Origin of the sequence: Rhizobium sp. BK049, from assembly GCF_014193135.1 — a bacterium.
Taxonomy (GTDB): domain Bacteria; phylum Pseudomonadota; class Alphaproteobacteria; order Rhizobiales; family Rhizobiaceae; genus Rhizobium.
The window spans coordinates 1-54,992 of the sequence record NZ_JACHYV010000027.1 but is presented as its reverse complement, the minus strand read 5'-3'; the positions used below and the strand labels follow the sequence as shown (position 1 = coordinate 54,992).

Below are 54,992 nucleotides of genomic sequence, written 5' to 3'. Positions count from 1 at the left end.
CCACAAACTTGGCCCGGACGCGGTCTATTCGGTGTTGAAACACGCATTGAACTCGAACAGACCAAGGCCACATTATCCTGTAACGACTCCGGCTAAACAGGGCATGCTCCTGAAGCGGCTGCTTCCGGCGGACCTCTTCTACAATCTGATGCGCTGGACCGATTGACCGAGAAAGTTGAATACCATGTCCACGGCCACCTATATCCTTGCGATCGTCGTCATGGGCCTCGTCGCCCTCGTGCTGATCCGCGGCCTCTTCAACATGATGAAGGGCGGCGATGCCAACCGTTCCAACAAACTGATGCAGCTTCGTGTGCTGCTGCAGGCCATCGCCGTCATCCTGATCATGATCACCCTCTGGATCACCGGCGGCGGCCGGCCGACGTGAGGAAACCATAGTGGAGGTTTTGATGACGAATGGGAATGACAGAGCCGAGGTGATGCCGGATGAGGTGTCTCTCCAGGCAGCGTCAGGTTTGGCGAAAAGGCCAACTCCACTCTCCGTCATCCTCGGCCTTGAGTCGAGGATCCAAGCCGCGGCTGCTGGTGGGCGCCGCGTGGATGCTCGGGTCAAGCCCACAGCCGCTCGGTTTGTACCAGTGGCTGCCCCTCACCCTAACCCTCTCCCCGTTCCGACGGGGAGAGGGGACGTGCCCTGCGAGACGTCAGTGAGGAGCGGAGAGGGTGCAGCATGTTCCCTTCTCCCCGTGAAAACGGGGAGAAGGTGGCGGCAGCCGGATGAGGGGCCGGCCTCGCCGATCTCCGGCCTTGCAAAAGCCCTCCCGCCAGGCGGTGCTACATGGTGAAACTCAACAGGATCTACACCAAAACCGGCGATGACGGCACGACCGGGCTGGTTTCCGGCCCGCGCCGGCTTAAGGACGATCTGCGCGTCGAAGCCTATGGCACGATCGACGAAGCCAATTCGGCGATCGGCCTGGCGCGGCTGCACACATCAGGCTTGCCCGAGCTCGACGCCATGCTGATGTCGATCCAAAACGACCTCTTCGATCTCGGCGCCGATCTCGCCACGCCCGATATCGGAGAGACGCCGGCCTACGAACCGCTGCGGATCGTCGAGACCCAAGTCGACCGCGTCGAGCGCGACATCGATCAGTTGAACTCCGGTCTCGAGCCGCTGAAATCCTTCATCCTGCCGGGCGGCAGTCCCGCTGCCGCACATCTGCATCTTGCCCGCACGATTGCGAGGCGCGCCGAACGTCTGATGGTGGCGCTTGCCCGCAGCGACGGTGAAATCGTCAGCGAGCCTGCAAGGAAATACGTCAATCGGCTCTCGGATTTCCTCTTCGTGGCGGCCCGTCACGCGAATGAACGCGGTCGTGCGGATGTGCTTTGGGTTCCGGGAAAAAACAGATAGGTTTGCCGCGATCACGATCGCCGGGGGGCCTTATGTTCATACCACTTCATGATGCCAATACGCTGAAGCATATCAAGGTTCAGTGGGTGACCCTGGCTTTGATCATCCTGAATGTCGCGGTCTGGCTCTTCACCAGCCTGGAGAGCGAACTGGCAGCCCAGGCGACGACGGTCGGCCTCGGCTTCATCCCGGCGATCGCCTTCGGGCACGCCCAATTGGCACAGGGATTGGAAATCGTGCCGGAACCGCTCACCTATCTCACCTATGCCTTCGTCCATACCGGCTTCTGGCATCTGGCCTCCAACATGGTCTTCCTCTGGGTCTTCGGCGACAATGTCGAGGACGCGATGGGGCATATGCGTTTCCTGCTTTTCTACCTCCTCTGCGCCGCTGCCGGCGCCCTTTGCCACGGGCTGCTGACGGCGACGTCGGAAGCGCCGCTGGTCGGCGCTTCCGGGGCGATCTCCGGCGTCGTTGCCGCCTATGTCATGCTGCATCCGCGCGTCAGGGTCTGGGTGCTGGTGTTCCTGCGTGTGCCCTTGCCCCTGCCGGCCTTCGTGCCGCTGCTTTTGTGGATCGGACAACAATTCTTCATGCTGGCGATTGCGCTGGATGGCGATGTTTCCTGGGGCGCCCATGTCGGCGGCATCCTTGCCGGTGCCCTGCTGATTCTCGTCCTGCGCCGTCCAGGCCTGCCGCTCTTCGACCGTGAAATCGTAACGCCCCGCGCCGTAAGGGATGAAGCCGGCGCCGTTGCGGCCGGCACGGGCGGCCGCAACGAGCAGCGTCTTCCCTGGGGTCGAGACCGGCGTTGACCGATATATTGACGTGTACGTAAACGTCCATATATTGCCGAGGCGATTCCCTGCCGGCATCATGCAAGCGTTGTATTTGGAGGAAAAACGCGTATCCATGTCGCCATTCGACAATCGAAGCGGCGCCTGAGCGCGCATTTTCCTAAAAACTCGTGAAATCAGTTTCTCTTGAAGGAAGGCTCCCATGAAGATTCTCGTGCCCGTCAAGCGGGTTGTCGACTACAACGTGAAGATCCGGGTGAAGCCGGATGGCACGGGTGTCGAGCTTGCCAATGTGAAGATGTCGATGAACCCGTTCGACGAGATCTCGGTGGAAGAGGCGCTGAGATTGAAGGAAGCCGGCAAGGCGGAAGAAGTGGTGGTGGTGTCGATCGGCCCGGCCAAGGCCGAGGAAACGCTGCGCACGGCGCTCGCCATGGGCGCCGACCGCGCCGTTCTCGTCGAAACCGATGATGCCGTCGAGCCGCTCGCCGTCGCCAAGATCCTTAAGGGGGTCGCCGATGCCGAGCAGCCTAGCCTTATCATCGTCGGCAAACAGGCGATCGACGACGATTCGAACCAGACCGGCCAGATGCTGGCGGCATTGCTGGGCTCGGCCCAGGCGACCTTTGCCTCGAAGATCGAGATCGGTGACGGTAAGGCTCAGGTCACCCGCGAGGTCGACGGCGGCCTGCAGACGATCGAGATCAAGCTGCCGGCGGTCATCACCACCGACCTCAGACTGAACGAGCCGCGTTACGCCTCGCTGCCGAACATCATGAAGGCGAAGAAGAAGCCGCTCGACAAGAAGACGCCGGCCGATTTCGGCGTCGACACGACGCCGCGGCTGAAGGTGCTGAAGACCGAGGAGCCGTCCGGCCGCAAGGCCGGCGTCAAGGTCAAGTCGGTCGCCGAACTCGTCGACAAGCTGAAGAACGAAGCCGGCGTGCTGTAATCGGCCTGGAACAGGAGCAACTATCATGACCATTCTTCTTCTGGCCGACCATGACGGCAATCACCTTTCCGACCAGACCGCCAAGGCGCTGACGGCGGCAAGCCAGATCGGCGGCGATATTCATGTGCTGGTTGCCGGCAAGGCTGCCAGGGCTGCGGCCGATCAGGCGGCAAAACTCTCCGGCGTCTCCAAGGTGCTGCTCGCCGAAAGTGACGCGCTTGCCAACAATCTCGCCGAACCGCTGGCCGATCTGATCGTCTCGCTTGCCGGCTCCTATGACACGATCGTCTCGGCCGCTACCTCGGTCGGCAAGACGGTGCTGCCGCGAGTGGCAGCCCTGCTCGACGTCGCCCAGGTCTCGGAGATCATCGAGGTCGTCTCCGCCGATACCTTCAAGCGGCCGATCTATGCCGGCAACGCCATCCAGACGGTGCAATCAAGCGACGCCAAAAAGGTGATCACCGTGCGCACCGCTTCCTTTGCCTCGGCAGCGGAAGGCGGCTCGGCAACGGTCGAGGCGATCCCGGCCGTCTCCGATCCGGGCCTGTCGCGTTTCGTCTCCGATGCACTGTCGGCGTCGGAACGTCCGGAACTGACCTCGGCCAAGGTCATCATCTCGGGCGGCCGCGCACTCGGTTCGGCCGAGAAGTTCAGGCAAGTCATCCTGCCGGTGGCCGACAAGCTCGGTGCTGCCGTCGGCGCCAGCCGTGCCGCCGTCGATGCCGGTTATGCCCCGAATGACTGGCAGGTCGGACAGACCGGTAAGGTGGTGGCGCCCGATCTCTATATCGCCTGCGGCATCTCCGGCGCCATCCAGCATCTGGCCGGCATGAAGGATTCGAAGGTGATCGTCGCCATCAACAAGGACGAGGAGGCGCCGATCTTCCAGGTTGCCGACTACGGCCTCGTCGCCGATCTGTTCGACGCCCTGCCGGAATTGCAAAAGGCGCTCTGAGCGAGGCAAATGCCTTTCTTTCGCACTTGCGAATGACTGGAAAATTGTCTTTTATCGGTCTACTACTTACTGCCGGGCGATCTTTCGTCCGGCAGTATTGCTAATATAATACGGCAACGCGGGGGCGACTGCCGGCGGGGGTTTGGAGATGAATGCGGTGTTGAAGAATATTGGTATTATCGGTGCTGGCCAGATGGGCTGCGGCATCGCGCATGTTTCGGCCGCCGCAGGTTACAGGGTTCACATCTACGATCTCTCGCAGGACCGCATCGAATCCGGCCTCGCCACCATCAACGGCAATCTCGCCCGCCTGGTGACGAACGGCAAGATGACCGACGAGGAACGCAAGGCGACCCTGTCGCGCATATCAGGCTCCGCCGATGTCAACGATCTCGCCCCGTCCGATCTCGTCATCGAGGCGGCCACCGAGGACGAAAGCGTCAAGCGCAAGATTTATAGCCAGGTCTGCCCGGTGATGAAGCCGGAAGCGCTGCTGGCCACCAACACCTCTTCGCTTTCCATCACCCGTCTTGCTGCTGCCACCGACCGCGCCGAGCGCTTCATGGGCATACATTTCATGAACCCGGTGCCAGTGATGAAGCTGGTCGAGCTGGTGCGTGGCATTGCGACCGACGAGAAGACCTTCACCGCCGCCAAGGAATTCGTCGGCTCGCTGGAGAAGACCGTCACCGTCGCCGAGGACTTCCCGGCCTTCATCGTCAACCGCATTCTGTTGCCGATGATCAACGAGGCGATCTATACGCTTTACGAAGGTGTCGGCACCGTCGACGCCATCGACACGGCGATGAAGCTCGGCGCCAACCATCCGATGGGGCCGCTGCAGCTTGCCGATTTCATCGGCCTCGACACGTGCCTCTCGATCATGCAGGTGCTGCACGACGGGCTGGCGGACTCGAAGTATCGCCCCTGCCCGCTGCTGGTGAAATATGTCGAAGCCGGCTGGCTCGGACGCAAATCCGGCCGCGGCTTCTACGATTATCGTGGCGAAGTGCCCGTCCCGACCCGATAAGCAGAGATCATCAGAAAGGGCGAGTGGACCGCACGCCCGCTAAATGCTTTCCTTGCCGGAACGGGAGGAATGCCATGTCGACCGAAACACCCATGTTCCTGCTGCAATGCTGCGTCCTTATCGGACTCGCGGGCGTCTTCCTCATAAGAGGAGATGGGGACTCCTGAGCGCACTCACGACCCGATCGCACCCTTGATCAGCGCCTTTGCATCTTCGCTGTCCCAAGCGGCAGGCCCGTTCATGGCCGAAATCAGGCAGCCCTTGTCGTCGAGCAGCAGCGTCACCGGCAGGCCGAAAGCGAGACCTTCCTTCTTCAGGCTGTTGAAGACGCCGATCGTATTGTCGCGGTAAAGCTGCAGCGCATCGACACCGGTCTCGGCGAGGAAAGTCTTCGGCTTCTCATCATTGCCAGTGTCGATATTGACGGGCACGACCTGGAACTTGTCGCTGCCCATTTCCTTTTCCAGCGCGTTCAGCGCCGGCATCTCCTCGCGACAGGGCACGCACCATGTGGCCCAGAGATTGAGCAGCACGGTCTTGCCGGCGAAATGATCGAGCGTCAGCGATTTACCATCCGGTCCGTTGAAGGAAACCGTCGCCAGTTTGCGCGGCTCGTTGGCGGCAACCATGGCGGCGACCTGCCCCTTCATCAGCGGCGCCAGTTTGGCGGCGCTCTCCTTTCCCTGCGGGCATTCGGCCGAAGCGCTACTGCCGATGCCATTGCCAATGCCCGTCTCCTTCACGTATACCGCTGCCGCACCTGCAACGACACCTGCGACGGCGGCGATTGCGATCAGTTTTCCGGACGGCAGGCCGAAGGGTTTTTTCGTCGTCATTTCATTCTCCAGGACGGGCATCTTATGGCCGAGAACAACACGGACACCAAATCCTCCAACCAGATGTGGGGTGGGCGCTTCGCCTCCGGCCCGGACGCGATCATGGAGGAGATAAATGCCTCGATCGGTTTCGACAAGAAGCTATTCGCGCAGGATATCCGTGGTTCCGTCGCCCATGCGACGATGCTCGCCCATCAGGGGATCATTTCGTCAGACGATAAGGACAAGATCGTTCACGGGCTAAACACGATCCTGTCAGAAATCGAAAGCGGCAATTTCGAATTCTCCCGCCAGCTCGAAGACATCCATATGAATATCGAAGCACGCCTGGCGACGCTGATCGGTCCGGCGGCCGGCCGGCTGCACACCGCCCGCTCGCGCAACGATCAGGTGGCGCTCGACTTCCGTCTCTGGGTGAAGGAAGAGCTTGAGAAGACCGAACGGATGTTGACCGGCCTGATCGCCGCCTTCCTCGACCGCGCCGAGGAACATGCCGAAAGCGTCATGCCGGGCTTCACCCATCTGCAGACCGCCCAGCCCGTCACCTTCGGCCATCACTGCATGGCCTATGTCGAAATGTTCGGCCGTGACCGCTCGCGCGTGCGCCATGCTATCGAGCATCTGGACGAGAGCCCGATCGGCGCTGCCGCCCTTGCCGGCACCGGCTATCCAATCGATCGCCATATGACGGCCAAGGCATTGGGTTTCCGCGAGCCGACCCGCAATTCCATCGATACGGTCTCCGACCGCGACTTCGCCATCGAATTCCTGGCGATCGCCGCGATCACGGGCATGCATCTGTCGCGCCTCGCGGAAGAGATCGTCATCTGGTCGACCCCGCAATTCGGTTTCGTGCGCCTGTCTGACGCCTTCTCGACCGGCTCCTCGATCATGCCGCAGAAGAAGAATCCGGACGCAGCCGAACTGGTGCGCGCCAAGACCGGCCGCATCAACGGCTCGCTGATCGCGCTGCTGACGATCATGAAAGGCCTGCCGCTCGCCTATTCAAAGGATATGCAGGAAGACAAGGAGCAGGTGTTCGACGCCGCCGAGAGCCTGGAACTGGCGATTGCCGCCATGACCGGCATGGTGCGCGACATGACCGTCAATACCGCGCGCATGAAGGCGGCGGCCGGCTCCGGTTTTTCGACGGCGACCGATCTTGCCGACTGGCTGGTGCGCGAAGCGGGCCTGCCCTTCCGTGATGCCCATCACGTCACCGGCCGCGCCGTGGCGCTCGCCGAAAGCAAGGGCTGCGATCTTGCCGAACTGCCGCTCTCCGACCTGCAGGCGATCCATTCTGCAATCACCGACAAGGTCTACGACGTGTTGACGGTGGAAGCCTCGGTCGCCAGCCGCAAGAGCTTCGGCGGCACGGCCCCGTCCGAAGTCCGCAAGCAGATCGCCTTCTGGCGCGCCCGCAATTGAGGGTACAGGGCAGGCCGAAAGCCGCCTCGCCCTTCTGCCAGCGCTCAAAACCGCCCAACAATCAGGGTGCACAAGGCTGAGAAACTTCGCTATGAAGATCCCGTCGTTCGATGAACGATATCAGCCATAGGCCGCACAAGAGGATATCCATGCAGAAGAGCTTGCCGCACCTCATCCGCCTGACGGCGGTGCTCGCCGTCATCGGCCTTGCCGTTGCCGGATGCGGACGTAAGGGCGATCTCGATCCGCCGAGTGCTGCGGCGACGAAGGAAGGCGACGTTTCCAAGCCGACGAAACAGCCCGGCACCGTTGACAAGCCCTTCCTCCTTGACCCCCTCCTTTAAGGCGCGCACCCCGTGAACCATTTCGATTACCGCGACGGCATCCTTTACGCCGAGAACGTCCCCGTTCCGGAGATCGCCAAGGCGGTCGGCACGCCGTTCTACGTTTATTCAACCGCAACGCTGGAGCGCCACTATCGCGTCTTCTCGGAAGCCTTCGCCGATGTCGACTCCATGGTCTGCTATGCGATGAAGGCGAACTCGAACCAAGCCGTGCTGAAGACCCTGGGACGCCTCGGCGCCGGCATCGACGTCGTTTCGGAAGGCGAACTGCGCCGTGCACTTGCCGCCGGCATTCCGGCGAGCCGCATCATGTTTTCGGGCGTCGGCAAGACGCCGCAGGAGATGGATTTCGCCCTCGAGGCTGGCATCTACTGCTTCAACGTCGAATCCGAGCCTGAGCTGGAGATTCTTAACCAGCGCGCCGTCAACGCCGGCAAGAAGGCGCCGGTCTCCTTCCGCATCAATCCGGATGTCGATGCCAAGACGCATGCGAAGATCTCGACCGGCAAGAAGGAAAACAAGTTCGGCATCTCTTGGGATCGCGCCCGCGCCATCTATGCCCATGCCGCCAAGCTGCCCGGCATCGAAGTCACGGGCATCGACATGCATATCGGCAGCCAGATCACCGAGCTACAGCCCTTCGACGACGCCTTCAAGCTGCTGCGCGATCTCGTCGCGACATTGCGTGCCGACGGTCACTCCATCCATCACGTCGATATCGGCGGTGGCCTTGGCGTTCCCTATAAGGATGACAACAATCCGCCGCCGCTGCCCGATGCCTATGCGGCGATCGTCAAGAACCAGCTTCGCGGCCTGAACTGCAAGATCGTCACCGAACCCGGTCGCCTGATCGTCGGCAATGCCGGCATTCTCGTGACCGAAGTTCTTTATGTTAAGGACGGCGGCGAGAAGACTTTCGTCATCGTCGACGGTGCGATGAACGACCTCATTCGACCGACGCTCTATGAGGCCTATCACGAGATCCGTCCGGTGACGATATCGGCAGCAAACGCGCCGCGCATCCGCGCCGACGTGGTTGGTCCCGTTTGCGAGACCGGCGATTATCTGGCGCTCGACCGCGAAATGGCGATGCCGAAGCCCGGCGACCTGATGGCCGTCAGCACTGCCGGCGCCTATGGCGCGGTGCAGGCCGGCACCTATAACAGCCGCCTGCTGGTGCCCGAAGTTCTGGTCAGGGGCAGCGATTTTCATGTGATCCGCCCGCGCAGGACCTATGCCGAGCTGATCAGCCTCGATTCCGTTCCGGCCTGGCTCGATTAGAGCATGTCGCTCAAAAGTGTGAAGCGGTTTTGCGTTAACGACATCCGTAAAACATAGAGCTAAAGCGCAAGAAGCGAATCTGAAAGATCGCGGCGCGCTTTAGCAGCACCATCACTTTTCGGCGAATAAACGTGAAAAGGCGGTATTCCTGCCCGTTCGCCCTCGCCTTCGCCACAAAGAGTGTTATCCTTTCGTTCATGAGCGTATTGCCCCGCAATCGCCGGAAGCGCCCTCTGTACCAGAACGCCAGATCGCGGAGACCGGACCGATGACAAGCCCCTCAAGGCAGAGGAAGGGTGCATTTGCGCTCCGTCCCTCGCTTGCCCGGCTGGTAACGACGAAACGCCTGCTGGCGCGCACCGTGCTCTTCTTCGAGCAACTGCTGCCGCTGCTGATGCCGTTCCTCTCCATCGTCGCCATTTATCTCTCGGCCTCCTGGTTCGGTATCTTCCGCAACGTGCCGGATTGGCTGCGCATCCTGCTGCTGATCGCCTTTGCCGGGGCGTTCCTCGTCTCGCTTGTTCCCTTCCGCCATCTGCGCTGGCCGAAAACCGCTGAAGCCAATCGCATGCTGGAAGAGCGCAACGGCCTGCCGCACCAGCCGGTTGCCGTCCAGGAAGACGAGCCGGCCTACGACACACCCTTTTCGCGGGCACTTTGGCGTGAGCACCAGGTGCGCATGGCCGAAAAGATCGCAGCACTCGATGCCGGCATGCCGCGGCCTGATATCGCCGCACATGACCGCTTCGCCCTGCGCGCCATCCCTGCTCTGCTTGTTGTCACCGCTTTTGGCTATTCGCTGTCGCTCAACGGTGGCTCGGTCAGTGACGCATTGCAGTCAGCGCCCGAACAGGTGGCGGTCGATCCGGCGGTGCGCATCGATGCCTGGGTGACGCCGCCCTCCTATACCGGTCGCGCGCCGGTTTACTTGACCGCCGACGGCAGCGAACAGGCGCCGATCGGCGTTCCGCAGTTCTCCGGCCTCACCGTGCGCGTCAGCGGCGGAAAGACGGCCGAAAAGGTCGTGTTCCGCAAGGCGAACGGCGAGGCGCGGGATATCGCCGTGCAGGCTGACGCAAAGCCGCAGCAGGCAAGCGCGCCTGCCGGCGAGCAGCCGACGGCCGGCGCGCCTGCCAATAATGCCCTCATCGCGCAGACGCATGTGATGAAGCTTGAGGAAAACGGCGCGCTCGAAGTCAACGGTCGCCGCTGGAGCTTCGACGTGCTGCCTGACAAGGCGCCTGAAATCGCCTTTGACGGCATGCCGAAGGCAAGCGTCAACGGCGCGCTGGAAATCGGCTTCACCGTCAAGGACGATTACGGCGTCCAGGAGGCCCATGCGGAGATCGTTCCTCTGGAAAATGATCCGACGGCGACGCCGCTATATCCGCTGCCGGAGTACCGGCTGGATATTCCCCGTCGCAACGCCCGCGACGCCAAGGGCGTGACCAGCCGGAATCTGACCGAACATCCGCTCGCCGGCAAGCCGGTGCGCATTACCCTCGTCGCCAAGGATGCCGCCGGGCAGACCGGCCGCAGCCCGCCCTACGAGATGACGCTGCCGTCGCGACCCTTCAACGAGCCGCTTGCCGCAGCTGTCGCCGAGGAACGGCAGGTTTTCGCGCTCGATACCCGTAAGATGCCGCAGGCGATCGCGCTGAACGAGGCGCTGACCATCCGTCCCGAGGAGACCATCCCCAAGCTTACCAACTACTTGCTGCTGGAATCGGCCTTGGCCCGCATGAAGCTGGCAAGAGGCGAGGAGGCGCTGAAGGATACTGCCCAGTATCTCTGGGAAATCGCGCTCGGCATGGAGGACGGCGATCTTTCGCTTGCCGAACGCAAGCTGCGTGAAGCCCAGCAGAAGCTTGCAGACGCATTGGACCGCAACGCGCCCGACGAAGAGATCAAGAAGCTGATGGATGAGCTGCGCAAGGCGATGCAGGACTATCTGACGGAGCTTGCCGAACGCATGCAGAATGCCCCGACGATGCAGCCGAACCAGAACGCGCAGAACATCCTGCGCCAGCAGGATCTGGAACGGATGATGGACCAGATCGAGAATCTCGCCCGCTCCGGCAATCGCGACGCGGCACAGCAGATGCTGTCGGAATTGCAGCGCATGATGAACAACCTGCAGGCCGGCCGGCCGCAGCGGGGCCAGCAGGGTCAGGAAAACAGCGAAGCCCGCAAGCAGATCGACAAGCTCGGCGAGATCCTGCGCGATCAGCAGAAGCTGATGGAAGAAACCTTCCGCCTCGATCAGCAGCTCAAGGACCGTATGCAGCGTGGCGAATCCGATATGGGCGAAAACGATCCGCTGCTCGACGATATGATGCCGGGAGAGAATGGCGAACCGCAGGACCAGCAGCAAGGGCAGCAAGACCAGAGCCAGCAAGGTCAGGGCCAGAAACCTTCCGACCAGATGACCGCCGAGCAGCTCAGAGAAGCGCTGAAGCAGTTGCGCGCCCAGCAGGATGCCCTCGGCAAGCAGCTCGGGGAATTGCAGAAGAAACTCGGCGAAATGGGCATGAAGCCCGGCCCGGGCTTCGGCCAGGCCCAACGCGAGATGGACGGCGCCGGCCGCGAGCTCGGCCAGGGCCGCGGCGACACGGCCGTCGAGAACCAGGGCCGTGCGCTGGAAGCCCTTCGCCAGGGCGCTCGCGACATGATGAACCAGATGATGCAGGCGCAGCGGGGCCAGCAGGGACAAGGCCCGAACGGCCAGGTCGGCCAGGGCGATCAGAACGGCCGGGATCCGTTGGGGCGACCGCGCATGACCAACGGCTATATCGACAACGATGGCGTGAAGGTGCCTGACGAAATCGACGTTCAGCGCGCACGCGAAATTCTCGATGCGATCCGCGAGAAGCTCGGCAACAATCCGCCACAGGAAATGGAACGGCGGTATCTCGAACGGCTTCTGGACATCCAGTAAGCCTTATACCGCCGTCAAAGATAGGCGTGCGCTTTAAGCGACAAGTGCCCGGGCGACAGCCTTGCGGATATCGGGAAGCGCAAATGGCTTTGCGACGACGTCGATGATTTTTTCTGCGAGATCGTCGGCGCGCTCGCGCTGCTCGGCATAGCCGGTCATCAGCAGGATCTTCAAAGCGGGGAAGGCGTCCTTCGCCTGATGGGCGAGTTCGATGCCGTCCATCACGGGCATGCGGATGTCCGACAGCAGCAGGTCGTAGACCCCGTCCTTCAGCTTCTCCAGCCCCTCGGCGCCGTCAGCCGCTTCATCGGTCTCGTGACCGTCAAGCCGCAAGGCCCGGGCTACGAAAGACCGCAGGGAATCCTCGTCTTCCGTAATCAGAATTCTTGCCATATGTGCATTGCTCCGTCTTCAGCCCCGCGACGGAAATCACCAGACTTTCCTTTTCGATCGGTAAAGATGGCGAAGCGATAGGCGAGATGGTTAACAACCCGTCTTCACGCGGCAATGAAGCGACGCCGGCATTCCCTCAGGCGTCGCCGGTCACTACGCCCACGAAAGGCAGTTCGCGAAACGCATAGGCAACGTCCATGCCGTAGCCGACGACGAAGTAATCGGGACATTCGAAGCCGACATAATCGGCCTCCAGCTTTTCCTTGCGCTTGACCCGCTTGTCGAGCAGCACGGCGATCGTCACGTTGCGCGCGCCACGTTCGAAGAGCAGTTCCTTGGCAAAGAGCAGCGTCCGGCCGGACTCGAGAATATCGTCAATCAGGAGGACGTCTCGGCCATGCACGTCGCTGTCGATATCCTTGACGATGCGCACGCCCTGCGAAACGGTGCCGGTGCCGTAACTCGACAGCGTGATGAACTCGACCTCGGGGGCAAGTCCGGTGTCGTGCAGGGCGCGGATCAGGTCGGCGGCGAAGATGAAGGAGCCCTTGAGCACGGCAATGACGAGCAGGTCCTTTGTCGGACCGTTGGCGATCTCCCGCGCCATCGCATGATTGCGCTCCGCGATCTGCTCGGCGGTGAAGAGCGGCTCGATATTTTTTCCGCGCACGACAGGCATAAGGGCTTGCTCCATGAAAAGAAGGGTAAGCCGTTAGCACATATGCGCGCCTGAAACAGCCTCGCCGCTCATGAAATCAACGGGATTGGTGCGTCCTGTGGCGGAAAGCCATCACGAAACCCGTTATTTCTACGGCAGGAAAGAAAGCCGGACCTCCGGCAATTTTCCGCCGGCGTGCTGGACGCGGGCTGAAAAGCCACGGCTTTGGCCGTCGTAGATGACGTCGGCGGGCGGATCGATGACGACGCTTGCCGTCAGTCGTTCGTCGGTCACCAGATCGGCGCGGATCGGATGCACCGTCTGCGTTGTGCCGCTTTCGTTTTCGATGATGCCGTTGACGACGAGCACACGCATGCCGTTCGCATCACGCGGCGTCACGGTGACATGGGTGAAATGCAGCGGCGCTCCGGAGGAGGCGCCCGCGGCGGAAAGGCCGGAAAAGCCGCCTGCGAGCCCGAAAACGAGCACGGCGAGCGCCAGTACCAGCACCGCGAAACTGCGCGGCGACGCTCGCTGCAGCCAGGATTCCGCCCTTCGCAGAGCGGAAGCAGCCATCGCCGACAGGAGCGGCGGCCGTGCGACGCGCGCTGCCGCCATGCGCCCGCCGTTGTCGTTATGGATCTTGGTGCTGAAGTCCTTCGGCCGGGTTTTGCCGACCGTCACGAATTCGGCGTCGGAGACATCAGCAGGACGTGTCGAACGATACTGGCGGCGTACGGGTTCGGGCGGCAGGAAATCATAGGCCTGGCCCGGCGTACGGCGGCTGAAGGAGGATGCTTCCATGGTGGCTGCCTCGCAGATGTCCACATGGTTTCGCTGCCGCAAGAAATCTTGGCATTGAAACGAATCCTCCTCAGTCGTAAATTTTAATGGTTAATGCTTCGCAAAGATTGCCATTAAACGGGCGTCTTTTCGGCAAACTTTACCGGCTGTTAACGGTGTTGGTTAACAAGTCACGCGGTGAAACCAAGAACAGACTGAGCTGCCCGTTGATCCACTTCGAGAATGTCGGTTTGCGCTATGGCATGGGCCCGGAAATCCTCCGGGACATGACCTTCGACATTCCGAAGAAATCCTTTCAGTTCCTGACGGGCCCATCCGGCGCCGGCAAGACCTCGCTGTTGCGGCTGCTCTTCATGTCGCTGCAGCCGACACGTGGTCTGATCCGCATGTTCGGGCGCGACATTTCCGAAATTCCCCGACCCGAACTGCCGCTGCTGCGCCGGCGCGTCGGCATTGTCTTCCAGGATTTTCGCCTGCTCGACCATCTCACGACCTATGAGAATGTCGCTTTGCCCTTACGCGTGCGCGGCAAGGAGGAAAGCTCCTACAAAACCGACGTTTTGGAACTCTTGAAATGGGTCGGGCTCGGCGAACGCATCAACGTGCTGCCGCCGGTCCTCTCCGGTGGGGAAAAGCAGCGCGCCGCCATTGCACGGGCGCTGATGGACCGGCCGGAAGTCCTACTGGCCGACGAGCCCACGGGCAATGTCGACCCGCCGATGGCAAGGCGCCTGCTCAATCTTTTCCTCGAACTCAACCGGCTTGGTACGGCGGTTGTCATCGCCACCCATGATCTGGCGCTGATGGAACAGGTAGAAGCCCGCCGTATGATCCTCTCGGAGGGGCATCTCGATATCTATGACTGAACCCCCGTCCAGGAACCGAGAGAAGGCGCCGGCTCAGCCTGCCGTTCAGCAGAAGCGGCCGGAAATGCGCGTGCGCCCGACCGCGCCGATCCTGCCGCCCTCCAATATCCAGGGCAACGCCCTGATGGTGGTTATATCGATCATGGCCTTTCTTGCCTGCCTGACGCTCGGCGGCGTCAGCATGGTGCGTTCGACGGCGGCAAGCTGGGAGAGCCAGATCTCCCGCGAGATAACCATCCAGATCAAGCCGGACGACAATCTCGATATGGAAAAAGCGCTGACTCAGGCACGCGACCTGGCGCTGACGTTCGTCGGCACCAAAAGCGGCCAGATTGTCGACGAGGCAGCCACCGCCCGGCTGCTCGAACCCTGGCTCGGCCCCGGCCTCGATCTCAAGGATCTGCCTGTTCCCCGTCTCGTCGTCATCACCATCGACGAAAACAATCCGCCGGATTTCGATGCAATGCGAGGGCTCCTCAAGGACAGCATTCCGCAGGCGAGCCTCGACGATCACCGCACCTGGGTTGACCGGCTGGTCTCCATGGCGCACACGACGGTGCTGATCGGCACCGGCGTCCTGCTTCTGGTCTTCTCGGCAATGGTGCTGACCGTCGTCTTCGCCACGCGCGGCGCGCTGTCGGGCAACCGGCACATCGTCGAAGTGCTGCATTTCGTCGGCGCCGAAAGCTCCTTCGTCGCCACCGAATTTCAGAAACATTTCCTGAAGATCAGCCTTAAGGGTTCGGCGATCGGCAGCGCACTTGCCGCTCTTTTTTTCGCTAGCGCCGGCTTCTGGCAAAGCCGTACGCTGGCGACGCCGGAGACGGATCAGGCAACGGCGCTGTTCGGCACCTTTTCCGTTGGTGTACTCGGTTATGCCGGCATCTTCGCGACGATGATCGTCATCGCACTCTTGACGACCGTCACGGCGCGGCTGACCGTCATGCGGACGATCTATGAAATCGATACATTGCGTTCGGACCCGACACGCACCGACGGCATAGCGAGTTGATCGTGACCATACCGTTTTATCGTGAAAGCGTCTGTTCCGCGCCGCAATCAGCGTATAATCACGATTCATGACCATGGGCGATACGACACGCAATCCGATTCGGCAGGACCCGGAGCTTGATCGTCCGGCGGGCCTGCCGCCGCGGCGCGGTCCGATCCGCCGCCTGCTGCGCTGGGGCGGCTTTGGTTGCATCCTGGCAATCGCCCTGGTGTTCGGCGGCTTTCTGCGGTTTGCCGATTCCGTGACAACGCTCAAGCCTCCGGCCGAGCCCAAGGCAGACGCGATCGTCGTGCTGACAGGCGGCTACCAGCGCATCGACCAGGCCGTGGAACTGCTGCAGAAGGGGGCGGGCAAACGACTGCTGATCTCGGGCGTCCATCCGACGACGACGCCGGCGCAGATTCGCAAGATGACGCAAGGCTCGGCCGATCTTTTCTCCTGCTGCGTCGATATCGGCCACGATGCGATAGACACGATCGGCAACGCCGAGGAAACCTCCAATTGGATCCACGCCAGGGGATACAGAAGCGTTCTCGTTGTCACGAACAATTATCACATGCCGCGCAGCCTCGCAGAACTCTCCTATGTCGATCCGGACATCGAGTTTATCCCCTATCCGGTGGTCAATTCGGATTTGAAGACCCGCAACTGGTTTACCGACCCGAACGCGATGCGGGTCATGCTCGCCGAATATGCAAAGGTGCTGTTAACGGGCGCTCGCAATATCACCGGCTTCGGCCGTCACACCGGACTGCGCTCGGCAAGTGTATCCGCCGCAGACTGAGCTTTTGCATCGGGGCGGCATCAAACGCTTTTTATCACGGGCAATATCGTGTAGGCCGGTCGCATGAGCATGCCTCGGGATAATTTCATGATCGCCCTGCGTTCCGTCCTCTTCAACACGATCTTCTACGCCAATCTCATCGTCCGGATGATCGTGCTCTCGCCCTATTATTTCGTGGTGCCGCGGCTGACCGCCTATGAGATCCCAAAGAATTGGGCGCGCTCCAACCACTGGCTGATGCGCATGATCGTCGGCACGACCTTCGAGATCGAGGGGCTGGAGAACCTACCTGAGGGCAGTTTTATCCTGGCGCCGAAGCACCAGTCCTTCTGGGACACCTATGCGCTGCTGCCTAATCTCAAGGATCCGGTCTACATCCTGAAGCGTGAGCTGATGTGGATTCCGCTCTTTGGCTGGTATGCGAAGAAGCAGCGCATGATCCCGGTTGACCGCGGCGCCCGCGGCAAGGTGATGGTGGAAGTGCTGAAACGCACCAGGGAGGAGCTTTCGACCGGTCGCCAGCTGATCATCTATCCTGAGGGCACCCGCCGCCCGCCGGGTGCCGAGCCGGTCTATAAATACGGCATCGCCCGCATGTACCGCGATCTTGGCATTCCCGTCGTGCCGGTTGCGATGCATCCAGGCCTCTTCTGGCCGCGGCGGAGCGTCCGCCGTTATCCCGGTCATTTCAAGGTCAGGATCCTGCCGCCGATCATGCCGGGAATGGATCCCGATGCTTTCTTCGCTCATCTGATCGAGGTCACGGAACGGGCAAGCGACGAGCTCCTCATCGACACCGTCGACCGTAATCCGCATCTGCCGTTGCCGCCGACAGCGGTCGCTCGGCTGACCGAGCTGCGCAAAGTGAGGGCGGCGACGGCCTGATCAGCCGGCTCGCAGCCGCTCCACCTCGTTGCCGACCTGCTCCAGCCACGGGTCGCGAATGCCCATCTGTCTCAGGTGCGCAAGCGTGTTGAAGACGTAGGCGTCGTTCGGGCCTGACTGCCCCCTGGCCTCGTTCACCACCCGCGCGGCCGCATGCGCATCGAGCGTACCGGCATATTGCTCGTGGTCGCGATCAGCGATGTAGGTAACCGCTTCCGTTCGGCGACCGCCGGCAAACTGCAGCCGAACCCGGCGCTCCAGATAGACATTGGTGACGAGTTCGCGGGCGCGGAGATAATCGATCACCTCGTCCCATTTGTGCGGCGAAACACGAAACGCCATGCCACGGCATGCTCCACCCCTGTCGAGGCCGAGAACCAGGCCGGGATTGTCCGGCGTGCCGCGATGGACGAAGGATCGGACGCACAGCGAACGCCGGTAACCATGCACCAGAGCTTCTGCCCGCTCCAGGAACTCGAAGCCCGGATTCCACATCAGCGAGCCGTAGCCAAACACCCAAAATTCGTCCATATCGCACGCCAGACCGGAATCACATTGCGATTCACCATTGGAGAACATCATGGCAGCGTCAAGCCGATCCGGCAGCAGCCAAACCGGCAACAGCAAGAAATTCTTGTTGTTGGGCGGAGGCATCCTCCTTGTGATCGCGCTTTATACCGGCGGCTGGTTCTATGCCGCATCGGCCTTGAAAACGACGGTGCTGAAAGCAATCGCGCCGCGCGATCAGGCCGGCGTCACCGGCGAATGCTCCGATATCGAATTCCGCGGCTATCCTTTCCGCATCGGTCTGTTCTGCTCAAAGGTGGATGTCGACGACAATGTCGACGGCGTCTCCGCCACCTTCGGCGCATTGCGCTCCGCCGCGCAGGTCTATGCGCCGAGCCATATCGTCTGGGAGCTCGATTCACCGGCCGAAATCCGCACCACAAACGGCCTTTCGGTCTCGGCTCAGTGGACGAATCTGCAGGCGAGCCTGACGACCAGGCTGCAAGGCATCGATCGCAGCTCGACCGTCATCGAGGGCCTAAAGGCGACGGCGGTCTCCTCCTATACCGGCCAGACCATCAGCTTCGACGCGGCTCGCACCGAAATTCACCTGCGCCAGAACGGCGCCGATCTCGACGGCGCGATCTCCTTGCAGGATGCGAACACCGCGATCAAGGACTGGCCGCAGCTCTTCCCGAAACTCTCTGCCAGCATCGATCTCACGATTGCCGGCAAGGCCGGCCTGATCGACGGCAGCGACCCGAACGGCCTCAATGGTTCTGCCGGCGAACTGCGTCGCATCGTTGCCGACATCGGCGACGGCAAGGTGATGACGCTCACCGGTCCGTTTTCCTTCGACGAGCAAGGCTTTCTCTCCGGGAAGTTCAAGCTGGAAATTGAACGGCTCGGCCCCTGGGGCGACAGCCTGAAACAGGCTTTCCCGGATCTTGCTCCGACCGTCAACACGGCGACGAAGATGCTGAAGGCGCTGGCCGGCGGTAGAGACAAGGTCTCAGTCGATCTCGTCGTCGATCGCGGCAATGCCACCGTCAGCGGCTTCATTCCGCTCGGTCAGATCCCACCGATCTAAGGCTTTTCGGCTAGAGTGCTGGAAAGGCCGCAATCAATCCGCTTGATGAAAAAAACCTCAGGCACCGATTGCAGGCCAGGCAGTTCGATCGCACCGGTTTCTGTAAATCCGTTACGGCGATGCCAGTCCTGCGGCCGGCTCTCATCGCATTCGCTCGACGTCATCAGCAGCCGAGCGCCCTCGCCGCGCATGGCTCTTTCCCAGGCGAGAAACAGCGCTGTGCCGACGCCCGACCGGCGATGGCCGGGCAGAACGCGGATCATCTCCATATAGGGAACCCTGCCCCAGAAGCGGGAGAAGCGCAGGAAGCCGACGATCTCGCCGGCCTCCCTGGCAACGAGATATTCGCCAAGCGCGACGCATCGCGATACCCACACCTTGCCTGCAGTGGCATCCTCGCGAGCCAGCCAGTCGATATCCGCCTGACTTGCGCTCGCCACCTCCACCATCGCGAGAGTCTACTTCTTATCCAGCGCGTGGGGGCGGCCGAAATCGGGGGCGTCGACATCCTGGCCGGCCTGGATGATCGAGCGGCGAATGGCGCGCGTGCGGGTGAAGAGTTCGAAAATCTTGTCGCCTTCACCCCAGCGGATCGCGCGCTGCAGATAGGCGAGATCTTCTGAGAAGCGCGCCAGCATTTCGAGGATCGCATCGCGATTGTGCAGGCAGACGTCGCGCCACATCGTCGGGTCGGAAGCGGCAAGACGGGTGAAATCGCGAAAGCCGGAGGCCGAATATTTGATGACCTCGGACTCCGTCACCGTCTCCAGATCGTCGGCGGTGCCGACGATGTTGTAGGCGATGATATGCGGCAGGTGCGAAACGATCGCGAGCACCTTGTCGTGATGCTCCGCATCCATCTCGTCGACCTTCGATCCAAGCGCTTCCCAGAAGCCGCGCAGCCGCTTCAGCGCCGTCTCGTCGGTGCCGGCAACCGGCGTGAAGATGCACCAGCGGCCTTCGAAGAGGCCGGGGAAACCGGCATCCGGGCCGGATTTTTCCGTGCCGGCCAGCGGATGGCCGGGGATGAAATGCACATTGTCGGGCATCTGCGGCTGCATCTGCGCGATGACGGACGCTTTGGTGGAACCGACATCGGTGACGATAGCGCCGGGCTTGAGATTGCCGGCGATTTCCTTCGCCACGCTTTCCGAAGCGCCGACCGGAACCGAAACGATGATGAGGTCGGCATCTCGAACAGCATCGGCCGAAGAGGTCGTATAGCGGTCGCCGAGACCGAGCTCTTCGGCGCGCTTCAACGTCTCGGCGCTGCGTGTCGCAACGACGATCTCCTTGGTAAGCCCGAGCCGCCTGATGTCGTGGGCGAGCGAAGAGCCGATCAGGCCGATGCCGATCAGCGCGATGCGATCGAACAGCACGCTCATGCCTGCCGTCCCATGAACTCACGCAGCGTGGCAATGACGCCGCGATTGGCCTCTTCCGGACCGATGCTCATGCGCAGCGCATTGAAAAGGCCGTAGCTGCGCACGGCACGCAGGATGTAGCCCCGGCTCGTCAGGAGCTCGTCGGCATCGGCCGCGCGCTTGCCGTCGATGTCAGGGAAATGGATGAGGACGAAATTGGCGACGGACGGCGTCACTTTCAGCCCGATCGCTTCGAGAGCTTCCGTGAGCGTCTCCACCCACATCTGGTTGAAAGAGACGGCCTGCTGGACGAAGGCCTGGTCGCGGATGGCCGCGGCACCGGCGGCGATCGCGGCCGCATTCAGGTTGAACGGAGCGCGTACGCGGTTCACGGCGTCGACGATCTCCACTGGCGCATACATCCAGCCCACGCGCAGAGCCGCAAGACCGTAGGCTTTCGAAAAGGTGCGGGTCATCACTACGTTGGAACTGGACGATACGACCTCGATGCCGGCTTCATAATCGTTGCGGCGTACATATTCGGCATAGGCCGCATCGAGCACGAGGACGACATGCTTAGGCAGACCGGCCTGCAGGCGGCGAATCTCGCTGACGGGAACGTATGTACCGGTGGGATTGCCGGGATTGGCGATGAAGACGATCTTCGTCCTTTCCGTCACCGCCGCCAGGATCGCGTCGACGTCGACGGTATAGTCCTTCTCCTTGACGATGACGGGCATCGCGCCCGTGCCCATGATCTGGATCTTGTAGACAAGGAAGCCGTGCTCGGTGATGATGCCTTCGTCACCGGCGCCAAGATAGACATGGCACAACAGGCCGAGCAGCTCGTCGGAACCATTGCCGCAGAGGATGTTTGCCGGATTGAGGCCATGTACAGCGGCGATCGCCTCGCGCAGTTCGACCGCCTGCCCGTCGGGATAGCGTCCCAGATTGTCGGCAGCTGCCTTGACGGCCTCTATCGCCTTCGGGCTGGCGCCGAGCGGCGTCTCGTTGGAGGAGAGCTTGTAAACGCGGGCGACACCCGGCGCATGTTCCTTGCCCGGCACATAGGATGCGATATCGAGAATACCGGGACGCGGAACGGGCTTGCTCATCTCAACGCTCATGGGTCGACCTTGGATTTTCCGGAAAATGACCAAGTGGCATTAAAGCGGAATGTGATTGTTGTCGAGAGGCATGGGCGTGACACAAGCAACCGGAGAATGTCCCATGTTCTTCAGCTGTTGCGTGTGGTCGGTACGCCGTGCGGCGCGAGAACGGGCACGAAGACACGGCGGGAGGCGCGGGCGGCGACCGGCAACCCCTGATAGAGCCGCTTCTGCGCCTCGACGATGATGACACCCGAAAAGGCTGGCCATAAAGTGCGGCCGATCCGCTCGAAAGCGCGGCGAAGGCGCAGGATGGTTCTGAGTTTCGAGGGCGGAAAGAACAACGCTTCGGCGGTCGCACCCGGCGTGAAATTCGTCTCGCGCAGCAGATGCGTCAGCTGACCGCGGGAATAGGGCCGGCCCGAGCCGAAGGGCGTGTGTTCCATGCGGGCCCAGACCCCGCGCCGGTTCGGCACCACGATAACAAGCCGCCCACCCGGTGCCAGCACCCGCCAAAGCTCTTTCAGCGTCTCGCGCGGGCTTTCCGCGAACTCGAGCGAATGCACCATCAGCACCCGGTCGATTGAGGAATCCGGCAGCGGTAGTTCCTCATCGAAAATCAGCGTCGTCGACGACAGCGAGCCCATCGGCCAGTTCACCGCCCCCTGTCCGGCCGGCATAAAGGCGAAGGTGCGTTCGGTATCGGCCTGGAAGCGATCGAGGAACGGCACGGCATAACCGAGCCCGACGAGACGCTCCTGTGGCAGGCGCACCCAGAGCGACGAGAGCGCCATGGCGATCGACTGCTCGGCAAGACGCCCGAGGTCGGAGTGGTAGAACTGACGTAGGTCGACGATATCTGCGTGCATCGCGATAAATGTTATCAGCGGGCGGTTGGACTTCAAGGCCGGAGTCTCTACATTCCCGCGAGAGTCGTGGGACAAGGGATTGTTTGAGATGAAACCTTTGGAATTAGACGTTTTTCTCTGCCGCACCGACAATTTCGGCGTGCTCGTGCACGATCCGGAGACAGGATTTACCGCGTCGATCGATGCGCCGGAGGAGGCGCCGATCCTGGAAGCGGCAACACGGCGCGGCTGGAAGATCACCCACATCTTCACCACGCATCACCACACCGATCATGTCGCCGCAAACCTGACGCTGAAGGAGCAGTTCGGCTGCGAGATCATCGGCCCGATCAACGAGGCCATCGCCATTCCCGGTCTCGACCGAACGATGGCCGATGGCGACAGCTTTCTTTTCGGCGATCACACGGTCAAGGTCATTGAGACCCCCGGTCACACCGCCGGTCACATCTGCTATCACTTCGTCGACGACAAGCTGCTCTTTGCCGCCGACACCCTGTTTGCCCTCGGCTGCGGCCGCCTTTTCGAACGCCCCGCCGCCGACATGTGGCATTCCCTGCAGAAGCTCGCGGTGCTGCCGGACGAGACCGCTGTCTATTTCGGCCACGAATATACATTGTCCAACGCCCGCTTCGCACTGACGGTCGATCCCGACAATGAGCGCCTGAAAAGCCGCGCTGCCGAGATCGAAGCTCGGCGCGCCGAAGGCAAATTCACCATCCCCACGACGCTCGGGCTGGAAAAGGAAACCAACCCGTTTCTGCGCGCCGCCGATCCCGCGATCCGCCGCAATCTGATCATGGAAGGCAAGACGAATGAGGAGGTCTTTGCCGAGATCCGCAAGCGCAAGGACAATTTCTGATGTCGCCTGAGAAGATCATTCGCGAGCTCGGCATGCAGCCGCATCCCGAAGGCGGCTGGTACGTGCAGACGTTCCGCGACACGGCGGGTGGAGAGCGCGGCCATTCGACGGCGATCTATTATCTGCTGACAAAAGGACAGCGTTCGCACTGGCATCGCGTCCATGACGCGGTCGAGGTCTGGCATTATCACGCGGGTGCGCCGCTGGCGCTGCACCGCTCGCAGGACGGGATGACAAGCGAAACCCTGACGCTCGGAACAGACCTTGCCGCCGGCGAGCGGCCGCAGGCAATCATCCCCGCCAATTGGTGGCAATCGGCCGAACCGCTCGGCGACTTCACCCTGGTCGGCTGCACTGTCTCGCCCGGCTTCGAATTTTCGAGTTTTGAGATGGCGCCGGCGGATTGGAAGCCGGGCGACTGAGGGCTACTCCGCTGCCGCAGATTGCGCCGGAATTTTGCGGCGGAACATTTCCTGGGCGGCGAGCACCGCTCCACCGGTGACGAGCAGGCAGGCGAGAGCAATGCGCCAGCTCGGCTCGGCAAATCCGAACAACGTCAGGATGAGCGTCGAAAGCAGCGGCGCGGCATAACTTGCCGCGCCGAGAATCTGGATATCGCCATTCTTGACGCCGTAATCCCAGGCATAGAAAGCCGCCCCGACCGGGAAGAGGCCGAGCCCGACGACGGCGGCCCATTCGAGGCTGGTTTCCGGCCAGACGGTCGCCTCCAGGCAGAGATGGCTGAAGAAGGACAGGATGGAGGTTGCAAGGCAGAAACCGGTGACGACATCTGTGGAGACGGCGTCGAAACGCCTGGTCAGCAGCGAATAGCCCGACCATGTGAAGGCGCAGAGGAAGGCAGCCCCATAACCGATCGCGTAGGCGCCGTCGAAATCGATGCCGTTGCGGCCGACGATCAGGAAGGTGCCGCAAAGTCCGGCAAGCGCGCCCGCCACGTGATACCAGCGCAACCGTTCGCCCGGCAGCAGCGCTGAGCCGACCACGATCAAGAGCGGCCAGAGATAGGCGATCAGTCCCGCCTCCACCGCCGGCGCGTTCCTGAGCGCGGTAAAATAGAGGAAATGATAGCCGAACAAGCCTGCAATACCGGTTATCCAGACCTTTGGCGGCTGCTTCAGCAACGCCAGCCGCGCCGGATTGAGGACAAGCATGACGAGGCCGGGAATGCTGCCGATCGCAAAGCAGACGGCCGAAAGCTGGAAGGGCGGCATCTCTCCGGAGCCGGCCGTCAGCAGTGCCAGGAACGACCACATCAGAATAGCCGTAAAACCGACCACCGTCGCACGAAGCTTCACCTGTCCCCCTTCACGGAGGCGAAAGCTCCGTCAGCTGACACTGCCATATTTGACGGCAGTGATCGTCACCATTCCATATTCCGTGGGAATCCGCACATAGACCGGAGCATATACATTGGCCGCCTCCGACTTGGCAAACCAGATCTCCATGCGGTCGCTCTTGCTGAGATAGTCGATGTCCTTGCGGCCTTTTTTGTAGCCGGAGCGCGGCACGAAGCGCACGCTGCAGACGACCGCCTTGCCCTTGAAGCCGTCGGTCGAAAAATCCTCGTCGCCTTTCGGCGAAAGCACGAGGTCCATGCGCGTCTCGCCGTCGAAGATCGGCAGCGTCTGCGCGCAGACCTTGGTATCCCCGGTGAAAACAAGGCCGGAGATCGGATCGAGCACCGAACGCATGTCGCCCGGCGTGACGTCGATCCAGTTCTTCGGCCGTTTCGGCGGCGGCGTCGTCGTTGCCGAGATGATGTTGCCGTTGCGGTAGCTGACCTCGTAGACGCGGGCCTTCTTGCCGCTCTTGTAATAGAGCGAATATTTCAGCGCCTGCAGCCGATCATTACGGACAACGCCGGTGACGCTGGTCTTTGCCGAGATCGTCTTGACGAGATCGGCAAGCCCGGCTGATTTGATATCGCCGGCAATCTTGTAAGAGTGATCGTCCTCGATCTGCGTCAGAAACGCCGCACGCGCGATCGGCAGGCCGGCAAGCGTCACCCGATAGACGGTCTGATGCTGGATTTCGGCCGCCGATGCCGGTATGGCAAGGAGTGCGGCGATGGCCGAAATGAAAATGCGTCTGCCCGAATGAGCCATGAGTGAAGCCTTGTCTTACCGCGCGCCGGCAGCCCTGCCGAACGCTCTATACTCCTGCCGTAAAGAGAAGAAAACAGCAGCTTTTTGACAGAATTGCGGGAAAGGCCAAGGTTTGGCTTGACGCGCGCAGCCTCTCTGACTATAGAACCGCAACTTTCCAATCATGCCTGTTGGATTGCGAGCCCGGTTTTGCCGGGGATAGCAATTCGATGGCCCGAGAAAAACAAGAATAGGTGTTCAATGTCCCGCGTGTGCGAATTGACCGGCAAGGCCGTCCTGACTGGTAACAATGTCAGCCATGCCAACAACAAGACCAAGCGCCGGTTCCTGCCGAACCTGTGCCAGGTAACGCTGATCTCCGACGCTCTCAACCAGCGTTACCGTCTTCGCGTTTCGGCTGCGGCTCTTCGCTCCGTCGAACATCGTGGCGGCCTCGATGCCTTCCTGATCAAGGCAAGCGAAAACGAACTGTCGATGCGCGCGCGCCTGCTGCGCCGTCAGATCGTCAAGAAGACCGCCGAAGCCGCTGCTGCGTAAGCTTCTGCTCTTCTTTCATACGGTTTCAAAAGGCTTGCACGGATAACCCCGGTCAGGCCTTTTGCTTTGCCTGAACACTCCAACTGGTGGCATCACCCAGGATAAAAAATGCTGAAGACGCGCTATACGCTTGCCTATGTCGCCTTGATGACGCTTGTCGTCGTCGCCTCCAACTTCCTCGTACAGTTTCCGCTGAACGCCGAAGTCGCGGGCATCAACTTGGCCGACATCCTGACCTGGGGCGCCTTCTCCTATCCGGTCGCCTTCCTGATTACCGATCTGACCAACCGCCAGTTCGGCCCGCAGACAGCCCGCAAGGTCGTTTTTGCCGGCTTCGTCGTCGGCGTGACGCTGTCGTTCTTCACGTCAGTGCCGCGCATCGCCATCGCCTCCGGTTCGGCCTATCTCGCCGGCCAGCTGCTCGATATCGCCGTCTTCAACCGCCTTCGCCGCCAGGCCTGGTGGCGCGCGCCGCTTTTGGGCTCGCTGATCGGCTCGGCGCTCGACACGGTGATGTTCTTCTCGTTGTCCTTTGCCGCGTTTTTCGTCTTCCTCGGCCCGAACGAGCCCTTTGCGCTCGAAGCAGCTCCTGTCCTCGGCGTCTTTGCCATAGAGGCGCCGCGCTGGATTTCCTGGGCGATCGGCGATTTCGTCGTCAAGATGATCGTCGGCCTCGTGATGCTCCTGCCTTATGGCGCGCTGATGAACGTGCTGCGGCCGATGCAGCCCGCACGCGTCAGCTAAAGGTTTTCAACGGCGCTGCCGGACCGCGCCGTCGGCGATTGCGGGATGCAGCAGAACCTCTGCAGCCAGATCATCGATCTCTCGTGACGAATCAAGCCGCAGGACTGGGGCCGTCTGCGTTTCCAGCCATTGCTCATGCGCTGCAAGACTGCGGCGTTCCGGACCGGCCGTGTTGTAACTTGCCGCCCATTCCATGAATTCCCCGCTTTTGATTTCCATGTCACCGCCAGGCCCCATCCTGTCTCCGTAGCGAGCAATCTCCCGCGCGCGGATCCGCGCCATCCGCAGCTCCGGCTCGATCCTGAGAAACACGATCAGTTCATAGAACGGCTCGATCTGCCTCGCCCATTTCAGCGCCGATCCGGAGAGGACCCAGCCGTCATGCCGTGCCGCTTCTGCAAGCAGCAGCCGAATGCGTTCGTCGGCGTCACGCGGCGTCGTGAATGGCGGGTCGGTCGGCAGCCAGAAGAAATCGTCAGTATCGAGATGGGCGATATCGAGCCGTTCGGCAAGCGTATGACCGAGCGAAGTCGTGCCGGAACCGGATGCACCCATGATATGAATATGCACCATGATTGTCCCTCCGAAAGCTGCTCTCGACGCGACAATGGCATAGCCGGGACATGTGACGTCAATCTGACGCCGCGCTGAGGATGCGGCTATCGGAGAGCCGGAATTCCAGCATCAGATTGCGCTGCAGGATCGAATGGTTGTCGTCCGACACCATGATGATATGGGTCGTGCCGTCGGCGGCCTGAAACACGTCAAGCCCTTCCATATTGTCGATCTGCGAGTTGAAATTGCCTTCGAGCAGCAATTCGCCATCAACGACGGCCTGCGGCCGGATATCGGCGCCTTTGATGCGCCGAAGCCGCATGCCGATGCCTTCGGCCATGTTGAAGCGCCGCTCCAGGAGCAGCAGGTCGCCGTCCGGCAGGAAAGCACCGTCGGTGACGTCGAAGCTGCCATCGCGTTTGATCGAGAACAGCCCTTTCAGCGGGCCGCTGAGAATAGCCGCCATCCGATTGCCCTCGCTGTCGAGACCGCGCTCGGAGACGATGACCACGCCGCTCTTCAACGGACTGGAGGCGGGTGCCACGGCTATGGTTTCGATACCGCGATTGTCGCTCAGCATCTTGCGCGGGATGAGGATCGGCAGGGTAGCGGTCGCGCGCGATGCGGCAAAGCCGGGATCGGGATAAACGTCGACGCGATGATTTTGCTCGAAAGAGACCAATATCCGGTCGCCATCGAGCGCCACGCCCTCGGCATCCATATAGCCCTTGCCCTCGAGGCTGCGGCCGGCGCGGTTCTTCATCGGGGTGATCTCGACCTGAGAAAGGCCTGAAAGCCTGCCCCTCGCATCGCGCTCGATGCTGCCGGTCAGCCACTGGCCGGTATCGAGCACGACGATGAAGTGTTTCTGGTCCTGACGGAAACGGATGGAGGAAAGCGAGCCGAACAACGCTCGGCTGGAAACCATCTCCAGCCCGCCGAGGAATTCCAGCGAGCCGAACGTCGTCTCCGACGATCCGATCCTGTAATCGGTAATTTGCCGGCTAATTATGGGTATTTCGTCGCCGGCCATCGCCGCGGAAGCTCCCCCTACTAGGCAGAGCGAGATCGATGCCGCGCGGCACAGGCGCTTGACCATCATTCGATATGTTTCCTTCCCGCGTCAGCCGGCACGGCGTAACCGGCCGCCGCGAGGCTGGGCGGATTGATCTTCGAAGAGCGAGGCGAGCTGTTCGGTCATCGCGCCTGCAAGCTCGTCCGCATCGACGATCGTCACGGCGCGGCGATAGTAGCGCGTCACATCGTGACCGATGCCGATTGCCAGCAGTTCGACGGGCGAGCGCGTCTCGATCTGCTCGATGACGGCGCGAAGATGCCGCTCGAGATAATTGCCCGGATTGACGGACAGCGTCGAATCGTCGACCGGCGCGCCGTCCGAGATCATCATCAGAATGCGGCGCTGTTCACGGCGGGCGAGCAGGCGGTTATGCGCCCAGATCAGCGCCTCGCCGTCGATGTTTTCCTTGAGCAGGCCTTCGCGCATCATCAGCCCGAGATTGGCGCGTGCCCGCCGCCACGGCGCGTCGGCCGATTTGTAGACAATGTGGCGAAGGTCGTTGAGACGACCCGGCGTCTGCGGCTTGCCGCCGGCAAGCCAGGTTTCACGCGCCTGCCCGCCCTTCCAGGCTTTCGTGGTGAAGCCGAGAATCTCGACCTTAACGCCGCAGCGCTCCAGCGTGCGGGCGAGAATGTCGGCGCAGGTCGCGGCTACCGTGATCGGCCTGCCGCGCATGGATCCGGAATTGTCGATGAGCAGGGTGACGACCGTATCGCGGAACTGCGTGTCCCGCTCCATCTTGAAGGAGAGCGGCTGCATCGGGTCGATGATGATGCGCTGTAGCCGGGCCGTATCAAGATAGCCCTCCTCCAGATCGAAATCCCAGGAGCGGTTCTGCTGTGCCATCAGGCGGCGCTGCAGCCGGTTGGCGAGGCGCCCGACCGCGCCCTGCAGATGCGCCAGTTGCTTGTCGAGAAAGGCGCGCAGGCGCTCCAGCTCGGCGGCGTCGCAGAGTTCCTCAGCGGTGATGATCTCGTCGAACTCTTCGGTATAGACGTGATAATCGACCTTTTCGTTGAAATCGGCAAACGGCGTGTTCGGGCGGCGGGTCTCGCCAGGCGTTTCCGAATCGTCCTCGCCCTCCTCCATCATGTCGTCGTCGGAGATTTCGGCGCCTTCAGTCTCGCCGTCCTCCATCTGCTCGTCGGAAACCTCGCTGTCCTCGACCGGGGCGGCATCGGTGCCGGCATCCTCGTCGACCTCGTCCTGGTCCTGCTCCTCGCCGCTCGGCTGGTCTTCCTGCTCCGACTGATCGTCATTGTCAGCTTCGCTGTCGTCGTCGCCATACTCCTCGGCCATTTCCATCGCCGACAGCATGTTGCGGACGACCTTGGCGAAGGCCTGCTGGTCGTTTATCGCACCCGACAGGTTACCGAGTTCAGCCCCCGCCTTGTCTTCGATGAAACCGCGCCAGAGATCGAGCACCTTGCCGGCGGAGGCAGGCGGACGCTGGCCGGTCAGCTTCTCGCGCACCATCATGGCGACGGCTTCGCCGATCGGCGCGTCTTCCTGGCGCTCGATGCCGGTGAAATTCGCCTTGGCATATTTCTCTTCCGTCATGGAACGCAGGTTCGCCGCCACGCCCTCCATGCGCAGCGTCCCGATCGATTCGACACGCGCCTGCTCGACCGCATCGAAGATCGCCCGGGCGTCGGAGCCCTGCGGCGCCATCGTCGTGTGCATCTTCTCGTCATGGCAGGCGAGGCGCAATGCCATGGAATCGCCTAGTCCGCGGGTGACCGCCAGCTCATGCGCCGTCGGCCGCTTGGAAAGCTCCGGCAGCCGGATGCGCTCGCCGGTCATACCAGGCCGTTCGTTGGCGAAGGTCACCTCGACATCGCCGTCGCCGGCGATCGAGCGGACGCAGCCGGATATCGCCCGGCGCAACGGCTCGACGTCGACGGGCGCACCGGGCTTTGCTTTCGAATTGTCACCGCGAGCTGCCATGATCGGTGGGCCTCAGGCTCCGAGGACGATGTTGGCAGCACTTTCCTTCAGTTCCACGCCGAAGGCGCGCTGATAGTGCTCGGCGACCAGCGGGCGCTCCAGCTCGTCGCACTTGTTGAGGAAGGTGACGCGGAAGGCAAAGGCGAGATCGCCGAAGATTTCGGCATTCTCGGCCCAGGTGATGACCGTGCGCGGGCTCATGACGGTCGAAAGATCGCCGTTCATGAAGGCGGCGCGCGTCAGATCGGCAACGCGGACCATCTTCGAGACGATCTCACGCCCTTCCCTGTCCTTGCCGAAGCTCTTCACCTTGGCGGCGACGATATTCACTTCGTGATCATGCGGCAGGTAGTTCAGCGTCGTGACGATCGACCAGCGGTCCATCTGCGCTTGGTTGATCTGCTGCGTGCCGTGATAAAGGCCGGTGGTGTCGCCGAGGCCGATCGTATTGGCGGTCGCAAACAGGCGGAAGGCCGGATGCGGCCGGATGACGCGGCTCTGGTCGAGCAGTGTCAGGCGGCCTGACGATTCCAGGACGCGCTGAATGACGAACATCACGTCGGGACGGCCGGCATCATATTCGTCGAAGACGAGCGCGACATTGTGCTGATAGGCCCAAGGCAGGATGCCGTCCTTGAACTCGGTGACCTGCAGCCCGTCCTTGACGACGATCGCGTCTTTGCCGACGAGATCGATACGGCTGACATGGCTGTCGAGGTTGATGCGCACGCAGGGCCAGTTGATGCGCGCCGCCACCTGCTCGATATGCGAGGATTTGCCCGTGCCGTGATAGCCGGAGATCATCACGCGGCGGTTATGCGCGAAGCCTGCGAGAATGGCGAGCGTCGTCTCGCGGTCGAACAGGTAGTCGGGATCGAGATCCGGCACATAGGCGTCACCCTTGCTGTAGGCAGGAACGCGGATGTCGGAATCGATGCCGAAGGTCTCGCGGACCGAAACGGTAGTATCGGGCAGTTCTGAAATATCGAGGTCGATCTTGCTCATCATGTCTCCAAGGCGGGTGAAGTCACCCGGCCAAACTGTCTCAGGCCATGTCGCAACCGTGACGCCGCGATTTTATTCCGCGCCCGTCCAGGTCGGAACGTCGGCGATACTTCTCCGGGACTGAAACGAAACCTCGGCGGGATGATGACCGCGTGCGAGCATTCTTGAAAGAGTCCCGGACAAGAAACGCCGCGTCCGGAAGGTCGGCCGAGGCGATGTCGGGAAAACACGCAGATAGGAGCCGCGTTTGCCTGCGGCCTCAGCCGATTTGGACCATACCCGATTGAAGCCCAAGAGCAAGGACGGGAATTAACAAAAACCGTTCTGCTTCAACAATTGATACGCCTGGATGACGGCGCGGAAACGCTCTTCCGAGCCGCGGTCGCCGCCATTGGCATCCGGATGGTGCTTCTTGACCAGCTCCTTGTAGCGGCTCTTAATCTCCGCCGAGGTCGCGTTGGCGTGGAGACCCATCGTGTCGAAGGCTTTGCTTTCTAGCGATTTCAGCTTGCGCGCCTGGGGAAAGCGCGGCCCGCTGCCCTTGCCGCCTTCCTTGACGAAGCCGAAGGGATCGCGAACGCGCGAGTAGGCGCCGGAGCGCACCTCGGAATGCAGCGGGCTGTCCTTGGCCGACTTATTGACGCCGACGGTCCATGTCGGTCGATGGCCGGTGATCGCCTCTTTCTGGTAGCGCGCGATCTCGCCGTCCGAAAGGCCGGAGAAATAATTATAGCCCTTATTGTATTCCTTGACGTGCTCGAAGCAGAACAAAAAGAACTGGCCTTCCGCATTGCGCCCCACCGGAGCGCGATGCGCACCTTTCTTATCGCAGCCGTCCCATTGACAGGTAGGCGGCGCCTGCTCCGTCTCCTGCTCGCGTTTGCGGCGTGTGCGGATGCGATCGAAGTATTTTGAATCAAGTCTCATGGCGGCGCTAATTATGGGGCTGTCGCGAGGCGACAACAAGAATTGACAAATGGGAATGTTGCTGGCTTGGTGGGAACCCTTTTCGCGAAGCAGCAAGACCGGATGATGACCCTGCGGACCCGCATCGAAGAAAAACTTATCGAAGCCTTCGCGCCCGAACGCTTGAGCGTCATCGACGAAAGCCATCTGCATGCCGGCCACCAGCCTGACATCACGGGCACCGGCGAAACCCACATGCGGGTGAGGATCGTTTCGACTAAATTTGCCGGCCTCTCCCGCCTGGCGCGCCACCGGGCGATCACCGATCTGTTGAAACCGGAGCTCGATGCCGGCCTGCACGCGCTGGCCGTCGAACCGGCGGCACCTGGTGAACCCACCCGCTGGTAGCGGCACAGCAGCCTATATGGGTATAAGGCGCAGGCAATCCAACCGGATCACACCGGTTTTGTGTCGTCTTCCTGCGCGGGGCGGATGCGCAGCTTGGTGATGCGGTTTTTCTCCCGCTTCATCACGACGAAACGTTTGCCGTAGAAGGTGAAGGCCTGACGCTCTTCCGGGATGGTCATCGATTCATGGATGACGAGGCCGGCGATGGTCGTCGCCTCCTCGTCGGGCAGGTTCCAGTCGAGCGCGCGGTTGAGATCGCGGATCGGCACGCTGCCATCGACGACGACAGAGCCGTCCGCTTCCTGACGCACGCCCTGCATCTCGACATCGTGCTCGTCGGAAATGTCGCCCACGATTTCCTCGAGAATATCCTCCAGCGTGACGATGCCCTGCACCTCGCCATATTCGTCGACGACGACGGCGAAATGCTGCTTGCGGCGCAGAAAAGCGTTGAGCTGGTCCTCAAGATTGGTGCTGTCGGGCACGAACCACGGCTTCTGCGCGATCTTCACGACATCGAGATTCTGCGGCTCCATGTTCGGCTCGGCCAGTGCCCGCAGAAGATCCTTGGCGTGGACGACGCCGATGATGTTGTCGATCGTGCCGCGCCACAACGGCATGCGCGTATAGGGACTTTCAAGAATGGCGCGCACCACCGCTTCCGGCGGATCGTCGGCATTGATCGCCCGCATCTTGGTGCGGTGGACCATGATGTCTGATAGCTCCAGCTGGCTGAGGTCGAGCACGCCGCCGAGGCGATCGCGGTCGGCCTTCACCACCGATCCCTCGCGGTGCAGCAGATCGACGGCGCCGCGCAGCTCCTCATGCGCCGTCAGCATCGAAACTTCCCGCGAAAGATTGATGCCGAACAGCGCCAGGATCTGTCGCACAACCGCATTGACGAAGGAGGACACCGGGCCGACGATGGCGACGAACAATCTGGTGGGAAATGCGACGGCGAGCGCGAAGCGTTCCGGCGCCGAGATCGCCCAGCTCTTCGGCAGCACCTCCGCGAAGATGACGAGGATGATGGTCATGGCGAGCGTCGCCAGCGCCACACCCGAACTGCCGAACAGCCCGAGAAAAAGGCTGGTGGCGATCGAGGAAGAGAGGATGTTGGCAAGATTGTTGCCGATCAGCAGCGTACCGATCAGCCGGTCGCGCCGTTCGATCAACTGCCGGACGAGGCCGGCGCGTTCATCGCCGTTGACCTCAAGCGTATGAATGCGGCTGCGCGAAACGGCGGTGAGCGCCGTCTCCGTGCCGGAGAAGAAGGCGGACGTCAGCACGAGCGCCGTGATCGAAAGGATCTCCGGCCAGTATGTCGCAAGAAACGCCAAAGCGCCTTCGATCGTCGTCAAGGATGTTTTTCCCGGAGAAAACTGAGCACTTCGGATGCCGGAACATCGTCGGCGACGAAGGACTGACCGATGCCGCGCGTCAGGATGAAGGTGAGCTTGCCGCTCTTGACCTTTTTGTCTTGCGCGATCGCATCCATCAGCGATTCAGCCGGCGGCAGCTCGCCCATGATATCCGCCATGCGGGTCGGCAGACCGACTTCCTTCAGATGCCGCTCGACGCGCTGCGCATCATCTGGGCTCGCAAGGTTCATTCGTGCGGAAAATTCATGCGCCAGCACCATGCCGATCGACACGCCCTCACCGTGCACCAGCCGGCGGCTGTCATAAGCGGTCGCCGCTTCCAGCGCATGCCCGAACGTATGGCCGAGATTGAGCAGCGCCCGCTGACCGGTTTCCCGCTCGTCGGCAACGACGACATCGGCTTTCGCCTGGCAGCTGGCAGCGATGGCCTCGATGCGGGCCGAGCCGCCCGTAAACACCGACTTCCAGTTCGCTTCCAGCCAGGCAAAGAAATCCGGCTTGTCGATCAGCCCATACTTTGCCACCTCGGCATAGCCTGCGCGGAATTCCCGCCCGCTCAGCGTATTCAGCACATCCGTATCGGCCAGGACCAGGTCCGGCTGATGGAAGACGCCGATGAGGTTCTTGCCGTGGCGGGAATTGATGCCGGTCTTGCCGCCGACGGAGGAATCGACCTGCGCCAGCAGCGAAGTCGGCACCTGCACGAAGCGCACGCCGCGGCGGACGATGCCGGCGGCAAAACCCGAGAGGTCACCGATGACGCCGCCGCCGAGCGCGATCACGCAGTCGTTGCGCTCGACCCTGGCTTCGAGCACCTTGTCGCAGACATCAATGAGATGTTCGAAGCTCTTCGTCTTTTCGCCGGGCGGCAGCACGACCTCGGCCGAGACGATACCTGCCGCATTGAGGCTCGCGACGACGGCCTCGAGATAGAGCGGAGCGACGTTTTCGTCGGTGATGATGGCCGCTTTGCGGCCTTTGAGACGCGAGGCGATCTCGGCGCCGGCCCGCGCAATCAGCCCTGGCCCGATCAGGATGTCATAGGCGCGCTCGCCGAGCGGCACATGCACTTTCTGGACTGATGAGGTGGAGCTTATCGCATTCATGACGCTGCACTTTCTTTCTGTTCGACCACGGCCTTCAGCACCTCGTCCGCCATGATTTCCTTGCGCACATCACGCGAGAGTATGGTGAGGTCTGCCTGCGCATAGATCGGGTAACGCGCCTTCATCAGATTTTCGAGGGTCTGCTTGGGATTTTCGGTCTTGAGCAGCGGCCGCGTGTCACGCTTGTTGACCCGCTCCCAAAGCACGTCGAGATCAGCCTTCAGCCAGATCGACAGCCCGCCCTTTTTTATATGCCTGCGGGTGCGGTCATTGATGAAGGCGCCGCCGCCGGTGGAGACGACGCGCGGTCCGCTCTTCAGGAGCCGCTTCATCACTCGCGTTTCCAGCGCCCGGAACTCTTCCTCGCCATAGGCTGCGAAAAGTTCGGCAATGGTCATGCGCGACACCCGCTCGATCTCATGATCGCTGTCGATGAAGGGAATGCCGAGTTGGCTGGCGACGATGCGCCCGACGGAGGATTTCCCGGCGCCCATCAGGCCGACGAGGATCAGATTGCGTGAACCGAGCGCAGCGCGAGCTCTGTCTTTCAGGCTGTCAGCAACGGTCAGCAGTGGTTCACTCATCGGTCCATTCACACTTTGTTTGCAAACCGTATCGACAAATGCAGGTGGAGCGTCAAGTCGCGGACAAGGGAATCATGGCTCGGATGGCGCTTCTTGCACTTGCGAATACGCTTCTTATAACAGAAGCACAGCATGAAGGAGTTGCCGAATGCCGACCCTGTTCCGTTTCCTGTTCTTCTGCGCGATCCTCGCCGGGACGGTTTACGGAGCGATGTGGGCGCTCGTGACCTTCGTCGAGCCCAAGCCGCGCGACGTAACGATCCGTATTCCCTCCGAGCGGGTCAACCCGCCGGCGACGGGCACAATCGACACGACCAGGAAGTGAGTGAGATGATGGATCTAAGCCGCGTCCACATGGAATCCTTCCTGGAAATGATGAGCGCCGAACGTGGGGCTGCCGCCAACACCCTGCAATCCTACCAGCGCGACCTCGACGATGTCAGCGCTTTCCTGAACGGCCGCAGCATAAGGTTGACCGAAGCAGGTTCCGCCGACCTGGCCGCCTATCTCGCCTCGCTCGCCCGCCAGGGCTTCAAGCCCTCCTCGCAAGCACGCCGGCTCGCCGCGATGCGGCAATTCTACAAGTTCCTCTATGCCGAGGGCCTGCGGACCGACGACCCCACAGGCGTTCTCGATGCGCCGAAGAAGGGACGTCCGCTACCTAAGACGATGGGGGTCGAGGAGGTCGGCAGGCTGCTGTCGCAAGCGCAGGCCGAGGCCGACGATCCGGCTCCGGGCCAGTTGCAGCGCCTGCGCATGCTGGCGCTGTTGGAACTGCTCTATGCCACCGGCATGCGCGTCAGCGAACTCGTCTCGCTACCGGCCCGCGTACTTGACCAGGAGGGCCGTTTCCTGATGATCCGCGGCAAGGGCAACAAGGAGCGGCTGGTGCCGCTGTCGCACTCGGCGATCGCGGCCCTGAAATCGTATGGGCGCCTGCTGGCGACCGAGACCGCCGCGGCGAAGGAGCCGCAGGAAAGCCCTTGGCTCTTTCCTGCCGCCTCCAAGGAGGGATACCTGCCGCGCCAGGTTTTCGCCCGCGACCTCAAGAACCTGGCGATCCGCGCCGGCCTGACGCCGTCGCTGATCTCGCCGCACGTCATGCGCCACGCCTTCGCCAGCCACCTGCTTGCCAACGGCGCCGATCTGCGCGTCGTGCAGGAACTCCTCGGCCATTCGGACATTTCGACCACACAGATCTATACGCATGTCCTCGAAGAGCGGCTGCAGCAGCTCGTCCAGATGCATCACCCCCTTGCCAAACAGGCGAAAAAGCACGAATAGGACCGGCGACAAGGGGCGGAGCCAGGAAAACGCCCCGGGCACAAGGAACGGAAACGCACCTCATGCACAATTATCTCGACTTCGAAAAGCCGATCTCCGACCTCGAAGGCAAGATCATCGAGCTGAAGAAGCTCGCAATGGAAGACGAGAGCATCGACACCACCGATGAGATCGGCAGGCTGGAGGTTCGCGTCCGCGAAGCGATCGTCGAAATCTATTCCAAGCTCAATGCCTGGCAGAAGACGCAGGTCGCCCGCCACCCGCAGCGCCCGCATTTCGTCGATTACGCCAAGACGCTGTTTCAGGAATTCACCCCGCTTGCCGGCGACCGCAAGTTTTCCGAGGATGCCGCGATCCAGGCGGGCCTTGCCCGCTTCCGCGGCCAGCCCGTCGCCGTCATCGGCCAGGAAAAGGGCAACGACACCAAGACTCGCCTGAAGCACAATTTCGGCAGCCCCCGGCCGGAAGGCTACCGGAAGGCAATCCGCATCCTTGAAATGGCTGACCGTTTCGGCCTGCCCGTCATTTCGCTGGTGGATACGGCCGGCGCCTATCCCGGCGTCGGCGCCGAGGAGCGCGGCCAGGCCGAGGCGATTGCCCGCTCGACGGAAATGTGTCTCGGCGTCAAGGTTCCCCTCGTTTCCGTCGTCATCGGCGAGGGCGGCTCGGGCGGCGCGATCGCGATTGCCACCGGCAACAGGGTCTACATGCTCGAGCATTCGATCTACAGCGTCATTTCCCCGGAAGGGGCAGCCTCCATCCTCTGGCGCGATTCGACCCGCGCCCGGGAAGCGGCGACCAACATGAAGATCACCGCCGAAGACCTGAAATCGCTCGGCGTCATCGACGGCATCATTTCCGAGCCGCTCGGCGGCGCCCATCGCGATCCCGATAGCGTGATCGCCGCAACCGGCGACGTGATCGCCAATGCGCTCGGCGAAATGGCATCGCGTTCCGGCGAACAGCTGCGCAATGAGCGGCGTCAGAAATTCCTCAATATGGGCCGCAACCTCTAAGATAAGTTGCGCTTTTCAGCGATTGGGGCCAAATCTTGGCCACATTGATATTATCTGTAACATTCGCGCTTGCGGGGATGTTCGAGGCACGTCATAGGCTGGTAAGGTTTTATAAACTATAAGCCGCCTATGATTCCTTCCAATGCCCGAACTCCATAGGCGGACCGGGTCGCACTATCTTTATGGGCTAGTTTGGATGCGCATACGTCATTTTGCCTATGTTTCCGTCATGGCGCTGGCTCTCGCCGGCTGCAACGATACGCTAGAAGTGGCGCAGGTCGATCTTTCCAAGGTCAAGAACAAGGTCGAACAGCCGCTCCCGCCCCATATCCTCAACGCCATGGCCGCTAAGGGCATGGACCGCAATTCGCCCATCATGATCCGCATCTTCAAGGAAGAAGGTGCAATGGAGATCTGGAAAGCGAAGACCGACAACCGTTTTGACAAGATCGCCGATTACAAGATCTGCGCCTGGTCCGGCCGCCTCGGTCCGAAGGTCAAGACCGGCGACCGGCAGGCGCCGGAAGGCTTCTACGAGCTGACCCGCGCCAACCTGAACCCGAATTCCAAATATTATCTGGCGATCAACACCGGCTTCCCGAACCGCTACGACGCAGTGAACGGCCGCACCGGTTCCGATCTGATGATCCACGGCGCCTGCTCGTCATCCGGCTGCTATTCGATGACCGACCAGCAGGTGCTGGAGATCTATGCCTTTGCCCGTGACGCCTTCAAGGGCGGCCAGTCGACCGTGCAACTGCAGGCCTTCCCGTTCCGCATGACGGCGGAAAACATGGTCAAGCATCGCCTCGACCCGAACTATGACTTCTGGAAGATGCTGAAGGTCGGCTACGACAATTTCGAAGTGACGAAGCGCCCGCCGGAGGTGAACGTCTGCGAGAAGAAATATGTCTTCAACCAGCAGGCAACCGATGGCGGCGCCTTCAACGCCGCCGGCAAATGCCCTGCCATGTCGACGCCGCCGGCGCTGACGGCAGCCCTTGCCTCCTACGGCAAGACCTATGACGCCGACTATGCCAAGGCGATGAGCAAATATGACGGCATGGCCTGGTACGACCCGTCCGAAGCCGAGCGCAAGGCCGTGGTCGCCAAGCTGCGCAAGGGCCGCGAACTCGCTTTCGCGCCGACAGGCACCTCGCTGGAAGCCGGCCGCATGGTCAAGGTCGCCGAACTCGAGGACCTGATGGCCAAGCGCACGACGCAGAGCCTCACCGCCAACTCCGCGGCCGGCGCCACACCCGCAACGCCGGCCCAGCCGCAGGCAACGCCCGTCGCCGCCGCAACGCCTGCGGTCGTGCCGGTGCCGATGCAGAATCCGCTCGCTTATGCCGCGCCAGCGCCCGAACCGCAGGAGACGGCAGAAGCCGCGGCAAAGAAGCCGTTCTGGAAATTCTGGGCGCGGAACTGAACGGCTTGAACCCCGTTCGCTACGATCTTCGCGGCCTGAAATGCCCACTCCCCGTGATGAAGACGCGCCGGAAGCTTGCCGCCATGACAAGCGGCACGCTCGTCCTCGTCGATACCAGCGATCCGATGGCAGTGATCGATATGCCGCATTTCTGCAATGAGGACGGTCACGAACTGGTCGCGACGGAAAAGACCGAAGACGGCCACCGCTTCCTGATCCGCAAGCGGTAAAACATGTCACTTGACGTAGCAGCCTGAAAAATCGGACTCGATAAGAACGACGCGGCGCGCCTTTAGATGCGCAAACCCGGAATGGCGAGTGGATTGTCGGACAGCGCCTGACGATCCGGTGTGTCGATCCGCGGCTTGCCGAGGAAGGCGTCGAAAAGATCCTTCACGAAAGCTTCGGGCAGATCCTTGGTGATCAGCACCATGCGCGTGCGCCGGTCTTGCGGATTCGGCCACGCCGGCAGCCGCACCGGCGGGTGAAAGATGCTCTGGACGCCGTGCAGCACCAGCGGCCGTTCCGGTCGGTCGGAGACGGATACGATCGCCTTCATCCGCAACAGCTTTTCGCCATGGGCCGAGCGCAGGAGATCGACGAACATTTCGAGCGCCATCGGATCGATCGGCTTTTCTTCGACGATGGAGAAAGACCGGATCGAAGCATCATGACGATTGACGTCGTGCGGATCCTGCTGCGCATGATCATGATGGTGGTGGCCGTGGCCATCACGATGATCGTGATGGCCATCGTGATCGTGGTCATGATCATGATGATGCGCCTCATGCGCATCCTCGTCCTGCAGCCAGCGCCCGACATCGGCGATCTTCGTTGCCGGGTCGTAGAGACCGTTCACCAGGAGCGCGGCGCTGCCGGCCTCGGCGACGTCGGCATCCATCATCGCCGCGCGCGGATTGAGCGCCCGCAGGCGCTGTTCCAGCTCCGCCGTTGCGCCGGCCATCGACCTCTTCGAGACAATCAGCCGGTCTGCAACCGCAGCCTGCCTGCGCGCTTCTTCGTGATTGTCGAGCGTCTGCAGCCCATTGACCGCATCGACGACCGTCACGACGCCGTCGAGTTCGAAATTTGTGGCGATGACCGGATTGCCCATGATTGCCTGCATGACGGGCGCAGGATCGGCAAGACCGGTCGTTTCGATGACGACGCGCTTCACCGGCCTGACGCGGCCCGTCTGGACGGCGTCCATCAGGTTCGCCAGCGTATCCACAAGCTCGCCGCGCACCGTGCAGCAGAGGCAGCCGTCGGACAATTCGATGATCGAATCGCCGGAACTTTCGACCAGCAGATGGTCGATGCCGACATCGCCGAATTCATTGATGATGACAGCCGCATCCTTCATGTCAGGATCTTTGAGGATGCGGTTCAGCAGCGTCGATTTGCCGGCGCCGAGAAAGCCGGTCAGGATGGTGACCGGAATCCTGTCGTTAAACGCGCTCATCTCTGCCTTACCTTAGAAGCCCATCTTGTCTTAAAACGCGGTCGGGCGCGGCAGCGGCACCGGCACGTTGGCGATGCCGCCAGCCGTATCGCCGGTCGCCACCTTTTCCGGCTGCTGAGACGGCTGCGGGTCCTGCCCCGGAATGAGGCCGGCGAAGACGAATTGCGGGTCGTGGTCCATTTCCAGAATGTAGGGCGAGTGCACCTTCATGCGGCCGACCTCGTCTCGCGTTTCGCTGCGTATCTTGGCGCCCTTGGCGCTGCATATATCGGCTGTAATGTCGGTCACCTGGTCTTGTCCGGGTCCGTAGGGCTTTAGCGAACCCAGCGTCTCATTGCCGGGAAACTGCGTCGTAAAGCCCTTCTGCAACAGATTCGCCGTCGCATCGGCACGCGCCGCGAGACTGTCCGTGCCGAGCACGACGGAAACAAGCGTACGGCCGTTGCGCGTCGCCGAACCGATCTGGTTGAAGCCCGAGGCGCAGATGAAGCCGGTCTTCATGCCGTCGGCGCCGGCGAAGCGGCCGATCAGCATATTGAGGTTCGGCACGTTCTGCTGGCCGGTGGTGAAGCCCTCGAGCGCGAAATAGCTGGCATATTGCGGAAACTCGCGACGCAGCGCCACCGTCAGCACCGCCAGGTCGCGCGCCGTCGTATATTGCCCCTTGCCCGGCAGGCCGTTCGGATTGACGAAATGCGAATCCGTCATGCCGAGCTTCAGCGCCTCGCCGTTCATCCGGGTCACGAAACCTTCCTGCGTACCGCCGACGGCTTCTGCGACCGCGACCGCAATATCGTTGGCCGATTTCACCATCAGGATCTTCAAGGCACTGTCGAGCGTCAGCTTCTGGCCCGGCTTGAAATACATCTTGGCGGCCGGCTGCGCGGCGGCGCGCTTGCTCATGACGATGGGCGTATCGAGGCTGATCTGGCCGGCGCGGATCGCATCGAAGACGGTATAGACGGTCATCAGCTTGGTGAGTGAGGCCGGATACCACTTTCGGAAGGCTTCTTCGTGTTCGAGAACGCGGCCTGTCTGCACGTCGACGAGAATATGCGGATTGGCCTGGACAAGCGAAACGGAAGCGACAAAAGCGGCAGTCGCCGCAACCATGAAACGAAACGGCCGCATGGCGGCAAACAAACGGAAGTGGCTCGTCGACACGGTTCGTCCTTCAGATGTCCGGAAAATCTCGCAACCTTCATCTATCTAGCCTATATGGCTATGACATGGCAAAGGTCATTGACGAAGTAATTGCACGGGCCTCACGCCCATTTGAAGCGACGAACGATTGTCGGAATTTGATAACAGGAACGCCAAGATGCCGATTTTGAACAGAGCCGCCGAATTGCAGGACGAAGTCGCCGAATGGCGCCGCCATATCCATGCCCGGCCCGAGCTTCTTTTCGCGGTGGAAAACACGGCCGCTTTCGTCACTGAGAAACTCAAGGATTTCGGGGTTGACGAGATTGTCACCGGCATCGGCCGCACCGGCGTCGTCGGACTAATCAAGGGCAAGGGCGAAGGCCGCCGCACGATCGGCCTGCGCGCCGACATGGATGCCCTGCCGCTGACTGAGATCACCGGTAAGCCCTGGGCTTCGAAGACGCCGGGCAAGATGCATGCCTGCGGACATGACGGCCACACCGCCATGCTGCTCGGCGCCGCGAAATATCTCGCCGAAACCCGCAATTTCAATGGTAATGTCGCCGTCATCTTCCAGCCCGCCGAAGAAGGCGGCGGCGGCGGCAATCTGATGGTCAAGGATGGCATGATGGAGCGCTTCGGGATCGAAGAAGTCTACGGCATGCACAACCTGCCGGGCCTGCCTGTGGGACAGTTTGCGATCCGCAAGGGCGCCATCATGGCGGCAACCGACGAATTCACCGTCACCATCAAGGGCCGCGGCGGCCACGCCGCCCAGCCGCACCGGACGATCGACCCGATCGCCATCGCCGCCCAGATCGTCAACAACCTGCAGATGATCGCCTCGCGCACCGCCGACCCGATCCGCTCGGTCGTCGTTTCGGTGACCAAGTTCAATGCCGGTTTCGCCCATAACGTCATCCCGAACGATGCGACCTTCGCCGGCACCGTTCGCACCCTCGACCCTGAGATGCGCACACTTGCCGAGACGCGCTTTCGGCAGATCATCGAGGGCCTGGTCGCGGCTCATGGGGCCGAGGCCGAAATCAGCTTCAACCGCAACTATCCCGTCACCGTCAACCATCCCGATGAGACCGAGCACGCGGTCGCCACTGCGAGCGCCATTGCCGGCGAAGCAAACGTCAATGCCGAAATCGATCCGATGATGGGCGGCGAGGACTTCTCCTATATGCTGAACGCCCGTCCCGGCGCCTTCATCTTCATCGGCAACGGCGACAGCGCCGGCCTCCACAACCCGGCCTACGACTTCAACGACGAAGCCATCGCCCACGGCATCTCCTACTGGGTGCGCCTTGCCGAACAACGCCTCGGGCTTTGACAAGAATTAAGGCTTGGCTTCGCGCCAAGCCTTTTGTATGCATGGCATCCAAGTGGTCCCGTAGCTCAGCAGGATAGAGCATCAGATTCCTAATCTGGGGGTCGCGCGTTCGAATCGCGCCGGGATCACCATTCTCAAACGCTGAGCCATATGGCCACTGCGGGAATGGGTGGAATGACTGATCTCGTCTTGTAGATCGCCGCTGAAGGCTTTGCCTCGTTTCAAGCTCGCGGTACCTGACGATAGGCTCCTCGTCTTCTTATGATCCGCCGTGCCCCTAGTCCCAGCAACGCCGCCACAACCGATCCGCCGACAAAACCGATTGCGCCCCAGACGAGGCCGGCAAAGCTCATCGGCACCCCAGGCACGAAGTCGCGCCAGGTATTGGCGAAAACCACATCTTCCGCATTCCCTAGCAGCACGAAGGGCTTGGCGACGGGGGCGGCGGCGCCGAGTTTCAGTTGCTGCGACTGCAGCGTTTCGTAACGCGCGATCGTGCTCTGCATCGAGACGCCGCGGTCGCGCAGGAAATCGTCGGAAGATTGGGCATAGGCGTTCAGCGCCTGCTCGCGGTCGAGCTGATGCTGGGCGGCTTGGCGGTTGAAGTCCTCGACGATGACACGCAGCTCATCGATCGCGCCGCCGATCCGCTGGCGATATTGCTGCGCAAATTCAGGCGCTTGCGAAAAGACCGTGCCGCCGGCAAGTCCGGCGACAAGGGCGATGATCCTTGCAATCTGTCCCACGTCCGTGGTCTCCGGCTGTTTCCTGCGCTAACGATCCGCGGCCGCAAAGGTTTCTGCCTTCGACACAATCGGTAACGCTATGTGATTGAACCGGCGGCGCTTCCGGCGAGTTGAGACTATGACCAACTCAGAAAGAGAGGCTCGTCATGAAACAGTTCATTCTTGCTTGCACGCTCGCTGCAGCGTCCGTCCTTTCCGCCATGCCGTCCCAGGCGGCAAGCGTGACTATCACCACCGATAACCCGCGTCCTTATTACGGCGATTTGGAGCGTCCTGATTATCGCGATTCGGAGCGCCCTTATTATCGCCACCGGCCCTACTACCGCCATCACATGATGCGCCGCGTCTCCGATGATTGCTTCACCAAGACGGAAAGAATCCGCCGTCACGGTCATACGATCATCAAGGAGACCCGGATCTGCCGATAAGGCGGTCCATGCACGAAAAGCCCGGCCGCTCCTCCCCAGCCGGGCTCTTCACCTTTCCGCTGATCAGGAACTTCGCAACATCGGCTGCGTTTATCGCGAAAACGGGAGAACTCATCATGCGTATCAAGATGACTCTTTTGGCAATCGCCTATGTCGCCGTCAGCGCTCTGCTGCTCGCCATCGCGTATCAGCCGCAGGGGTCGGTGGCCACAGCGAAGACCGATCGCCTGGAAGGCGCGTCCTTCCTCGTCGAGCGCTTCGCCGGTTGATCAGCCGAGCGCCGGCGTAGAGGCCGGCGCTCGCAAGCGGGACGCGTTTCGCTAAATCAATGCGGGTTGCCGACGGCAGACCCGCTGAGCAGGATTCGGTTCTGCACCGCGGTCACGCCCTCGACCGCCCGGGCGACGGCGGTTGCCCGTTCGATTTCCCCGACCGTACCGACGGTGCCTGTCAACACGACCTGATCTTCCTCCATCGTCACTTCCACATCCGACGCATCGATGCCGCCGGCAATTGCCAATGCATTGGCGACGGCGGCCTCGAGAGATGCGCGATTGGCGATCTCCGCTTCCACTTCGGGCGCAAGCCCGTGAAATGTCGGCTCTTTGAAAACCATATTCCGTTCCTCCGAAAAATCTCAAGAAGAAACGCCATCGGCCTGGTTTGGTTTCCTGCGTTACCAGCTGACGCGATAGCGGAGATTGACGCTGCTCGCCTCATCAGGCGAGAACGGATTGCTGACCGAGGCATCGAGGTTGAGGTTCGGCAGGATCGCCTGGTCGACCGCCACCGTGCTCGAGAAGTCGCCGCTGGCATTGCTGACCCCGGCGCCTGCCGAAAGCGAGGTTCCCGTCCAGGGATGGATCAACTTCAGCGCCTGTGACGCCGTCACCGAAGTCTCCCTGGCATCGACCGGGTCGTAACGGACGCTCAGGGAGCGGCTCGATTGCATGTCGAGCGAATCCGACAGGATCCAGCTGCGCGAGCGGCTGAGCGTCAGAGCGCCGCTGCCGCGCAGCGTATCGACGCTGACCCTGGCGCCCTGCTGCGATTGGCCTGCCGGCGTAACGCTCGTCTTGCTGATCCTGCCCCAGAGCATGGCCTGTTCGGAATCGGGTAGCGGCGCGCCGCCTTTTGTCGCTGCTAATGCGAGATCGGCGCCGGCGCTCGTCTCCCATTCCGCCGGCAGACGAAAACCCATCGTCGCCTTGTATGATCGATCCGAGACTTTGGCAGGCGACCAGATCAACAGGTCGTCCGCCTTTGCGGTCACGGTCAGCGAAAGCACGATGGCGGAAAGAATGATGGCTATTCTGAATATCGTCATGTGTTCCGATCGTTTTGACCTGACACGTGCTGGCTCATCGAATGGCACGATACCGCACCAAAGTGCCGCAGCGAACACGGACAGGCAGCACGGCCAAGCCGTTCATCCCGATGTCATCCTCGATTTAGTGTTTGGCCGAAAAAGCCGAGGGCAGCCAGGTGCCCGTTTTTCAATGGCCGCCGCAGCGCCCCGCCCATGCGCCGACGAGCGGCGGCAGGGGAATCACATCCTTTCAGGAATGTCATGAGGATCACACCCCGCCGCCGCTCTGTAAACCCCCGAGGAGCTGAAATCTGCTGCACCGCACACTTGCCGCACCCTCCAAACCCTAGTAGAGCCTGAGCCTACGAGAGACATTTTTCGCGAAATTCCAAATGATGACCGGCAAAACCGCGCCGCGGCGCCTCAGCATCTTCGGCTCGACCGGGTCGATCGGCCGCAATACCCTCAATGTCGTCGAACATCTGGGCGGGCGGGAGAACTTCGAAATTTCCGTTCTGACAGGCAACGGCAATGTCCAGCTGCTCGCCCGGCAGGCCAGATCCTTCGGCGCGCGGCTGGCGGTGACGGCAAACGACCGGCATTATGAAGCGCTGAAGGGCGAACTTTTCGGCAGCGGCATCGCGGTCGCGTCGGGGAAATCCGGCCTGATGGAAGCGGCCGACCGCGAAGCCGACTGGGTGATGGCGGCAATCGTTGGCACGGCGGGTCTGGCGCCGACGCTTGCCGCTGCGCGCCGTGGCGCTGATATCGCCCTTGCCAACAAGGAATGTCTGGTCTCGGCCGGCGATCTCTTCATCGGGGCGATCCGCGCCGGCGGCGGCAAGCTGCTTCCCGTCGACAGCGAGCACAATGCGATTTTCCAGGTGCTGGAAGAAAACCAGCGCCATGCCGTCGAGCGTGTCATCCTGACCGCCTCGGGCGGTCCCTTCCGTACCGCCTCGTTGAAGGAGATGGCCGATGTGACGGTGGAAACCGCACGCGCCCATCCGAACTGGTCGATGGGCTTGAAGATCTCGATCGACAGCGCCTCGATGTTCAACAAGGCGCTGGAAATGATCGAAGCCCGCCATCTTTTCGGACTGCGGCCCGAGCAGATCGAGGTGATCTTCCATCCGCAGTCGATCATCCATTCCATGGTGGGTTATACCGACGGTTCGGTGCTGGCGCAGCTCGGCGCGCCTGATATGCGCACCGCCATCGGTTACGCGCTGTCCTTTCCGCGCCGGCCGAACCTGCCGGTCGAGCGGCTCGATTTCGCCAAGCTCGCGAGGCTGGATTTCGAAGCGCCGGATGAGGTGCGGTTTCCCGCCTTGCGGCTGGCGCGCCTTGCGATGACGCGCGGCGGCGTTCAGGGCGCGGTGCTCAACGGCGCCAAGGAAGTGGCGCTCGAGGCCTTCATCGAGGGGCGCCTCTCCTTCCTCGCCATGGCCGAGGTCACCGAGAGGGTCATGGATGACCTGGCCCACCTGCCGCCGGCTGCCGGCATGGACGATGTCTTCAACGCCGACCGGCAAGCCCGGCAGCGCGCGGCAGCCCTGCTGAAACTCGATCTCGTCGGTTGAGAGCTCGGTCGGCTAGCGCAGCCGATTGCCGTGCTCGTCGAACAATCGGCAATTCGAGGGCTCGAACTGCAGGCTGACCTCTTCGCCGGCCGCAATGCTGGTCGGCGACCGGTGCTCGACGGTGAGCGACTGACCATCGCCGAGCTGGCAATAGAGATACTGCGTTCCGCCGAGATACTCCGAAAAATCGACCCTTGCCCTCAGGCTGCCATTGAGCTCGGGCGCCACTTTCAGATGCTCCGGCCGCAGACCGAGCGTCACGGCCGCACCGGCCAGCCTGTCTTTCGGCAGCAGGCCGCTTTCGACGCGCCCGCCGGCGATATCGACCAGGCCGCCTTCGCCCCATCGGGCATTCAGGAGATTCATCCTCGGCGAGCCGATGAAACCCGCCACGAACGTGTTCGACGGATTCTCGTAGATTTCCCGCGGCGTTCCGGCCTGCTCGACGCGGCCGTCGCGCAGCACGACGATCTTGTCGGCGAGCGTCATCGCCTCGGTCTGATCATGCGTGACATAGATCATCGTATTGCCGAGTTCGCGATGAAGGCGGGCGATCTCGATGCGCATGGACACGCGCAGCTCCGCATCGAGATTGGACAGCGGTTCGTCGAACAGGAAAACATCGGGCTCGCGCACGATCGCCCGGCCGATCGCCACGCGCTGGCGTTGGCCGCCGGAAAGCTGGCCGGGGCGCCGGTCGAGCAGATGGTCGATTTTCAGGATCGCCGAGGCTGCCTTGACGCGCGTCTCGATCTCCGCACCATTCGTACGCGCCATCTTCAGGCCGAAGGCCAGGTTGTCGCGCACGCTCATATGCGGATAGAGCGCGTAGGATTGGAAGACCATGGCGATGCCGCGCTCGGACGGATCGAGATCGGTGACAACACGTCCCTTGATCTCGATCTCGCCCTCGGTCACGTCCTCCAGGCCGGCGATCATGCGAAGCAACGTCGATTTTCCGCAGCCGGACGGACCGACGAAGACGACGAATTCGCCCTCCTCGATCGTCAGGTCGATGCCATGGACCACCTGCAGATTGCCATAGCTTTTTCGCACGTCCTGAAGGACGACGCTCTTGTTACCCATACCGTTCGTCATCCCCAAACGACCTACTTGTCCGCCTGGACCCAGACGAGCATCTCTCCGGGCGCGCGGTTGTCCCAGAGATGATAGGGCACGAAGCGTGCTGTGGCGACCCGCCTTTCGGCCGGCGCCTTGCGGTAGAGCGATGTGCCCCAATTCGATGTTTCCTCACGCTCGACCTTGAGATCGAGAGCGACGGCATCATTGAGGTCCTTCAGCACGACGGTTTCGGCGGCCGACAGTTCGCGGGGCAGAACGATGGTGTTGAGGTCCTCGCCATTGTCCGTTGTCTCGACGCAATAGACGAGCGGACCGCGCATCAAGGCGACGCGGCCGGCATCCTGGCGCACTTTCGGATTGGCATATTGCGGACGAAGCGCCAGCGGCAGGTAGAGGGCCACCTTATCACCGTCCGCCCATTCGCGGTCGATCCTCGCATATCCGTCGCGGGCATGGGCACCGAGGTCGAGCATCGCCCCGTTGACGCTGAGGGTTGCGCCCTCTGCCCAATCCGGGATGCGCAGCGACAGCGCGAACCGAGCCGGCTTTGCCAGCTTGACAGTGAAGGCGACCGCGCCGTCCCACGGATAATTGGTGCTCTGCTCCAACGCCAACTCCGCGCCATTGGCAAGCTTCAGCCGGGCGGTGCTTTCGCCATAGAGATGGACGGCGATCTCATCATCGGCAACCGCATACATGTATGACCCGATCGACGTCACCAGACGGGCGATGTTCGGCGGGCAGCAGGGGCAATGGTGCCACTTCCAGCGGTGGTGCTTGCCCGCACTTTCGAGCGGATTGTCATAGAAGAAGGTCTTGCCGTCTGTGGAAAGACCCGGCAGCGCGCCGTTATAAAGCGCCTGCTCCATGATATCGGCATAGCGCCGGTTCGGTCCGCGCCCGAGCATGCGGCTCGCCCAGAAGACCAGGCCGACGGAGGCGCAGGTTTCCGCATAGGCCGTGTCGTTGGGCAGATCGTAATAATCGGTGAAGCCTTCGTTGGAGGCGGCCGGGCCGATGCCGCCGGTGATGTACATCTGCTTGGTCGTCAGATCGTCCCAAAGCGTTTCCAGCGCCGCCGTCAGACTGTCGTCCTTGTATTCGGTGGCAATATCGGCCATGCCGGAATAGAGGTACATGGCGCGCACCGCATGGCCGACCACCTTCGTCTGTTCGCGCACCGGGAGGTGCGCCTGGCCATATTCATAGGTCTTCTGATGGAAGTCGGCAGCGCTCCGGCCGTCGCGAGCGGCCTCGGCCGTAAAGAAGTGCGGCTCGGTGCCGCGTTCGTCGATGAAGTATTTCGACAGGTCGAGATATTTCTTCTCGCCGGTCACCCGGGCGAGCTTGACCAATGCCAGCTCGATTTCCTCGTGGCCGCAATAGCCGGGAATCTGTCCCTCGCCATGGCCGAAAACCTTGATCATGTAATCGGCGTAGCGGCACATGATGTCGAGCAGCTTGCGCTTGCCGGTCGCCTGATAATAGGCGACCGCGGCTTCCATCAGATGGCCCGCGCAATAGAGTTCGTGATGATCGCGCAGATTGGTCCAGCGGCGGGATGGCTCGACGCGCTGGAACCAGGCGTTCAGATAGCCGTCCTTGTCCTGCATCCGCTCATACATGTCGATGATCTCATCGGCGCGCGCCTCGAGCTTCGGGTTCGGCCGGCGATAAAGCGAGTAGGCGATCGTCTCGATCGACTTGCCGAGATCGGAATCCCAGAACATCTGCGTCGTCCCGCCCCAGGGCTGAATGGGAATGACAACGCCCGGGCTCGGCTGGTTGACGTCGATCGCTTTCAACATCCCTGCCTCGACGCAGCGGTCGAGCAGGGTCTCGGCGGTGGAATTGCAGACGGCGTCCTGCCACTTGCCCCAGAAGCCGCCGAGCTCGACATCGGGAACGGCGACGGGACGAAACTGGCGGTCATTGCTTGACTTGGTCATGGGCTCTACCTTGAGCATGATGCCGAAAAGTGTGAGCGGTTTTCGGACGACATCATGCTCTAACTCTTTAATTTAGAACAGGATTCAGATTTTAGGCCGACGGCCTAAAATCATCCTGTTCTTGCGATCATTTCACCGCGCCGGCCATCAGCCCGCGCATGTAGTAGCGTTGCAGGAGCAGGAAGACGATCAGGCAGGGGATCGTCATGACGACGACACCAGCCTGCACCGCTCCCCAGTTGATGGCGCCGAGCCGTCCGGCGCGAACCGCCGTCATCAGTACCGGCAGGGTGTATTTCTCATTGCTGGAAAGCAGCACGAGCGCAGCGAGAAACTCGTTCCAGGCGTTGAGGAAGGCGAAGATCGCCACCGTCGCGACACCGGGCAGCACCAGCGGCAGCAGGACGCGCGCCAGCAGCCTCAGATCGCGCGCACCGTCGATGCGCGCTGCCTCTTCGATCTCCTTGGGCACGGCGTCGAAGGCATTGCGCATCATGAAAACGGAGAAGGGCAGTTGCAGCGTCACATAGACGAGCGTCAGCCCGAGCAGCGAATTGTTGAGGCCGAGTTTTGCCAGGATGATGAAGAGCGGCGTCAGGATCGACTGGAACGGGATCATCAGCGTAGCAATGATCAGCACGAACAGTGCATTCTTCATCGGGAAGCGATAACGCGAGAAGCCATAGCCGGCGAGCAGGCTGACAAGAACGGTCAGCACCACGGTGGCGACCGAAACGAACAGCGAATTGATCATGTGCCGCCAGATGCCGGCGCCGAACGTATCGAGCAGCGCATAGGCATCGAAGCTGATGCTGGATGTCGGCCACGGCGGCAAGGGCGGCAGGGTGGCCTCGGCACCCGGCCGGAAGGAAGCGAGCAGCGTGACCGCGAACGGCGCCAGAAAAAAGATCGAAATGGCGATGCCTGCCAGATGATAGGTCGACTTCGTGCGGATGGCCTTGCGGGCGCGGCGTTGCCTTGAGGTCGTCATGGACGCTCCTCCCCGACGCGCAGCAGCCAGAGCTGCACGATGCTGATGGCGACCAGAATGGCGAGGAGCGCAATCGAGAGGGCCGCGCCATAGCCGAGATTGAAGGAGACGAAGGACTGGTTGAAGATGTAATAGACCACCGAGATCATCTTGTTCTGCGGTCCACCGGCCGTCATGATATAGAACTGGTCGAAGGCGAGGATCGAGCCGGTAACCGAGACGATCAGGGCTAGCGCGATCGTCTTGCGCATCAGCGGCAGCGTCAGGTGCCGGAAGCGCTGCCAGCGGCCGGCGCCGTCGATGCGGGCCGCCTCCGTCAGCTCGGATGGAATGGCCTGCAGCCCGGTCAGCAGAATGATCATGGTGAAGCCGGCGATCTTCCAGACGACCATCACCACGACCGTCAGAAAGGCGGTGTCGAAGGTCGCAAGCAGGTTGGGGCTCTTTTCCAGAAGACCGAGTGCTTTCAAGGCTGGGCCGATGAAGCCGCTATCGACATTGGCAAGCCAGACCCAGAGCAGCGAGGCCGTGGCAAGGCCGACCACGACCGGCAGGAAGATGATCGTGCGGTAGGCGCTGACGAACTGCCGTTCCTTTTCGACGAAGATCGCCAGCGGAAAGGCGACAGCGAAGATCGCGACAGTGACGATCACGGTGTAATAGGCGGTGAAATTCAGTGCCGCCATGAAACGGGTGTCGTTGAACATACGGAAATAATTGTTGAAGCCGATCCAGCGCGACGCTCCCATCAGCGGCCAGTTGTGAAGGCTCATCCACCCCGTGAAGAGAACCGGCATGACGAAGAAGACGATGACCAGCGCCATGGCCGGCGCGATGTAGAGCGGGCCGCGCCAATTCGATCTGCGCCGCCGCTTTCGCCGGGGCAATAGGATATTCGAACCGGAACCGGTCATCGAAACGCTCCGCATCTGTCAATTGAAAATGGCCGGGAAGCTGCCACCGCTCCCCGGCCGCGGCCTTGGGAGAGTTATTGGCCGCTATCTATGATCGACTGCATTTCCGACTGGGCGCTCGAGAACGCGCCGTCGACATCGTCGCCGAAGATCGCCGCGTTGGTGAAGCTTGCCCATGGGCCGTTGGCGCTGTTGATCAGGTCGTTGAATTGCAGCGTATAGGGCGTCTTGGCAACGCTGATCGCCTTGAGGCCGACCTGCATGCGCGGATCGAGACCTTCCAGCACCTTACCGGCGATGTCGCCGCGGGTCGGCAAGCTGCCATATTTCGCCATCACCTTCTGGCCGTCCTCGGAATATATATATTCGAGGAACTCCTTCACGGCGTCGATCTTCTTGGTGCCCTTGGTGATGACGAAGTTGTCGCCGCCGGCAAAGGAGGAAGGCTTGCCGTCGACCCCGGGGATGAGGGTCACACCGAAATTGATCTCGGGATGCTGGGTCACCAGCGTGCCGATGGCAAAGGCGCCGAGGCTCTGCTGGCCGATCTTGCCGTTGGTGAAGGTCAGGAAGTTCGTACCGTTGTCGCTGGCCGCACCCGCCGGCACGAGGTCCTTTTTGACCATGTTGCGGTAGATGTCGACGGCCTTGCGCATCTGAGGCGTATCGAGCGTCGCCGTCTTGCTGTCGGCCGACAGGATGTCGGCGCCCGCACCCCAGACGAGCGGCGTGAAGGTGAAGATCATGCAGCCACCGCAGCCGCCGCCGGAGAAATAGAAGCCGTAGGTGTCGTCACCGAGTGCCCGGATCTTCTCCGCATTGGCGGTAATTTCATCCCAGTTCGCCGGCGCCTTCTCCGGGTCGAGACCGGCCTTCTTGTAGAGATCCTTGTTCCAGGCGAAGACCGATGTCTCGACGGAGAGCGGCAGGCCGTAAATCTTGTCCTGATAGGTGCCGAGGCGGACATGCGACGGCGAAAGCGAGTTGAAATAGGGCAGCGACTTCGCCCAGTCCGTCAGATCCTCCAGCTGGCCGGCCGCGGCAAAGGCAGGATTGTAGATGAGGTCCATCGACAGCGCGTCGGGCGCCTGTCCGCCGGCGATTGCCGTCGCATATTTCTGCACCAGCTCGGAGAACGGCACTTCGGTCATTACGACCTTGTTCTCATGGCTGGAATTATAGGCTTCGACGACTTTCTTGAAGGCGTCGCCGATCCCCGAGCGAACCCACATTTCGACGTTTTCGGCGGCCGATGCAGCCGAAACCAGGCACCAGGTGGCGATACCGGTCGCCGCCAATAGACGCTTGATCATGACACTCCTCCCAATATGGCGCATCTCCTCGCGCCTTTGCTCATTTCCGTGATTCTCATTCCTCGGGGGTTCTACCCCCGCATGACCGCCGAACGACGAGCCGGCAGGCCAACTTCCTCACTCCCGGCTCGACAGGCCGTCCTTCCGCAAGCGCCAGCACCGTCAATCCGGCCTGCCGCCCGAGTTCCTTCAGCTCCATATCTACGGTCGTCAGCGGCGGCCGCGTCTGGGCCGCGACAATCTCCCAATTGTCGAAGCCGATCACCGAAACGTCCTGCGGCACCTTGACGCCGCGCTCGCGCAGCGCATCCACCGCGCCACGGGCGATCTGGTCGTTGCCGCAGAAAAGCGCGTCCGGCTTTTCCCCCGGCCTCTTCCAAAGCTGTTCCACCGCTTCATGACCCCAGCTTTCCGACCAGACGCCGTAGAGCACCGGCTCGCGGTGGCCCGCCACCTGATGATAGGCCCCGGCCCGCTCCCGCACCGAAAAGAAGTCTTCCGGCCCGGTAATATGGGCAATCCGCCGCCGCCCGATCGTCACGAGCCATTCCACCGCCAATCTCGCACCCTGCTCGTCGTCCGAACGGAAAGTAACGCTGTTCGGCGTCCCCTCGGTGAAGGCATAGACGACAGGCACATGCAAATTCGACAAATCGACAGGCAGACGCTTGTCCAGCCGCTTGCCGGTTGCGATGATACCGTCGACCTGCTTGTCCAGCATCGCATCGACATGGATCTGGGCGAGTGCCGGATCATCTTCGATGGCGCACAGGAAAACCGAAACGCCATGATCGACGAGAGCGTCCGAAATACCCGCCATCACAGGCAGCGTGAAACGGCCGTAGGTGTCGTTCGTCAGCAGCCCGACGGTGAAGCTGCGCTTGCTGAGAAGACCTCTTGCCAGCGCATTCGGCCGATATCCGATTTCGCCGGCAATCCGCTTAACCCGCTCGCGGGTTTCTGCACCCATCCGGCCGGTGTCGTTGAGCGCCTTCGACGCCGTCGAGATGCTCACGCCGGCGGCCGACGCGACCTCATGGATGGTGATCCTGCCTCTTTTTCCTCCCGATATGTTCAGGCCTTCCTCCTTCTGAAGTGGCTTGAGAAAAGCTTTTACCAATCTTTCTGTCAAGTGAGAAAAGGTTTTCTCATGTAGATCCAGAGACGGAACATCGAGGCAGGCAGCAGGAAGGAAAGCGGGGAAACGGCCAATGCGAATCCATGAGACGGGATTGCAATGCGTCATTCACGGGTAGTGCGCCAGCCCACCGCTGGACAATCTTGCCCGGCTAATGAATGTGGAACAAACAACCGCCGTCAGAACCCGATGGAGGTTCTGATTCGCGGAGCTAGAACCCAAGCGATCGTTAGATCAGGCGACGTGCCTTGCCAGCGCGCAACGCGACCAGAGCGAATGCAGGGCCTCGACGAGATGGGCGATATCGGCGTCGGAATGCAGCGGCGTCGGGGTGATGCGCAGTCG

The 54,992-nt window shown here is 61.7% G+C and carries 60 protein-coding genes and 1 tRNA gene (1 of these 61 running past the window's edge); 31 read left to right on the top strand and 30 right to left on the bottom strand.

Annotated features, from left to right (window positions below; all coding sequences use genetic code 11):
* The 7 genes from FHT70_RS24360 to FHT70_RS24330 form a co-directional block, all read left to right on the top strand.
* Nucleotides 1–166, top strand: partial view of an SDR family oxidoreductase gene (locus tag FHT70_RS24360; protein ID WP_183705380.1) — the 3' portion only. Its footprint begins 668 nt before the window's first position; the window shows 166 of its 834 coding nt (coding positions 669–834); its start codon lies off the left edge, out of view; it ends in the stop codon at nucleotides 164–166.
* An 18-nt stretch (nucleotides 167–184) separates the two neighbouring features.
* Nucleotides 185–388 (top strand): twin transmembrane helix small protein, encoded by a 204-nt coding sequence (locus FHT70_RS24355; RefSeq protein WP_097601621.1) that lies wholly within the window; start codon nucleotides 185–187, stop codon nucleotides 386–388.
* A gap of 411 nt (nucleotides 389–799) precedes the next feature.
* A complete protein-coding gene (locus tag FHT70_RS24350) occupies nucleotides 800–1,378 on the top strand; it encodes a cob(I)yrinic acid a,c-diamide adenosyltransferase (protein ID WP_183705379.1) in 579 nt (192 codons plus the stop codon).
* Nucleotides 1,379–1,410: 32 nt separating this feature from the next.
* On the top strand, nucleotides 1,411–2,193 hold the full coding sequence (locus tag FHT70_RS24345) for a rhomboid family intramembrane serine protease (RefSeq protein WP_183705377.1): 783 nt from the start codon (nucleotides 1,411–1,413) through the stop codon (nucleotides 2,191–2,193).
* Between the two features lie 184 nt (nucleotides 2,194–2,377).
* The gene (locus tag FHT70_RS24340) at nucleotides 2,378–3,127 is read left to right on the top strand and encodes an electron transfer flavoprotein subunit beta/FixA family protein (protein ID WP_183705375.1); all 750 of its coding nucleotides are present in this window, start codon (nucleotides 2,378–2,380) and stop codon (nucleotides 3,125–3,127) included.
* A gap of 25 nt (nucleotides 3,128–3,152) precedes the next feature.
* Complete coding sequence (locus FHT70_RS24335; RefSeq protein ID WP_183705373.1) at nucleotides 3,153–4,082, top strand: electron transfer flavoprotein subunit alpha/FixB family protein; 930 nt, start codon at nucleotides 3,153–3,155, stop codon at nucleotides 4,080–4,082.
* A gap of 148 nt (nucleotides 4,083–4,230) precedes the next feature.
* The gene (locus FHT70_RS24330; protein ID WP_064805274.1) at nucleotides 4,231–5,112 is read left to right on the top strand and encodes a 3-hydroxybutyryl-CoA dehydrogenase; all 882 of its coding nucleotides are present in this window, start codon (nucleotides 4,231–4,233) and stop codon (nucleotides 5,110–5,112) included.
* Between the two features lie 173 nt (nucleotides 5,113–5,285).
* Here the strand turns inward: FHT70_RS24330 and FHT70_RS24325 are convergent, their stop codons facing one another.
* Complete coding sequence (locus tag FHT70_RS24325; protein WP_183705372.1) at nucleotides 5,286–5,948, bottom strand: TlpA disulfide reductase family protein; 663 nt, start codon at nucleotides 5,946–5,948, stop codon at nucleotides 5,286–5,288.
* Nucleotides 5,949–5,972: 24 nt separating this feature from the next.
* Between FHT70_RS24325 and argH the strand changes: the two genes are divergently transcribed.
* The 4 genes from argH to FHT70_RS24305 all read left to right on the top strand — a co-directional run bounded on the left by argH (nucleotide 5,973) and on the right by FHT70_RS24305 (nucleotide 11,939).
* Complete coding sequence (argH, locus tag FHT70_RS24320; protein WP_097601577.1) at nucleotides 5,973–7,376, top strand: argininosuccinate lyase; 1,404 nt, start codon at nucleotides 5,973–5,975, stop codon at nucleotides 7,374–7,376.
* 149 nt (nucleotides 7,377–7,525) lie between these two features.
* On the top strand, nucleotides 7,526–7,720 hold the full coding sequence (locus FHT70_RS24315; RefSeq protein WP_003582619.1) for a lipoprotein: 195 nt from the start codon (nucleotides 7,526–7,528) through the stop codon (nucleotides 7,718–7,720).
* A gap of 12 nt (nucleotides 7,721–7,732) precedes the next feature.
* Nucleotides 7,733–9,001: a diaminopimelate decarboxylase gene (gene lysA / locus FHT70_RS24310; protein WP_097601576.1), complete on the top strand. Its 1,269-nt coding sequence runs from the start codon at nucleotides 7,733–7,735 to the stop codon at nucleotides 8,999–9,001.
* A 268-nt stretch (nucleotides 9,002–9,269) separates the two neighbouring features.
* Nucleotides 9,270–11,939 (top strand): TIGR02302 family protein, encoded by a 2,670-nt coding sequence (locus tag FHT70_RS24305; protein ID WP_183705369.1) that lies wholly within the window; start codon nucleotides 9,270–9,272, stop codon nucleotides 11,937–11,939.
* 33 nt (nucleotides 11,940–11,972) lie between these two features.
* Here the strand turns inward: FHT70_RS24305 and FHT70_RS24300 are convergent, their stop codons facing one another.
* The 3 genes from FHT70_RS24300 to FHT70_RS24290 form a co-directional block, all read right to left on the bottom strand.
* Complete coding sequence (locus tag FHT70_RS24300) at nucleotides 11,973–12,332, bottom strand: response regulator (protein ID WP_010028815.1); 360 nt, start codon at nucleotides 12,330–12,332, stop codon at nucleotides 11,973–11,975.
* A 136-nt stretch (nucleotides 12,333–12,468) separates the two neighbouring features.
* Nucleotides 12,469–13,011 (bottom strand): hypoxanthine phosphoribosyltransferase, encoded by a 543-nt coding sequence (gene hpt / locus FHT70_RS24295; RefSeq protein ID WP_064805282.1) that lies wholly within the window; start codon nucleotides 13,009–13,011, stop codon nucleotides 12,469–12,471.
* 129 nt (nucleotides 13,012–13,140) lie between these two features.
* Complete coding sequence (locus tag FHT70_RS24290) at nucleotides 13,141–13,794, bottom strand: hypothetical protein (RefSeq protein WP_097601582.1); 654 nt, start codon at nucleotides 13,792–13,794, stop codon at nucleotides 13,141–13,143.
* 206 nt (nucleotides 13,795–14,000) lie between these two features.
* Here FHT70_RS24290 and ftsE point away from each other — a divergent pair, with 206 nt between their 5' ends.
* From ftsE to FHT70_RS24270, 4 genes are all read left to right on the top strand, one after another.
* Nucleotides 14,001–14,660: a cell division ATP-binding protein FtsE gene (gene ftsE / locus FHT70_RS24285; protein WP_097601574.1), complete on the top strand. Its 660-nt coding sequence runs from the start codon at nucleotides 14,001–14,003 to the stop codon at nucleotides 14,658–14,660.
* Nucleotides 14,653–15,672 carry an ABC transporter permease gene (locus FHT70_RS24280; RefSeq protein ID WP_183705367.1) on the top strand — a complete coding sequence of 340 codons (1,020 nt, stop codon included), beginning with the start codon at nucleotides 14,653–14,655 and terminating at the stop codon, nucleotides 15,670–15,672. The genes ftsE and FHT70_RS24280 overlap by 8 nt, the downstream gene beginning before the upstream one ends.
* Before the next feature lie 67 nt (nucleotides 15,673–15,739).
* Nucleotides 15,740–16,456, top strand: coding sequence for a YdcF family protein (locus FHT70_RS24275; RefSeq protein WP_183705365.1), 717 nt, complete (start codon nucleotides 15,740–15,742; stop codon nucleotides 16,454–16,456).
* An 87-nt stretch (nucleotides 16,457–16,543) separates the two neighbouring features.
* Entirely contained in the window at nucleotides 16,544–17,341 is a 798-nt protein-coding gene (locus FHT70_RS24270; RefSeq protein ID WP_183705363.1) for a 1-acyl-sn-glycerol-3-phosphate acyltransferase, read from the top strand.
* On the opposite strand, the gene FHT70_RS24265 is transcribed toward FHT70_RS24270, so the two are convergent.
* Nucleotides 17,342–17,872: a gamma-glutamylcyclotransferase gene (locus FHT70_RS24265; RefSeq protein WP_183705361.1), complete on the bottom strand. Its 531-nt coding sequence runs from the start codon at nucleotides 17,870–17,872 to the stop codon at nucleotides 17,342–17,344.
* Nucleotides 17,873–17,921: 49 nt separating this feature from the next.
* Between FHT70_RS24265 and FHT70_RS24260 the strand changes: the two genes are divergently transcribed.
* The gene (locus FHT70_RS24260) at nucleotides 17,922–18,938 is read left to right on the top strand and encodes a DUF2125 domain-containing protein (RefSeq protein WP_183705359.1); all 1,017 of its coding nucleotides are present in this window, start codon (nucleotides 17,922–17,924) and stop codon (nucleotides 18,936–18,938) included.
* Here FHT70_RS24260 and FHT70_RS24255 read toward each other — a convergent pair.
* From FHT70_RS24255 to FHT70_RS24240, 4 genes are all read right to left on the bottom strand, one after another.
* Nucleotides 18,935–19,387, bottom strand: coding sequence for a GNAT family N-acetyltransferase (locus FHT70_RS24255; RefSeq protein ID WP_183705357.1), 453 nt, complete (start codon nucleotides 19,385–19,387; stop codon nucleotides 18,935–18,937). The two genes, FHT70_RS24260 and FHT70_RS24255, sit on opposite strands and share 4 nt — an antisense overlap.
* Nucleotides 19,388–19,396: 9 nt before the next feature.
* The gene (locus FHT70_RS24250) at nucleotides 19,397–20,323 is read right to left on the bottom strand and encodes a prephenate/arogenate dehydrogenase family protein (protein WP_183705355.1); all 927 of its coding nucleotides are present in this window, start codon (nucleotides 20,321–20,323) and stop codon (nucleotides 19,397–19,399) included.
* Nucleotides 20,320–21,417, bottom strand: coding sequence for a histidinol-phosphate transaminase (gene hisC / locus FHT70_RS24245; RefSeq protein WP_183705354.1), 1,098 nt, complete (start codon nucleotides 21,415–21,417; stop codon nucleotides 20,320–20,322). The genes FHT70_RS24250 and hisC overlap by 4 nt, the downstream gene beginning before the upstream one ends.
* 122 nt (nucleotides 21,418–21,539) lie before the next feature.
* On the bottom strand, nucleotides 21,540–22,316 hold the full coding sequence (locus FHT70_RS24240; protein WP_088390792.1) for a class I SAM-dependent methyltransferase: 777 nt from the start codon (nucleotides 22,314–22,316) through the stop codon (nucleotides 21,540–21,542).
* Nucleotides 22,317–22,368: 52 nt separating this feature from the next.
* Between FHT70_RS24240 and gloB the strand changes: the two genes are divergently transcribed.
* A complete protein-coding gene (gene gloB, locus FHT70_RS24235) occupies nucleotides 22,369–23,139 on the top strand; it encodes a hydroxyacylglutathione hydrolase (RefSeq protein ID WP_183705352.1) in 771 nt (256 codons plus the stop codon).
* Complete coding sequence (locus FHT70_RS24230; protein WP_183705350.1) at nucleotides 23,139–23,561, top strand: cupin domain-containing protein; 423 nt, start codon at nucleotides 23,139–23,141, stop codon at nucleotides 23,559–23,561. Before gloB ends, FHT70_RS24230 begins: the two co-directional genes overlap by 1 nt.
* 3 nt (nucleotides 23,562–23,564) lie before the next feature.
* Here the strand turns inward: FHT70_RS24230 and FHT70_RS24225 are convergent, their stop codons facing one another.
* Nucleotides 23,565–24,455 carry an EamA family transporter gene (locus FHT70_RS24225; RefSeq protein WP_183705348.1) on the bottom strand — a complete coding sequence of 297 codons (891 nt, stop codon included), beginning with the start codon at nucleotides 24,453–24,455 and terminating at the stop codon, nucleotides 23,565–23,567.
* A 30-nt stretch (nucleotides 24,456–24,485) separates the two neighbouring features.
* On the bottom strand, nucleotides 24,486–25,265 hold the full coding sequence (locus FHT70_RS24220) for a DUF3108 domain-containing protein (protein ID WP_183705347.1): 780 nt from the start codon (nucleotides 25,263–25,265) through the stop codon (nucleotides 24,486–24,488).
* Between the two features lie 240 nt (nucleotides 25,266–25,505).
* On the opposite strand from FHT70_RS24220, the gene rpmB reads away from it, so the two are divergent.
* Both rpmB and FHT70_RS24210 read left to right on the top strand, forming a co-directional pair.
* Nucleotides 25,506–25,802, top strand: coding sequence for a 50S ribosomal protein L28 (gene rpmB / locus FHT70_RS24215; RefSeq protein WP_008527777.1), 297 nt, complete (start codon nucleotides 25,506–25,508; stop codon nucleotides 25,800–25,802).
* A gap of 108 nt (nucleotides 25,803–25,910) precedes the next feature.
* Complete coding sequence (locus tag FHT70_RS24210) at nucleotides 25,911–26,546, top strand: queuosine precursor transporter (protein WP_183705346.1); 636 nt, start codon at nucleotides 25,911–25,913, stop codon at nucleotides 26,544–26,546.
* A gap of 6 nt (nucleotides 26,547–26,552) precedes the next feature.
* On the opposite strand, the gene FHT70_RS24205 is transcribed toward FHT70_RS24210, so the two are convergent.
* The 5 genes from FHT70_RS24205 to FHT70_RS24185 form a co-directional block, all read right to left on the bottom strand.
* The gene (locus FHT70_RS24205) at nucleotides 26,553–27,119 is read right to left on the bottom strand and encodes an AAA family ATPase (RefSeq protein ID WP_183705345.1); all 567 of its coding nucleotides are present in this window, start codon (nucleotides 27,117–27,119) and stop codon (nucleotides 26,553–26,555) included.
* A gap of 58 nt (nucleotides 27,120–27,177) precedes the next feature.
* Complete coding sequence (locus FHT70_RS24200) at nucleotides 27,178–28,203, bottom strand: esterase-like activity of phytase family protein (protein WP_183705344.1); 1,026 nt, start codon at nucleotides 28,201–28,203, stop codon at nucleotides 27,178–27,180.
* 21 nt (nucleotides 28,204–28,224) lie between these two features.
* Nucleotides 28,225–30,126: a cobaltochelatase subunit CobT gene (cobT, locus tag FHT70_RS24195; protein WP_097601562.1), complete on the bottom strand. Its 1,902-nt coding sequence runs from the start codon at nucleotides 30,124–30,126 to the stop codon at nucleotides 28,225–28,227.
* A 12-nt stretch (nucleotides 30,127–30,138) separates the two neighbouring features.
* The gene (gene cobS / locus FHT70_RS24190; protein ID WP_064805316.1) at nucleotides 30,139–31,131 is read right to left on the bottom strand and encodes a cobaltochelatase subunit CobS; all 993 of its coding nucleotides are present in this window, start codon (nucleotides 31,129–31,131) and stop codon (nucleotides 30,139–30,141) included.
* 309 nt (nucleotides 31,132–31,440) lie between these two features.
* Nucleotides 31,441–32,058, bottom strand: coding sequence for a J domain-containing protein (locus FHT70_RS24185; RefSeq protein WP_085779650.1), 618 nt, complete (start codon nucleotides 32,056–32,058; stop codon nucleotides 31,441–31,443).
* A gap of 102 nt (nucleotides 32,059–32,160) precedes the next feature.
* Here FHT70_RS24185 and FHT70_RS24180 point away from each other — a divergent pair, with 102 nt between their 5' ends.
* The gene (locus FHT70_RS24180) at nucleotides 32,161–32,445 is read left to right on the top strand and encodes a BolA family transcriptional regulator (RefSeq protein WP_176536407.1); all 285 of its coding nucleotides are present in this window, start codon (nucleotides 32,161–32,163) and stop codon (nucleotides 32,443–32,445) included.
* A gap of 47 nt (nucleotides 32,446–32,492) precedes the next feature.
* On the opposite strand, the gene FHT70_RS24175 is transcribed toward FHT70_RS24180, so the two are convergent.
* From FHT70_RS24175 to FHT70_RS24165, 3 genes are read right to left on the bottom strand one after another with little or no spacing between them, the layout of a single operon-like run.
* Nucleotides 32,493–33,806, bottom strand: coding sequence for an HlyC/CorC family transporter (locus FHT70_RS24175; RefSeq protein ID WP_183705343.1), 1,314 nt, complete (start codon nucleotides 33,804–33,806; stop codon nucleotides 32,493–32,495).
* Nucleotides 33,803–34,933, bottom strand: coding sequence for a 3-dehydroquinate synthase (gene aroB / locus FHT70_RS24170; RefSeq protein WP_183705342.1), 1,131 nt, complete (start codon nucleotides 34,931–34,933; stop codon nucleotides 33,803–33,805). Before aroB ends, FHT70_RS24175 begins: the two co-directional genes overlap by 4 nt.
* Nucleotides 34,930–35,517, bottom strand: coding sequence for a shikimate kinase (locus FHT70_RS24165; RefSeq protein WP_085779653.1), 588 nt, complete (start codon nucleotides 35,515–35,517; stop codon nucleotides 34,930–34,932). The genes aroB and FHT70_RS24165 overlap by 4 nt, the downstream gene beginning before the upstream one ends.
* Before the next feature lie 148 nt (nucleotides 35,518–35,665).
* On the opposite strand from FHT70_RS24165, the gene FHT70_RS24160 reads away from it, so the two are divergent.
* From FHT70_RS24160 to FHT70_RS24140, 5 genes are all read left to right on the top strand, one after another.
* A complete protein-coding gene (locus FHT70_RS24160) occupies nucleotides 35,666–35,842 on the top strand; it encodes a hypothetical protein (RefSeq protein WP_183705341.1) in 177 nt (58 codons plus the stop codon).
* 5 nt (nucleotides 35,843–35,847) lie between these two features.
* Entirely contained in the window at nucleotides 35,848–36,801 is a 954-nt protein-coding gene (gene xerD / locus FHT70_RS24155) for a site-specific tyrosine recombinase XerD (protein WP_097601557.1), read from the top strand.
* A gap of 62 nt (nucleotides 36,802–36,863) precedes the next feature.
* Nucleotides 36,864–37,817, top strand: coding sequence for an acetyl-CoA carboxylase carboxyltransferase subunit alpha (locus tag FHT70_RS24150; RefSeq protein ID WP_085779655.1), 954 nt, complete (start codon nucleotides 36,864–36,866; stop codon nucleotides 37,815–37,817).
* Between the two features lie 196 nt (nucleotides 37,818–38,013).
* Nucleotides 38,014–39,246 carry a murein L,D-transpeptidase family protein gene (locus FHT70_RS24145; protein WP_183705339.1) on the top strand — a complete coding sequence of 411 codons (1,233 nt, stop codon included), beginning with the start codon at nucleotides 38,014–38,016 and terminating at the stop codon, nucleotides 39,244–39,246.
* A 5-nt stretch (nucleotides 39,247–39,251) separates the two neighbouring features.
* Nucleotides 39,252–39,476 (top strand): sulfurtransferase TusA family protein, encoded by a 225-nt coding sequence (locus FHT70_RS24140; protein ID WP_085779657.1) that lies wholly within the window; start codon nucleotides 39,252–39,254, stop codon nucleotides 39,474–39,476.
* Between the two features lie 62 nt (nucleotides 39,477–39,538).
* Here FHT70_RS24140 and FHT70_RS24135 read toward each other — a convergent pair whose 3' ends face one another.
* A complete protein-coding gene (locus FHT70_RS24135) occupies nucleotides 39,539–40,708 on the bottom strand; it encodes a GTP-binding protein (RefSeq protein ID WP_183705338.1) in 1,170 nt (389 codons plus the stop codon).
* Nucleotides 40,709–40,738: 30 nt separating this feature from the next.
* Complete coding sequence (locus FHT70_RS24130; RefSeq protein WP_085779659.1) at nucleotides 40,739–41,872, bottom strand: D-alanyl-D-alanine carboxypeptidase family protein; 1,134 nt, start codon at nucleotides 41,870–41,872, stop codon at nucleotides 40,739–40,741.
* A 157-nt stretch (nucleotides 41,873–42,029) separates the two neighbouring features.
* Between FHT70_RS24130 and FHT70_RS24125 the strand changes: the two genes are divergently transcribed.
* Together FHT70_RS24125 and FHT70_RS24120 are read left to right on the top strand one after the other, a co-directional pair.
* Nucleotides 42,030–43,193 carry a M20 aminoacylase family protein gene (locus FHT70_RS24125; RefSeq protein WP_183705336.1) on the top strand — a complete coding sequence of 388 codons (1,164 nt, stop codon included), beginning with the start codon at nucleotides 42,030–42,032 and terminating at the stop codon, nucleotides 43,191–43,193.
* 54 nt (nucleotides 43,194–43,247) lie between these two features.
* Nucleotides 43,248–43,324 (top strand) — tRNA-Arg (locus tag FHT70_RS24120).
* Nucleotides 43,325–43,414: 90 nt separating this feature from the next.
* Here the strand turns inward: FHT70_RS24120 and FHT70_RS24115 are convergent.
* A complete protein-coding gene (locus tag FHT70_RS24115) occupies nucleotides 43,415–43,939 on the bottom strand; it encodes a DUF2937 family protein (RefSeq protein ID WP_183705334.1) in 525 nt (174 codons plus the stop codon).
* Between the two features lie 146 nt (nucleotides 43,940–44,085).
* On the opposite strand from FHT70_RS24115, the gene FHT70_RS24110 reads away from it, so the two are divergent.
* Both FHT70_RS24110 and FHT70_RS24105 read left to right on the top strand, forming a co-directional pair.
* A complete protein-coding gene (locus FHT70_RS24110; RefSeq protein ID WP_183705332.1) occupies nucleotides 44,086–44,367 on the top strand; it encodes a hypothetical protein in 282 nt (93 codons plus the stop codon).
* A 116-nt stretch (nucleotides 44,368–44,483) separates the two neighbouring features.
* Nucleotides 44,484–44,636: a hypothetical protein gene (locus FHT70_RS24105; RefSeq protein WP_176536406.1), complete on the top strand. Its 153-nt coding sequence runs from the start codon at nucleotides 44,484–44,486 to the stop codon at nucleotides 44,634–44,636.
* A gap of 56 nt (nucleotides 44,637–44,692) precedes the next feature.
* Here the strand turns inward: FHT70_RS24105 and FHT70_RS24100 are convergent, their stop codons facing one another.
* On the bottom strand, nucleotides 44,693–44,983 hold the full coding sequence (locus tag FHT70_RS24100) for a BON domain-containing protein (RefSeq protein WP_097601551.1): 291 nt from the start codon (nucleotides 44,981–44,983) through the stop codon (nucleotides 44,693–44,695).
* Nucleotides 44,984–45,043: 60 nt separating this feature from the next.
* A complete protein-coding gene (locus tag FHT70_RS24095; RefSeq protein ID WP_183705330.1) occupies nucleotides 45,044–45,694 on the bottom strand; it encodes a hypothetical protein in 651 nt (216 codons plus the stop codon).
* Between the two features lie 374 nt (nucleotides 45,695–46,068).
* Between FHT70_RS24095 and dxr the strand changes: the two genes are divergently transcribed.
* Nucleotides 46,069–47,259, top strand: coding sequence for a 1-deoxy-D-xylulose-5-phosphate reductoisomerase (dxr, locus tag FHT70_RS24090; protein WP_183705328.1), 1,191 nt, complete (start codon nucleotides 46,069–46,071; stop codon nucleotides 47,257–47,259).
* A gap of 12 nt (nucleotides 47,260–47,271) precedes the next feature.
* Here the strand turns inward: dxr and ugpC are convergent, their stop codons facing one another.
* The 6 genes from ugpC to FHT70_RS24060 all read right to left on the bottom strand — a co-directional run bounded on the left by ugpC (nucleotide 47,272) and on the right by FHT70_RS24060 (nucleotide 54,629).
* Nucleotides 47,272–48,345, bottom strand: coding sequence for a sn-glycerol-3-phosphate ABC transporter ATP-binding protein UgpC (gene ugpC / locus FHT70_RS24085; protein WP_183705326.1), 1,074 nt, complete (start codon nucleotides 48,343–48,345; stop codon nucleotides 47,272–47,274).
* A 23-nt stretch (nucleotides 48,346–48,368) separates the two neighbouring features.
* A complete protein-coding gene (locus FHT70_RS24080; protein ID WP_183705324.1) occupies nucleotides 48,369–50,291 on the bottom strand; it encodes a glycoside hydrolase family 127 protein in 1,923 nt (640 codons plus the stop codon).
* 127 nt (nucleotides 50,292–50,418) lie between these two features.
* Nucleotides 50,419–51,282: a carbohydrate ABC transporter permease gene (locus FHT70_RS24075; RefSeq protein ID WP_085779667.1), complete on the bottom strand. Its 864-nt coding sequence runs from the start codon at nucleotides 51,280–51,282 to the stop codon at nucleotides 50,419–50,421.
* A complete protein-coding gene (locus FHT70_RS24070; RefSeq protein ID WP_183705322.1) occupies nucleotides 51,279–52,196 on the bottom strand; it encodes a sugar ABC transporter permease in 918 nt (305 codons plus the stop codon). Before FHT70_RS24070 ends, FHT70_RS24075 begins: the two co-directional genes overlap by 4 nt.
* A 74-nt stretch (nucleotides 52,197–52,270) precedes the next feature.
* Nucleotides 52,271–53,509, bottom strand: a complete 1,239-nt coding sequence (locus FHT70_RS24065) for a sugar ABC transporter substrate-binding protein (protein WP_183705320.1) — start codon at nucleotides 53,507–53,509, stop codon at nucleotides 52,271–52,273.
* A 55-nt stretch (nucleotides 53,510–53,564) separates the two neighbouring features.
* Nucleotides 53,565–54,629 (bottom strand): LacI family DNA-binding transcriptional regulator, encoded by a 1,065-nt coding sequence (locus FHT70_RS24060; protein ID WP_246721962.1) that lies wholly within the window; start codon nucleotides 54,627–54,629, stop codon nucleotides 53,565–53,567.
* Nucleotides 54,630–54,992: the final 363 nt, after the last annotated feature.

Coding starts and splice junctions, on each gene's coding strand:
- FHT70_RS24350 (WP_183705379.1), top strand. CDS start 800: ATGGTGAAACTCAACAGGATCTACACCAAAACCGGCGATGACGGCACG.
- FHT70_RS24065 (WP_183705320.1), bottom strand. CDS start 53,509: ATGATCAAGCGTCTATTGGCGGCGACCGGTATCGCCACCTGGTGCCTG.
- FHT70_RS24160 (WP_183705341.1), top strand. CDS start 35,666: ATGCCGACCCTGTTCCGTTTCCTGTTCTTCTGCGCGATCCTCGCCGGG.
- FHT70_RS24355 (WP_097601621.1), top strand. CDS start 185: ATGTCCACGGCCACCTATATCCTTGCGATCGTCGTCATGGGCCTCGTC.
- FHT70_RS24180 (WP_176536407.1), top strand. CDS start 32,161: ATGATGACCCTGCGGACCCGCATCGAAGAAAAACTTATCGAAGCCTTC.
- FHT70_RS24270 (WP_183705363.1), top strand. CDS start 16,544: ATGATCGCCCTGCGTTCCGTCCTCTTCAACACGATCTTCTACGCCAAT.
- FHT70_RS24185 (WP_085779650.1), bottom strand. CDS start 32,058: ATGAGACTTGATTCAAAATACTTCGATCGCATCCGCACACGCCGCAAA.
- cobS (WP_064805316.1), bottom strand. CDS start 31,131: ATGAGCAAGATCGACCTCGATATTTCAGAACTGCCCGATACTACCGTT.
- aroB (WP_183705342.1), bottom strand. CDS start 34,933: ATGAATGCGATAAGCTCCACCTCATCAGTCCAGAAAGTGCATGTGCCG.
- FHT70_RS24220 (WP_183705347.1), bottom strand. CDS start 25,265: ATGGCTCATTCGGGCAGACGCATTTTCATTTCGGCCATCGCCGCACTC.
- cobT (WP_097601562.1), bottom strand. CDS start 30,126: ATGGCAGCTCGCGGTGACAATTCGAAAGCAAAGCCCGGTGCGCCCGTC.
- FHT70_RS24110 (WP_183705332.1), top strand. CDS start 44,086: ATGAAACAGTTCATTCTTGCTTGCACGCTCGCTGCAGCGTCCGTCCTT.
- FHT70_RS24150 (WP_085779655.1), top strand. CDS start 36,864: ATGCACAATTATCTCGACTTCGAAAAGCCGATCTCCGACCTCGAAGGC.
- FHT70_RS24290 (WP_097601582.1), bottom strand. CDS start 13,794: ATGGAAGCATCCTCCTTCAGCCGCCGTACGCCGGGCCAGGCCTATGAT.
- ugpC (WP_183705326.1), bottom strand. CDS start 48,345: ATGGGTAACAAGAGCGTCGTCCTTCAGGACGTGCGAAAAAGCTATGGC.
- FHT70_RS24145 (WP_183705339.1), top strand. CDS start 38,014: ATGCGCATACGTCATTTTGCCTATGTTTCCGTCATGGCGCTGGCTCTC.
- FHT70_RS24335 (WP_183705373.1), top strand. CDS start 3,153: ATGACCATTCTTCTTCTGGCCGACCATGACGGCAATCACCTTTCCGAC.
- FHT70_RS24070 (WP_183705322.1), bottom strand. CDS start 52,196: ATGACCGGTTCCGGTTCGAATATCCTATTGCCCCGGCGAAAGCGGCGG.
- FHT70_RS24210 (WP_183705346.1), top strand. CDS start 25,911: ATGCTGAAGACGCGCTATACGCTTGCCTATGTCGCCTTGATGACGCTT.
- FHT70_RS24340 (WP_183705375.1), top strand. CDS start 2,378: ATGAAGATTCTCGTGCCCGTCAAGCGGGTTGTCGACTACAACGTGAAG.
- hisC (WP_183705354.1), bottom strand. CDS start 21,417: ATGAGCAAGCCCGTTCCGCGTCCCGGTATTCTCGATATCGCATCCTAT.
- FHT70_RS24100 (WP_097601551.1), bottom strand. CDS start 44,983: ATGGTTTTCAAAGAGCCGACATTTCACGGGCTTGCGCCCGAAGTGGAA.
- FHT70_RS24260 (WP_183705359.1), top strand. CDS start 17,922: ATGGCAGCGTCAAGCCGATCCGGCAGCAGCCAAACCGGCAACAGCAAG.
- gloB (WP_183705352.1), top strand. CDS start 22,369: ATGAAACCTTTGGAATTAGACGTTTTTCTCTGCCGCACCGACAATTTC.
- FHT70_RS24135 (WP_183705338.1), bottom strand. CDS start 40,708: ATGAGCGCGTTTAACGACAGGATTCCGGTCACCATCCTGACCGGCTTT.
- FHT70_RS24265 (WP_183705361.1), bottom strand. CDS start 17,872: ATGGACGAATTTTGGGTGTTTGGCTACGGCTCGCTGATGTGGAATCCG.
- FHT70_RS24080 (WP_183705324.1), bottom strand. CDS start 50,291: ATGACCAAGTCAAGCAATGACCGCCAGTTTCGTCCCGTCGCCGTTCCC.
- FHT70_RS24275 (WP_183705365.1), top strand. CDS start 15,740: ATGACCATGGGCGATACGACACGCAATCCGATTCGGCAGGACCCGGAG.
- FHT70_RS24125 (WP_183705336.1), top strand. CDS start 42,030: ATGCCGATTTTGAACAGAGCCGCCGAATTGCAGGACGAAGTCGCCGAA.
- FHT70_RS24205 (WP_183705345.1), bottom strand. CDS start 27,119: ATGGTGCATATTCATATCATGGGTGCATCCGGTTCCGGCACGACTTCG.
- FHT70_RS24325 (WP_183705372.1), bottom strand. CDS start 5,948: ATGACGACGAAAAAACCCTTCGGCCTGCCGTCCGGAAAACTGATCGCA.
- hpt (WP_064805282.1), bottom strand. CDS start 13,011: ATGCCTGTCGTGCGCGGAAAAAATATCGAGCCGCTCTTCACCGCCGAG.
- FHT70_RS24230 (WP_183705350.1), top strand. CDS start 23,139: ATGTCGCCTGAGAAGATCATTCGCGAGCTCGGCATGCAGCCGCATCCC.
- FHT70_RS24165 (WP_085779653.1), bottom strand. CDS start 35,517: ATGAGTGAACCACTGCTGACCGTTGCTGACAGCCTGAAAGACAGAGCT.
- dxr (WP_183705328.1), top strand. CDS start 46,069: ATGATGACCGGCAAAACCGCGCCGCGGCGCCTCAGCATCTTCGGCTCG.
- FHT70_RS24075 (WP_085779667.1), bottom strand. CDS start 51,282: ATGACGACCTCAAGGCAACGCCGCGCCCGCAAGGCCATCCGCACGAAG.
- FHT70_RS24095 (WP_183705330.1), bottom strand. CDS start 45,694: ATGACGATATTCAGAATAGCCATCATTCTTTCCGCCATCGTGCTTTCG.
- argH (WP_097601577.1), top strand. CDS start 5,973: ATGGCCGAGAACAACACGGACACCAAATCCTCCAACCAGATGTGGGGT.
- xerD (WP_097601557.1), top strand. CDS start 35,848: ATGATGGATCTAAGCCGCGTCCACATGGAATCCTTCCTGGAAATGATG.
- FHT70_RS24345 (WP_183705377.1), top strand. CDS start 1,411: ATGTTCATACCACTTCATGATGCCAATACGCTGAAGCATATCAAGGTT.
- FHT70_RS24330 (WP_064805274.1), top strand. CDS start 4,231: ATGAATGCGGTGTTGAAGAATATTGGTATTATCGGTGCTGGCCAGATG.
- FHT70_RS24315 (WP_003582619.1), top strand. CDS start 7,526: ATGCAGAAGAGCTTGCCGCACCTCATCCGCCTGACGGCGGTGCTCGCC.
- FHT70_RS24200 (WP_183705344.1), bottom strand. CDS start 28,203: ATGATGGTCAAGCGCCTGTGCCGCGCGGCATCGATCTCGCTCTGCCTA.
- FHT70_RS24255 (WP_183705357.1), bottom strand. CDS start 19,387: ATGGTGGAGGTGGCGAGCGCAAGTCAGGCGGATATCGACTGGCTGGCT.
- FHT70_RS24305 (WP_183705369.1), top strand. CDS start 9,270: ATGACAAGCCCCTCAAGGCAGAGGAAGGGTGCATTTGCGCTCCGTCCC.
- FHT70_RS24280 (WP_183705367.1), top strand. CDS start 14,653: ATGACTGAACCCCCGTCCAGGAACCGAGAGAAGGCGCCGGCTCAGCCT.
- FHT70_RS24300 (WP_010028815.1), bottom strand. CDS start 12,332: ATGGCAAGAATTCTGATTACGGAAGACGAGGATTCCCTGCGGTCTTTC.
- rpmB (WP_008527777.1), top strand. CDS start 25,506: ATGTCCCGCGTGTGCGAATTGACCGGCAAGGCCGTCCTGACTGGTAAC.
- FHT70_RS24105 (WP_176536406.1), top strand. CDS start 44,484: ATGCGTATCAAGATGACTCTTTTGGCAATCGCCTATGTCGCCGTCAGC.
- FHT70_RS24250 (WP_183705355.1), bottom strand. CDS start 20,323: ATGAGCGTGCTGTTCGATCGCATCGCGCTGATCGGCATCGGCCTGATC.